Annotated in this window: 50 protein-coding genes and 1 pseudogene (1 of these 51 running past the window's edge); 31 read left to right on the top strand and 20 right to left on the bottom strand. The window is 65.7% G+C overall.

Going from position 1 to position 57,671, the window contains the following annotated elements:
- The 3 genes from BZF61_RS12445 to BZF61_RS12435 form a co-directional block, all read left to right on the top strand.
- Window positions 1-1,391 carry the 3' portion of an alkyl/aryl-sulfatase gene (locus BZF61_RS12445; RefSeq protein WP_158094100.1) on the top strand. Its footprint begins 577 nt before the window's first position, so only the last 1,391 of its 1,968 coding nucleotides appear in the window; the start codon falls outside the window, past its left edge; the stop codon is at window positions 1,389-1,391.
- Window positions 1,392-1,515: 124 nt separating this feature from the next.
- Window positions 1,516-2,970: a DUF1800 domain-containing protein gene (locus BZF61_RS12440; RefSeq protein WP_086619671.1), complete on the top strand. Its 1,455-nt coding sequence runs from the start codon at window positions 1,516-1,518 to the stop codon at window positions 2,968-2,970.
- A gap of 6 nt (window positions 2,971-2,976) precedes the next feature.
- Complete coding sequence (locus BZF61_RS12435; protein ID WP_211276774.1) at window positions 2,977-4,149, top strand: DUF1501 domain-containing protein; 1,173 nt, start codon at window positions 2,977-2,979, stop codon at window positions 4,147-4,149.
- Here BZF61_RS12435 and BZF61_RS12430 read toward each other — a convergent pair.
- The 5 genes from BZF61_RS12430 to BZF61_RS12410 all read right to left on the bottom strand — a co-directional run bounded on the left by BZF61_RS12430 (window position 4,146) and on the right by BZF61_RS12410 (window position 13,217).
- Entirely contained in the window at window positions 4,146-6,530 is a 2,385-nt protein-coding gene (locus BZF61_RS12430; protein WP_245804620.1) for a glycoside hydrolase family 3 protein, read from the bottom strand. The genes BZF61_RS12435 and BZF61_RS12430 overlap by 4 nt on opposite strands.
- A 102-nt stretch (window positions 6,531-6,632) precedes the next feature.
- On the bottom strand, window positions 6,633-7,853 hold the full coding sequence (locus tag BZF61_RS12425) for an MFS transporter (protein WP_086619668.1): 1,221 nt from the start codon (window positions 7,851-7,853) through the stop codon (window positions 6,633-6,635).
- Window positions 7,850-8,905, bottom strand: a complete 1,056-nt coding sequence (locus BZF61_RS12420; RefSeq protein ID WP_086619666.1) for a LacI family DNA-binding transcriptional regulator — start codon at window positions 8,903-8,905, stop codon at window positions 7,850-7,852. Before BZF61_RS12420 ends, BZF61_RS12425 begins: the two co-directional genes overlap by 4 nt.
- 23 nt (window positions 8,906-8,928) lie before the next feature.
- On the bottom strand, window positions 8,929-9,909 hold the full coding sequence (locus BZF61_RS12415; protein ID WP_086619664.1) for a glycoside hydrolase family 16 protein: 981 nt from the start codon (window positions 9,907-9,909) through the stop codon (window positions 8,929-8,931).
- Window positions 9,910-9,923: 14 nt separating this feature from the next.
- Window positions 9,924-13,217, bottom strand: coding sequence for a TonB-dependent receptor (locus BZF61_RS12410; protein ID WP_086619663.1), 3,294 nt, complete (start codon window positions 13,215-13,217; stop codon window positions 9,924-9,926).
- Between the two features lie 194 nt (window positions 13,218-13,411).
- Here BZF61_RS12410 and BZF61_RS12405 point away from each other — a divergent pair, with 194 nt between their 5' ends.
- Window positions 13,412-14,923, top strand: a complete 1,512-nt coding sequence (locus BZF61_RS12405) for a tryptophan halogenase family protein (protein WP_086619661.1) — start codon at window positions 13,412-13,414, stop codon at window positions 14,921-14,923.
- Window positions 14,924-14,932: 9 nt separating this feature from the next.
- Here the strand turns inward: BZF61_RS12405 and BZF61_RS12400 are convergent, their stop codons facing one another.
- From BZF61_RS12400 to BZF61_RS12380, 5 genes are all read right to left on the bottom strand, one after another.
- Window positions 14,933-15,877, bottom strand: coding sequence for an NAD(P)/FAD-dependent oxidoreductase (locus tag BZF61_RS12400; protein WP_086619659.1), 945 nt, complete (start codon window positions 15,875-15,877; stop codon window positions 14,933-14,935).
- Between the two features lie 31 nt (window positions 15,878-15,908).
- Window positions 15,909-16,895: an L-histidine N(alpha)-methyltransferase gene (gene egtD / locus BZF61_RS12395; protein WP_086619658.1), complete on the bottom strand. Its 987-nt coding sequence runs from the start codon at window positions 16,893-16,895 to the stop codon at window positions 15,909-15,911.
- 1 nt (window position 16,896) lies between these two features.
- On the bottom strand, window positions 16,897-18,141 hold the full coding sequence (gene egtB, locus BZF61_RS12390) for an ergothioneine biosynthesis protein EgtB (RefSeq protein WP_245804619.1): 1,245 nt from the start codon (window positions 18,139-18,141) through the stop codon (window positions 16,897-16,899).
- 133 nt (window positions 18,142-18,274) lie between these two features.
- Window positions 18,275-19,660, bottom strand: coding sequence for a class II 3-deoxy-7-phosphoheptulonate synthase (locus BZF61_RS12385; protein ID WP_086619734.1), 1,386 nt, complete (start codon window positions 19,658-19,660; stop codon window positions 18,275-18,277).
- A gap of 138 nt (window positions 19,661-19,798) precedes the next feature.
- Complete coding sequence (locus BZF61_RS12380) at window positions 19,799-22,756, bottom strand: M16 family metallopeptidase (protein ID WP_245804618.1); 2,958 nt, start codon at window positions 22,754-22,756, stop codon at window positions 19,799-19,801.
- Window positions 22,757-22,921: 165 nt separating this feature from the next.
- On the opposite strand from BZF61_RS12380, the gene BZF61_RS12375 reads away from it, so the two are divergent.
- The 7 genes from BZF61_RS12375 (at window position 22,922) to BZF61_RS12345 (ending at window position 27,231) form a co-directional block, all read left to right on the top strand.
- The gene (locus tag BZF61_RS12375; protein WP_086619732.1) at window positions 22,922-23,500 is read left to right on the top strand and encodes a NifU family protein; all 579 of its coding nucleotides are present in this window, start codon (window positions 22,922-22,924) and stop codon (window positions 23,498-23,500) included.
- A gap of 3 nt (window positions 23,501-23,503) precedes the next feature.
- Window positions 23,504-24,106 carry a malonic semialdehyde reductase gene (locus BZF61_RS12370; RefSeq protein WP_086619653.1) on the top strand — a complete coding sequence of 201 codons (603 nt, stop codon included), beginning with the start codon at window positions 23,504-23,506 and terminating at the stop codon, window positions 24,104-24,106.
- A gap of 50 nt (window positions 24,107-24,156) precedes the next feature.
- Entirely contained in the window at window positions 24,157-24,783 is a 627-nt protein-coding gene (gene tsaB / locus BZF61_RS12365; RefSeq protein WP_086619650.1) for a tRNA (adenosine(37)-N6)-threonylcarbamoyltransferase complex dimerization subunit type 1 TsaB, read from the top strand.
- Entirely contained in the window at window positions 24,780-25,256 is a 477-nt protein-coding gene (locus BZF61_RS12360; protein ID WP_086619649.1) for a GNAT family N-acetyltransferase, read from the top strand. The genes tsaB and BZF61_RS12360 overlap by 4 nt, the downstream gene beginning before the upstream one ends.
- Window positions 25,257-25,379: 123 nt before the next feature.
- Window positions 25,380-25,817, top strand: a complete 438-nt coding sequence (locus BZF61_RS12355) for a Ros/MucR family transcriptional regulator (protein ID WP_211276778.1) — start codon at window positions 25,380-25,382, stop codon at window positions 25,815-25,817.
- A 138-nt stretch (window positions 25,818-25,955) separates the two neighbouring features.
- Window positions 25,956-26,378 (top strand): Fur family transcriptional regulator, encoded by a 423-nt coding sequence (locus BZF61_RS12350; protein WP_086619729.1) that lies wholly within the window; start codon window positions 25,956-25,958, stop codon window positions 26,376-26,378.
- A 52-nt stretch (window positions 26,379-26,430) separates the two neighbouring features.
- Entirely contained in the window at window positions 26,431-27,231 is an 801-nt protein-coding gene (locus BZF61_RS12345; protein WP_086619731.1) for a lysophospholipid acyltransferase family protein, read from the top strand.
- A 3-nt stretch (window positions 27,232-27,234) separates the two neighbouring features.
- Here the strand turns inward: BZF61_RS12345 and BZF61_RS12340 are convergent, their stop codons facing one another.
- The 3 genes from BZF61_RS12340 to ybeY form a co-directional block, all read right to left on the bottom strand.
- Window positions 27,235-28,119 (bottom strand): LysR substrate-binding domain-containing protein, encoded by an 885-nt coding sequence (locus BZF61_RS12340; RefSeq protein WP_086619646.1) that lies wholly within the window; start codon window positions 28,117-28,119, stop codon window positions 27,235-27,237.
- Window positions 28,120-28,212: 93 nt separating this feature from the next.
- On the bottom strand, window positions 28,213-29,142 hold the full coding sequence (locus tag BZF61_RS12335) for a hemolysin family protein (RefSeq protein WP_086619645.1): 930 nt from the start codon (window positions 29,140-29,142) through the stop codon (window positions 28,213-28,215).
- Window positions 29,143-29,168: 26 nt separating this feature from the next.
- Window positions 29,169-29,648, bottom strand: a complete 480-nt coding sequence (ybeY, locus tag BZF61_RS12330; RefSeq protein ID WP_086619644.1) for an rRNA maturation RNase YbeY — start codon at window positions 29,646-29,648, stop codon at window positions 29,169-29,171.
- Window positions 29,649-29,787: 139 nt separating this feature from the next.
- Here ybeY and BZF61_RS16020 point away from each other — a divergent pair, with 139 nt between their 5' ends.
- The 3 genes from BZF61_RS16020 to BZF61_RS12320 are packed head-to-tail and all read left to right on the top strand — an operon-like array spanning window position 29,788 to window position 31,095.
- On the top strand, window positions 29,788-29,982 hold the full coding sequence (locus BZF61_RS16020) for a hypothetical protein (protein ID WP_245804617.1): 195 nt from the start codon (window positions 29,788-29,790) through the stop codon (window positions 29,980-29,982).
- Complete coding sequence (locus BZF61_RS12325; protein WP_342742813.1) at window positions 29,897-30,670, top strand: erythromycin esterase family protein; 774 nt, start codon at window positions 29,897-29,899, stop codon at window positions 30,668-30,670. Before BZF61_RS16020 ends, BZF61_RS12325 begins: the two co-directional genes overlap by 86 nt.
- 23 nt (window positions 30,671-30,693) lie before the next feature.
- Complete coding sequence (locus BZF61_RS12320; protein WP_086619642.1) at window positions 30,694-31,095, top strand: hypothetical protein; 402 nt, start codon at window positions 30,694-30,696, stop codon at window positions 31,093-31,095.
- Between the two features lie 39 nt (window positions 31,096-31,134).
- Here the strand turns inward: BZF61_RS12320 and BZF61_RS12315 are convergent, their stop codons facing one another.
- Window positions 31,135-32,553 carry a patatin-like phospholipase family protein gene (locus tag BZF61_RS12315; RefSeq protein WP_158094099.1) on the bottom strand — a complete coding sequence of 473 codons (1,419 nt, stop codon included), beginning with the start codon at window positions 32,551-32,553 and terminating at the stop codon, window positions 31,135-31,137.
- 239 nt (window positions 32,554-32,792) lie between these two features.
- Between BZF61_RS12315 and BZF61_RS12310 the strand changes: the two genes are divergently transcribed.
- The gene (locus BZF61_RS12310) at window positions 32,793-34,361 is read left to right on the top strand and encodes an FAD-binding oxidoreductase (RefSeq protein ID WP_086619639.1); all 1,569 of its coding nucleotides are present in this window, start codon (window positions 32,793-32,795) and stop codon (window positions 34,359-34,361) included.
- A 6-nt stretch (window positions 34,362-34,367) separates the two neighbouring features.
- Here BZF61_RS12310 and BZF61_RS12305 read toward each other — a convergent pair whose 3' ends face one another.
- The 3 genes from BZF61_RS12305 to BZF61_RS12295 form a co-directional block, all read right to left on the bottom strand.
- Window positions 34,368-35,402, bottom strand: a complete 1,035-nt coding sequence (locus tag BZF61_RS12305; protein ID WP_086619638.1) for a PhoH family protein — start codon at window positions 35,400-35,402, stop codon at window positions 34,368-34,370.
- Between the two features lie 109 nt (window positions 35,403-35,511).
- Window positions 35,512-36,855: a tRNA (N6-isopentenyl adenosine(37)-C2)-methylthiotransferase MiaB gene (gene miaB / locus BZF61_RS12300; protein WP_086619637.1), complete on the bottom strand. Its 1,344-nt coding sequence runs from the start codon at window positions 36,853-36,855 to the stop codon at window positions 35,512-35,514.
- A 93-nt stretch (window positions 36,856-36,948) separates the two neighbouring features.
- Complete coding sequence (locus tag BZF61_RS12295) at window positions 36,949-37,410, bottom strand: peptidylprolyl isomerase (protein ID WP_086619636.1); 462 nt, start codon at window positions 37,408-37,410, stop codon at window positions 36,949-36,951.
- 104 nt (window positions 37,411-37,514) lie between these two features.
- On the opposite strand from BZF61_RS12295, the gene mgtE reads away from it, so the two are divergent.
- The 5 genes from mgtE to BZF61_RS12270 are packed head-to-tail and all read left to right on the top strand — an operon-like array spanning window position 37,515 to window position 42,052.
- Entirely contained in the window at window positions 37,515-38,963 is a 1,449-nt protein-coding gene (mgtE, locus tag BZF61_RS12290) for a magnesium transporter (RefSeq protein ID WP_086619634.1), read from the top strand.
- Between the two features lie 33 nt (window positions 38,964-38,996).
- Window positions 38,997-39,755, top strand: a complete 759-nt coding sequence (locus BZF61_RS12285) for a glucose 1-dehydrogenase (RefSeq protein ID WP_086619633.1) — start codon at window positions 38,997-38,999, stop codon at window positions 39,753-39,755.
- Window positions 39,755-40,255, top strand: coding sequence for a nuclear transport factor 2 family protein (locus BZF61_RS12280; RefSeq protein ID WP_086619632.1), 501 nt, complete (start codon window positions 39,755-39,757; stop codon window positions 40,253-40,255). Before BZF61_RS12285 ends, BZF61_RS12280 begins: the two co-directional genes overlap by 1 nt.
- Complete coding sequence (locus tag BZF61_RS12275; protein WP_086619630.1) at window positions 40,252-41,628, top strand: aromatic ring-hydroxylating oxygenase subunit alpha; 1,377 nt, start codon at window positions 40,252-40,254, stop codon at window positions 41,626-41,628. Before BZF61_RS12280 ends, BZF61_RS12275 begins: the two co-directional genes overlap by 4 nt.
- A 31-nt stretch (window positions 41,629-41,659) precedes the next feature.
- Entirely contained in the window at window positions 41,660-42,052 is a 393-nt protein-coding gene (locus BZF61_RS12270; protein WP_086619629.1) for a DUF1489 family protein, read from the top strand.
- A gap of 6 nt (window positions 42,053-42,058) precedes the next feature.
- On the opposite strand, the gene BZF61_RS12265 is transcribed toward BZF61_RS12270, so the two are convergent.
- Window positions 42,059-43,117 (bottom strand): BLUF domain-containing protein, encoded by a 1,059-nt coding sequence (locus tag BZF61_RS12265; protein ID WP_086619627.1) that lies wholly within the window; start codon window positions 43,115-43,117, stop codon window positions 42,059-42,061.
- Between the two features lie 238 nt (window positions 43,118-43,355).
- Window positions 43,356-44,318, bottom strand: coding sequence for a Vgb family protein (locus BZF61_RS12260; protein WP_086619626.1), 963 nt, complete (start codon window positions 44,316-44,318; stop codon window positions 43,356-43,358).
- A 214-nt stretch (window positions 44,319-44,532) separates the two neighbouring features.
- Between BZF61_RS12260 and BZF61_RS12255 the strand changes: the two genes are divergently transcribed.
- The 11 genes and pseudogenes from BZF61_RS12255 to BZF61_RS15630 form a co-directional block, all read left to right on the top strand.
- Window positions 44,533-45,564: a putative urea ABC transporter substrate-binding protein gene (locus tag BZF61_RS12255; RefSeq protein ID WP_245804628.1), complete on the top strand. Its 1,032-nt coding sequence runs from the start codon at window positions 44,533-44,535 to the stop codon at window positions 45,562-45,564.
- Window positions 45,565-45,586: 22 nt separating this feature from the next.
- On the top strand, window positions 45,587-46,402 hold the full coding sequence (locus tag BZF61_RS12250; RefSeq protein WP_086619622.1) for an ABC transporter permease: 816 nt from the start codon (window positions 45,587-45,589) through the stop codon (window positions 46,400-46,402).
- A 4-nt stretch (window positions 46,403-46,406) separates the two neighbouring features.
- A complete protein-coding gene (locus tag BZF61_RS12245; protein ID WP_086619620.1) occupies window positions 46,407-47,171 on the top strand; it encodes an ABC transporter ATP-binding protein in 765 nt (254 codons plus the stop codon).
- A 27-nt stretch (window positions 47,172-47,198) separates the two neighbouring features.
- A complete protein-coding gene (locus tag BZF61_RS12240) occupies window positions 47,199-47,681 on the top strand; it encodes a CopG family ribbon-helix-helix protein (RefSeq protein WP_086619618.1) in 483 nt (160 codons plus the stop codon).
- Window positions 47,678-48,499 (top strand): urea amidolyase associated protein UAAP1, encoded by an 822-nt coding sequence (locus BZF61_RS12235; protein WP_086619617.1) that lies wholly within the window; start codon window positions 47,678-47,680, stop codon window positions 48,497-48,499. Before BZF61_RS12240 ends, BZF61_RS12235 begins: the two co-directional genes overlap by 4 nt.
- Before the next feature lie 24 nt (window positions 48,500-48,523).
- Window positions 48,524-49,159, top strand: a complete 636-nt coding sequence (locus BZF61_RS12230; protein WP_086619615.1) for an urea amidolyase associated protein UAAP2 — start codon at window positions 48,524-48,526, stop codon at window positions 49,157-49,159.
- Window positions 49,156-52,740 carry an urea carboxylase gene (gene uca, locus BZF61_RS12225; RefSeq protein ID WP_086619614.1) on the top strand — a complete coding sequence of 1,195 codons (3,585 nt, stop codon included), beginning with the start codon at window positions 49,156-49,158 and terminating at the stop codon, window positions 52,738-52,740. Before BZF61_RS12230 ends, uca begins: the two co-directional genes overlap by 4 nt.
- The gene (atzF, locus tag BZF61_RS12220) at window positions 52,737-54,503 is read left to right on the top strand and encodes an allophanate hydrolase (protein WP_086619612.1); all 1,767 of its coding nucleotides are present in this window, start codon (window positions 52,737-52,739) and stop codon (window positions 54,501-54,503) included. The genes uca and atzF overlap by 4 nt, the downstream gene beginning before the upstream one ends.
- Window positions 54,504-54,506: 3 nt before the next feature.
- Window positions 54,507-55,979, top strand: a complete 1,473-nt coding sequence (locus tag BZF61_RS12215) for an ATP-binding response regulator (protein ID WP_086619611.1) — start codon at window positions 54,507-54,509, stop codon at window positions 55,977-55,979.
- Window positions 55,976-56,902: a response regulator transcription factor gene (locus BZF61_RS12210; protein WP_086619609.1), complete on the top strand. Its 927-nt coding sequence runs from the start codon at window positions 55,976-55,978 to the stop codon at window positions 56,900-56,902. The genes BZF61_RS12215 and BZF61_RS12210 overlap by 4 nt, the downstream gene beginning before the upstream one ends.
- Window positions 56,903-57,082: 180 nt before the next feature.
- Window positions 57,083-57,184, top strand: a pseudogene (locus BZF61_RS15630) (sterol desaturase family protein); the annotation flags it as partial.
- 146 nt (window positions 57,185-57,330) lie between these two features.
- Here the strand turns inward: BZF61_RS15630 and BZF61_RS12205 are convergent.
- Window positions 57,331-57,671 (bottom strand): transposase (locus BZF61_RS12205; RefSeq protein ID WP_143736936.1); only part of this gene is annotated, 341 nt, incomplete at its 5' end.

The raw sequence follows: 57,671 nt of genomic DNA, 5'->3' as shown, positions 1-57,671 counted from the left end.
CATCGGGCAAGGTTGCGGTGATCGCGCCGGAGGGCTTCATGGAGGAAGCCACGTCAGAGAACGTTATGGCCGGCGGCGCGATGCTGCGACGCGCAGCCTACCAGTTCGGCACCGGCATGGCGCCGGGGCCGCAGGGGCAGATGGGCAGCGGCATCGGCATGGCGGTATCGGCTGGCACCTTGTCGCTGGTCGCGCCCAACGACACGGTAACCGCAACCGGCGAACAGCGCGTGGTGGACGGCGTCACGCTCGAATTCCAGATGGTTTCAGGCAGCGAGGCTCCAGCGGAATTCAACGTCTTCATCGTTCCAGCCAAGACCTTCCTCGCCGCCGAGATCGCCACCTGCACCCTGCACAACATCCTCACCCCGCGCGGCGCCAAGGTGCGCGATGCGCGGGCCTGGGCGCATTATCTCGACGAGGCCGTGACGCGCTATGCGGCGCAGAGCGAGACGGTGATTTCGAGCCATTGCTGGCCCATCTTCGGGCGCGAGGCCGCAATCGCGTGGCTCTCGGCCCAACGCGACAACTACCGCTGGCTACACGATCAGACCGTGCGCCGCATGAACCGCGGCGAGACCATGACCGAAATCGCCGAGGCGCTGGAGGCCGCAGTCCCGCCGGGCCTCGCGGCGGAATGGTCGACCCATGGCTACTATGGCACCGTTAGCCACAACGCCAAGGCGATCTACCAGTTCTATCTCGGCTGGTACGATTCCGTCCCGGCCAATCTCCATCCCCATCCGCCGGTCGCGCGGGCGAAGCGGCTGGTCGAGGCGCTCGGCGGGGCGGATAGGACGCTGGCGCTGGCCGAGAACGCGATGGCGGCGGGCGATTATCGCTGGGCATCGGACCTGCTCCAGAATCTCGTCTTTGCCGCCCCTGACAATATCATGGCACGCACGCGACTGGCGGAAAGCTACGAACAGCAGGGCTACCGATCGGAAAGCGCGATCTGGCGCAACCAGTTTCTCGCTGCTGCCGGTGATCTGCGCGCCGCCCGGCCGGCGCGGCCCGCCAGCGAGAGCGCCGATCTGATCGCCGCACTGGCGACCCGGGAACTGCTCGATGCCGCCGCGACCCGATTTGCCCCCGAACGCTTCGGCAATCGCCGGCTGATCGTCGGCATCGAACTGACCGACCGCAAGGAACAAGCGATGATCGAGGCCACCGGGCAGGTGCTGATCGGCCGGGTGGGCGCGCTGCCTCCAGCCGCCGACGTCACCATCCGCGGCCCGCGCCTTGCACTGCTGGCGCTGCTGTTCCTCAAGCAGCCCGTCAGCGCGATGCAGGGTGCAGGCCTCAAGGTCGAGGGCGACGCGGCGGCCTTGCAGGCGCTGGTGGATGCGCTCGATCCTATGCCGCAGGGCTTCAACATCGTCGTGCCGTGACAAACCGCGTAGTGCGGGCGAAGGATACGCCTGTCTGAACCGTTGGGGCCAGGACAGTCACAGCCCCGCGTGTTGCGACCAAGAGGATTGCCATGCCTCGAACGACCTTTTGCGAGACCGGGCGATGAGCCGCGCCAGCATCGCCCTCAACCGCTTCGGCTATGGCCTCGCTTATGGCGAGCGACCGCCCGAGGACGCGCGCCGCTATCTGCTGCGCCAGCTCGACGACTTCGATCCTGCTCCTGCCGCGATCGCCGCCCGCAGCGTCAGCCGCGGCAAGACCGGCGAGACGCTGCGCCTGCTCCGGAGCTTGCGCGCAAAGGTGCCCGAGATGGGCGATCCGGCGATGACGGACCAACGCATGACCGACAGCGCGCCGCAGAGCCCGCGCGCCGCCACGCTCGCCGGTCTGCCGCCCGAATATCGCCAGCAGCTGACCGAAGCCCGCCGCGTGATGATCGACGATCTCGCCGCGCGCACCAACCTCGCCATTGCCAGCCCCGCGCCCTTGGTCGAACGGCTGGTGCATTTCTGGGGCAACCATTTCAGCGTCTCGGTCGGCAAGCCGGGCACCCAGTTCGAAGTGGGCCCGCACGAATTCGGCGCGATCCGCCCGCATGTGCTGGGGCGCTTTTCCGACATGCTCAAGGCCGCGGTGCTGCATCCGGCGATGCTGCTCTATCTCGACCAGTTCCAGTCGATCGGCCCTGCTTCCACCGCCGGACAGCGGCGCGGACGGCGGACCGAGGTGCAGGGCCCACGCGGGATCAACGAGAACTTGGCGCGCGAAATCCTCGAACTCCACACGCTCGGCGTGAACGGCGGCTACAACCAGGCCGACATCACCGAATTGGCCCGCGCGCTGACCGGCTGGACGGTGCCGGGCATCGGGCCGATCGGGCGCTTTGCCGCCGCGCAGCCGAGCGGTGCAGCCTTCGTCGCGCTGGCGCACGAGCCGGGCGCGCGCACCATTCTGGGCCGGCGCTATGCCGCCGGCGGGCCGGAGCAGGCGCTTGCCGTGCTTGACGATCTCGCTGCCCATCCCGCCACCGCGCGCCACATCGCCACCAAGCTCGCCCGCCACTTTGCCGGCGACACCCCGCCCGAAAGCCTCGTCGCCCGGCTGGAGGGCGATTTCCGCATGAGCGGCGGCGATCTGGCCAGCCTCACCCGCACCCTGATCGAAGCGCCCGAGGTGTGGCTCCCCGGCCCGCTCAAGTTCCGCAGCCCGTTCGAATGGTTCATCGCCGCCGCGCGTCTTTCGGGCATCGAACGGCTGGAGCCGCAGCGGATCGCGCGGGTGCTGGGCGAGCTGGGCCAGGCACCCTGGCGTGCCCCCTCGCCCGCCGGCTATGACGACCTTGCCGCGAGCTGGGCTGCACCCGACCTCCTGCTGCGCCGGGTCGAAGTGGCGGAAAGCATCGCCCAAGCCTCGCCCGCCGAGGACATTGTCGCCCGCGCCGATGCCGCCTTCCCTGCTGCGCTGAGCGAGTCGACGCGCACCATGCTCAAGCGCGCCGAAAGCGGGCGGCAGGCGCTTGCCCTGCTGCTTGTCGCCCCTGAAATGATGCGGAGGTAAGCCGACATGCTCACCCTTCTGAACCGTCGCACACTGATTGCCGGATCGCTCGCACTGGGTGTCGGCACCCTCGCACTGCCGCGCATCGCGCTCGCGCAGGCGAGCGGCACGCGCAACCTGCTGTTCGTGCTACTGCGCGGCGCGGCGGACGGGATGGCGATGCTCGCCCCCGTTGGCGATCCCGGTTTCGAGGCCCTGCGCGGCGCGACGCTGGCCGATTACGAGAACACGCCGCGCATCAGTAGCTTCTTCGCGCTCCACCCCGCCTTTGTCGAGATCGGCAAGGCCACGCAGGCGGGCGAGGCACTGTTCATCCACGCCGCGGCCACCGCTTACCGCGAACGCTCGCATTTTGACGGGCAGAACCTGCTGGAAACTGGCGGAACCGCGCCTTACGCCAGCAAGGATGGCTGGCTCAACCGGCTGGTCGGCCTGCTCGCCGAAAGCCCTCGCGGCGAGGTGCCGCGTGCGCTTGCCCTTGCACAGCAGGTGCCGTTGGCGCTGCGCGGCGAAGCGCCGGTGTCGAGCTACGCGCCTTCTGCCCTGCCCGATCCCAGCGCCGATTTCATGGCTCGCGTGGCGGCGCTCTATGAAGGCGATGCGGAGCTTGCCGGGCTGTGGTCGCGCGCGCTCGAAACCCGGGCGATGGCGGGGAACGACAAGCGCAACTCCTTGCGCGATGCCGGCGCCAACGGCGCGCTGGTCGCCTCGCTGATGCAGGGGCCGCAAGGGGCGCGGATCGCGATGGTCGAGTTGGGCGGCTGGGACACCCACGCCAACCAGCGCGGGGCCTTCGCGCGCTCGGCCCGGCAGCTCGACGCGCTGCTTGCCGCCTATAAGGCGGGCATGGGCGAGCAATGGGCGCAAACGTTGGTGCTGGTGGCGACCGAGTTCGGCCGCACGGCAAAGCTCAACGGCACCAATGGCACCGATCACGGCACGGGCGGCGCGGCGCTGGTGCTGGGCGGCGGCGTGCGCGGTGGGCGGGTGCTTGCCGACTGGCCCGGCCTTGCCGAAAGCCGGCTTTACGAAGGCCGCGATCTGGCGCCCACCATGGCGCTGGAGAGCGTCTTGGCAGGCGCCGTGGCCGAGCATTTCGGGCTCGATCCGGCGGCAACCCTCGCGCGGCTGTTCCCCGGCCGGAAGGGCAAGCCGCTATCCGGGTTCATGCGCGCCTAGAACGAACACTCCGCTTCGCCGGCGCGCTCGTCACGGGCGATTTCGCTGATCTCGATCGTGAATTTGCCCTTGGAAGCGAAGGTCAGCGCGTCGCCGACTTTGCCGAGGCAGTTGCTGGAGAGCACCATCTCGCGCCAGCCCTTGCCCGCAGCGACGGCGAGATGCCGGGTGACGTCGAAGGCAACACCCTCGGCGCTCACCGTCACTGCCGCCTTGGGCCGCTCGGCAATCTGATAGGTGATCCGCCAGCCTGCGCCGCTCTCCGGCCCGGTCAACGTCAGCTTTGCGCCCGGGGCAAAGGCGATGCGGCGCGCATCTTCCTGGGCCTTGCGGTCGATGCCGGTGGCGGTGATGCCGTTGCCCACCCCCCGCAGGTCAGGCAGTACGGCATTGTCGGCGACCGCCTGGACCGTGTTGCCGAGCCGGCCGGATGCGAACCATGTCGCACCGTGATCGCCGGTGAGCGCGGTGCAGGTTTCATCGAGCAAACCCGGCCCGCCCGCCTCGCCCAGGTCAAGCCCATAGCCGAGCGGAAACAAGGCCCCGTCAGGGCCGTTCACCGGGGTGCCCTCGCACTGCGCCGGCCAGCTGAACGACAGGCGCCCGGTTGCAGGGCGTGCGCCGAACAGCACATCGGCCACGCCTGCCCCCTCGCTGCCCGGCAGCCAGGCGGCGACAAAGGCATCGGCGGCGTTGATTTCGCGGTTTATCCATAGGGGACGACCGGACAGGAACACCGCCACGGTCGGAATGCCGCGCGCGCGATAGGCTTTGAGCAGGTTCAGCCCTTCCTCGTCGCGGAAGGCGAGATCCTTGCGATCACCGACGAACTCGGCGTAGGGTTTTTCGCCGAAGACGACGATCGCGACATCAGGCTTGCCGCTGCTGCTGCCCTCGGGAACCAGCACCGCCTCGCCGCCCGCTGCCCTGGCGGCAGCCGCGATGCCCTGCCAGATCGAGGTCGCACCGGGGAAATCGGCCGCTCTCAGCTCGCCCCCGCCCTGCCACGTGACCGACCAGCCTCCGGCCTGCTGCGGAATGTTGTCGGCGGCCATTCCCGCCACCTCGATCCGCGCCCCTGCCTTCAGGGGCAGCACGCCGCTGTTCTTGAGGATCACCTGCGACTTGGCCACCGCCTCGCGGGCGATGGCCCGATGTTCGGGCGAGCCGAGCAAGTCCCAGCGCCCGCCAAGACTGCGCGCCGAAGGCCTGACCTCGCCGTCGAAAAGCCCGAGCGCCTGCTTGAACCGCAGCACCCGCAAGACCGCCTCGTCGAGCCGGCGCATGGGGATCGTGCCATTCTTGACCTGCTTGACGAGGGTGCGATGCAGCGCCTTCCAATCCTCGGGCACCATGTAGACATCAAGCCCGGCCAGCAGCGCCTGGGGGCAGTCTGCGTTGGTGCAGCCGTCGACCTGTCCGTGACCGTTCCAGTCGCCGACCACCAACCCGCCAAAGCCCAGACGCCCGCGGAGTTCACCGGTCAGCAGCGGCTTGTTGCCGTGCATCTTGACGCCGTTGATCGAATTGAAGCTCGCCATCACGCTGGCCACGCCCGCGCCGATCGCCGCCGGATAGGGCGCAGCGTGGATCGCCATCAGCGCGGCTAGATCGCCCTCGACATCGCCCTGGTCAACGCCCTGCGCGGTCCCGCCATCGCCGAAGAAGTGCTTGGCGGTAGCGGCGACCTTGCCCTTGCCGAGGAAGCCCGGCTCGCCCGGTCGGCCCTGCAGGCCCTCGATCATTGCCGCGCCGAGGCGGCTGACCAATGCCGGGTCTTCCGAATAGCTTTCATAGGTGCGGCCCCAGCGATCATCGCGTGCGACCGCGATGGTGGGGGCAAAAGTCCAGTCGAGGCCGGTCACCTCGATCTCAACCGCCGTGGCCGCACCGATGCGACGGATGAGATCGGCGTCGCCGGTTGCACCGAGCGCGATATTGTGCGGAAACACGGTCGCGCCGATGACGTTGGCGTGGCCGTGCACCGCGTCGGTTGCCCAAACGGCGGGGATGGCAGGCTCACCCTTGGGCAGCGGTGCGGTCGAGGCTTCCCAGAATTCGTCGGCCAGCCTGAGCCAATCGGTCGCAGGTGCCTTGTCATTGCCATAGGGGCCTGAATTGCCGCCGTTCAGGACCGTGCCGAAGCGGTAGCGTTTCATATCTCTGGCGGTGATCGAGCCGATATCGGGCATGATGATCTGTGCGACCTTGCGCTCGAGGCTCATCGCCGCGAGCAGCTGCTCGGCGCTCCGCGGCGAAGCCTCAGCCGGGACTGTCGCCAGCCCTCCGGTCGAATGCACCGGTGCACTGGTGGAACACCCCGCCAGCAGCGCAACCAGGCCTGCGCCTGCAGCAAGCTGTCCGAAAATCCTGCGCGTCACCAGACGAGTCCCTCCCAAGACCATCAATCTTCTGGCCTGATGCATGTTGAGAACGTTATCAAGATACTACAAACCCCGCCCGGTTTTGCAAGCGCGAAGCGTTCAGACCGAAGGGGTTTTCGGGGACTGCGACAAAGTCGCGAGCAGGGCCGCACTCACCATGGCCAACACGGCGAAAAGCACGAACAGCGCGGCAAAGCCGAGCTGGGGAACTAGCAGCACCGTCAGCCAGGGCATCACCATGGCCGGCAGGGTGTTGGTAAGGTTGAACAGTCCAAGATCGCGCCCGCGGTGCTCGGGTGCGGGGAGCACGCGCAGTGTCTGACCGGCATGAAGCGAGAGGAAGATGGCGGCAGCCATCGCAAACAGCACATAGCCCGCAATCGCCTGAGGCAGGCCGCTCGCCGTCGCCATAACCAGCATACCGCCCGCACATAGCAGCGCGCATGCGGCCAGCGGCAGCAGCGGCCTTTGGTGGCGATCGGACCAGCGCCCTAGCACCAGCGACAGCGGCACCGCGCCGACCAGCACGAGGCTGAAGATATTGGCGGCGGAATGCTCGGGAAAGTCAGGTGCGAGCGAACGCAGCCAAAAGAGCAGGAATGCGAACATGCCGCCCTCGGCCACCTGCACCAGGAATCGCGCGGCCCACATCCGCTTGACCGGATGCGCCGCGAACCGAACCGCATCCGGCGCAGCAGCCGCGCGCGACACCATCAGCCCCGGCCGCTTGCGCCCGCCGCCCAGCAGCACCGCAGGCAGCACCAGCACCGTCACCAGCCCGGCGACGAAGGGCAGCCGCGCATCATTCGGGAACAGCCCTTCGATCGTCACCAGCGAGCCGGCCAGCGCGCCCAGCGCCGGCGACAGCGCCAGCGCGCCGCCCAGCACGCCCTTCTGGCTATCGGGAAAACAGTCCCCCGCCCAGGCCATGAGCGGGGCCAGCATCAGGTTGAGCCCGATCTGCCACAGCATCACCAGCAGCACGACTTGCGAAACCGAATCGGCCTTGCCGATCTGGAGCAGGCAGACGTTCGAGGCCGCCAGCCCCGCCACGATCCACACCCGGCGGCGGCGCGTGGCATCGCTCAGCATCCCCGCCGCGATATTGGCCAAGCTCGCCGTGACCGCCCCAAGGAACGTTGCCTGCGCCAATGCGCTGATGTCCGCGCGGCCCTGAAGCGCGGCGATGCGTTCGGGCAGCAGCACCGTCAGCAGCGGGACGAAGGCGACCGCCCCGCCCGCCGAAGCAAGCGCGAACAGCAGCAAGAACCAGCCCGGCTGGCGGTCCGGCGCAGCCTCGGGCCGTTCCGGCGAGGTCAAGCCATCCCCGGTGCGGGCGCGGTGGAGGATCGCTCAACCAGCGTGGCGGCGACTTCGATCACCGGCGCGCCATCCACGACCGGCTCGCGCGCGATGAGCTGCTCGACCGCGCGACTGACGGTTTCGGCAATCGGCTGATCGACAGCGGTCAGGGGCGGATTGGTGAAGCGCACGATCGGCGTGTTGTCGAAGGAGATCAGCGACAAATCGCGCGGCACGTTGAGCCCGCGATCGCGCGCCACTTCGAGCGTGGCGAGCGCCATCTGGTCGGAGGATGCGATGATCGCCGTGAGATCGGGAATGCGATCGAGCAGCGCGCGCGCCGCGCGGGTGCCGCTTTCGTAGCCGAAATCGCCCACTTCCAGCAGGCCTTCAAACGGCAGGCGATGCTCGGCCAGCGCGCGCTTCCAGCCCTCGACGCGCCAACCGGAAAGGCTGTATTGTGCAGGGCCAGCGATCATGGCGATGCGACGATGGCCGAGTTCGAGAAGGCGAGTGGTGGCCAGATGCGCCGCGCCTTCATCGCCCATCGTCAAGGCGATCCCCGGCCCCGGCGTCTTCGACCCGATCCGCGCGAAGGGAATGCCGCGCTCGGTCAACAAGCCGGTGATCAACGCGTTTTCCGAGTGCGGCGGGGTCAACACCACGCCGTCGGGCTGGAGCGCCGAAATCGCTGCGCCCAGCTCGCGCTCGACATGATCGGAATGGGTGTCGATCAGTTCCACCATCATGCGGTAACCGTGCTTCGAGCAGGTCAGGATCCCGCCCAGCAGCATCTGGTCGACCCAGTCGGTGCCACGCCGCTCGCGCCAATCGGCCAGCGTGCGCTCACGATCATTGATGGCAAGAATGATGTAGGAGCGCGATCCGCTCATGCGCTGGGCGGCGAGGCTGGGGACATAGCCCAGCCGCTCGATCGAGGCGCGCACCTTGTCGCGCAGCGCCGGGCGCACGTTGGGGCCGCCGTTGACCACGCGGCTGACTGTCTGGAGCGAGACGCCCGCGTCTTGCGCGACGTCCCTTATCGTCACTGACTTGCGCCCCCGCGCCATGGCCTTTCGTCTTTCCGTCTCGGCTAGATCATGCAGGCCCGCCCCCGTATCGGGTCACGGACGCAGCGATAAACCCTGATCCAATCGATTGCGAATTGCGCGGGAAACGTCTTACCCGCAACCCCTTTTGCGTTGTTTTCTTCGGACAAACGCCCACCCACAGCGAGATTGGCCATGATGTAGAACGGCCGATCGAAGGGCGCGGCGGGATTGCCACGGGCGAGCGGCGAGGCGGTGCTCCATTGCTCCGCCGAAACCGTGAGATGGACCCGGTCATCGACGAGAAAACGGATCAGTCCCTCGCCCCATTCGACCGCATAGACGTGGAAGTCGTCGGACGGCAGGGCAAGGTCCGGCAGCGCGGTGCGGCTGTCGACGACGCGGTTCTTGGGCGGGAAGTCCCCGAAATGCAGCGCGCTGAGGGTGCGGTTCTCGCCCCTCCCGCCCGCGCACAGCTTGCACTTGGCGCCGATATTGACCGCTTCGAGAATGTCGATCTCGCCCGAACGCGGCCAGGCGCCGTAGAGGTCTTCGGCCGGCATCATCCACACCGCCGGCCAGGTGCCCTGCCCCGCCGGCACCTTGGCGCGCACCTCGAAGCGGCCATAGCGCCAGGCGTGCAGGCCGCGTGTGCGCACCTTGCCCGAGGTGTAGAATTGCAGGATGTGCGGATTGGGATTCTCGGCAATCTCGGGCGGGCGCGCGGGGCCGGTGAAGCGCTCCTTGCGAGCCTTGAGCAGCAGCAGCCCGCCTTCCACCGCGATGTTTTCGGGCCGGTCGGTGTAGCACTGGCGCTCGAAATTGCCGCCGCCCCAGCACGATTCCTCGGGCGTCCACTTGCTGCGATCAAGCACCGTGCCATCGAATTCGTCGGCCCATACCAGCTCCCAGCCTCTGCCTTCGCGCGGGGCAAGTGGCTGCGGCGCCGGCTCGCCGGCCGCTCCCCCGAATAGCAGCAGGGCCACCGTCAGCGTAAATGCCTTCAGCAGCCCTGCAATCTTCAAGGTCTTTCCCTCAATCAGAAGTCGAAGCGCGCAAGGAAGGTGAAGCGACGATCATTGCGGAACGCGGAACGCTGCACCCGTGTCCCATCGAAGTCGATCACCTGCGAGGTGCGGAACACCTCGTCAAGCAGGTTCACGCCCTGCACCCCGAGCTTGATGCCCTGCTTGAGCGTCACGAAAACCGAGGCGTCAAGCTGCCCGGTCTCCTCGCCCCAGATCGGCGAGAACGGGAAGATGTCGTCCCGCGGCGTGATGACGAAGGCCGAACGCCAATTGTAGGCCGCACGGGCCGATAGCCAGTCCTTTTCGTAGAACAGCACCGCATTGACGGTGTGCTTCGAAATCCCGGCCAGCGGCTGCAAGGCGGCGAAATCGCCCTGATTGTTGGCAAGGTCGGTGTTGCGGAAGTCGCTGCCGTCGACGTAGGTATAGGTCAACTGCGAGCCTAGGCCGCTGAGGAAGCCGGGGAGGAAATCGTAGGTCTGCTGGTAGGCAATCTCGATCCCCTTCATCGTGCCGTCCTGGCGGTTGTCGGGGCCGTTCACCTCGACATCGAGATCCAGCCCGCTGGGGCTGACGAAATTGACAAGATCGACACCGTTGTTGACGATCCCCTTGATATCCTTTGCGAAGGCCGAAAGCGTCAGCGAGCCGACCCGGTCAAAATACCATTCGATCGAAAGGTCGTAGTTCCAGGACTGGATCGGGCGCAGGTTGCGGTTGCCGGTGAACAGCTGGAACAGCGGCCCGGTTTCCAGCGTCCCATCAGCACGCAGGTCGGCCGTGTTGTCAGCGATCGCGCCACCCGAGCGGAAGGCAGCCAGATCAGGCCGCGAAATGCCCTTCGAGACTGCCGCGCGGAACAGCAGGCCGTTGCCGGTATCGAGCAAGGCGTTGAAGCTCGGCAACCAGTTGTCGAAAGTCACCGCCCGGTCGTCGAGCACGATCTCGCCGGTATGGGCCGCCGCAAACTCCGCGAGGCGCGCCGAGGACAGGCTGCAGAAGGCCGGACGCTGTTCAGGCGGCAATTGCTGCGCCCGACCGCAAGCGGCGGTCACTTCCGAAAGCTGGGCCACACCGTCGCCGTTGCCGCCCGAGGACGGATCGTCGAAGAAGAAGGGGTTGGGAAAGCCGATCAGGCCCGCGGCACGCACTTCGGTTTCGATGTAGCGCAGGCCGACGTTTCCGATCAGCTTCCAGCCATTGTCGAAATCCGTGCCGTAATCGACCCGGGCATAGGCGGCCTTGGTGGTTTCCGCGACATTGCTGATCTCGTTCTCGCAGAACGGGGTGCACTGGCTGCTCTGGCCTGTCACCGCATTGGTGAAACTGCGGTTGTTGACCCCGAAGAACGGATTGGGCGTCTGCGAGAAGATGTTGATCTCGCGCGCCTGCCGCGCCGATTCGCCGGAAAGATATTCCCGCAAGAAGTTGTCAGCGCCGAAGAAATGCGCCCCGCCCGGCAGCGGTGCCGGCGCATTGCCGCGCTGGAAGCCATTGTCGAAGGGCGAACGCAGGTTCGCGTAGTTGGGGAAGTCATCGACATAGGCACCGCCGCCGATCGCGAATTCCTGACCGGGCAGGCCGGTGAAGAAACGGCCCGGCTGGAACCCGCCCGTGGCGGCACAACCCGGGCCCGCATTCCACGGCGCACATCCCGCGCGACCCGCCCACGGCGCCGAAAGGTTGCCCCAAGTGCTGAAGTTGGTGTCGCGGGTGGTCTGGTCACGCTCCGACCAACGCGCACCAAACTTGACCTGTTTGAAGAAGCCATCCTCGGAAATGTCGTATTCCGCATCGAACCGCGCGGTGTCGAGCTGGCCTTCGTTGCGGGCGAGCGAATCGAGCAGGAACCAGTAATAGGTGTTGCGGCCCGAGGTGAAGTAGTCCGAAGGCGCGCCCGGAGGTGCAAGGAACTGCACCTGCGGAACATTGCCGCTCATGTCGAGATCGATGTTCGCCCAGGTCGCCATGGTGCCGATGATCGAATCCTGCCGCAGATCGGATTCAATGTGCTGGACTTCGAAATTGACGCGGAAGCGATCGGTCAGGCTCCAGTCGATGTCGAGCGAGAAATCCTGCGTCATCGCGCGGGTTTCGCGCTCGAAGCGCAGCAGCTCCAGCGGAATGCCGCCGCGTCCGAAAGGATTGGCATAGGCATCGCCGATGCGCTGGCTGAGGACGCCGCGCTGGAAGATGCCGTTCGAGTCGAACTCCCAGGTGCTGCCCGCCGCCGGGACAGGGAACAGCGCGTCATCATTGACCAATGCGATCGCCGCGTTCTCCTTGGTGAAGAAGCGGGTTTCTGCGCGCAGCCATTCGGCGGTGACGAGAAAGCTGCGATCGGGGCTTTCATACTGGATCGCGCCCGAGACTGCCTCGCGGTCGCGCTCAAGATCAGTGGTTCGCACGCCCGCGCCCTTAGGCACGACGACCGCGTCAGCCGGCGGGAAGTTGGTCTCGTCGAACTGCGGGGAGCCGCCGAAGCCACCGCTGCCGACCGGACGGACGCGAAGGCAACCGCCGGCAAGCGAGGCGGGACGATAGCAGGGGTCACCCACCTGCGAGGCATCGGTGCGGCTGATCAGCTCCGACTTGGCATAGCCGATCTGGAAGCCGAGCGTACCGGCGTCGGTTTCCCAGGTGTTCGAGGCAAGCACCGAAAAGCCGGGCGACCATTCCTCTGCCAGATCGCCGACATTGGTTTCGATCGTGCCGCCGATGTGGAAGCCGGGCCGATCGAGCGGCTTGCGGGTCACGAGGTTTACGGTGCCCGCAATGCCGCCCTCGATCATGTCGGCGGTGAGGTTCTTGAACACTTCGACCCGCCCCAATAGTTCGGGCGAAACCTCGTTGAAATTGAGAACGGTACCACCATTGGCCGAAAAGATGTCGCGGCCATTGAGTTCGGAACGCACGTAGTTGAGACCGCGGATGATCACGCCCGTTCCTTCGACCGAGAAGCGATCGGGATCCGACGGCTTCTCGAAACGGCCGATATTGATGCCAGGCACGCGCTGGAGCGCCTCGGCAACCGAACGATCGGGCAGCGCGCCGATGTCCTCGGCGGTGATCACGTCAACGACAGTATCGGCGTTGCGCTTGATCGCCTGCGCCGACGACAGCGAGGCGCGGAAGCCCGAGACCACGATCTCCGGCTGGCCGGGATCGGCCGCGACCTCTTCGTCGGCGGGCTCTTCCGCATCCTGCGCCAGAGCCGGCGCGGCAGTGGCGGCCGAAATGGCGATCGCCGATGCGGTGCCCAGAGCGATCAGCCGCCGACGCGGCGCAACGCTTGCGTATTTCATGATCTTTCAACTCTCCCCATGCCCCGTGACAGATTCGTGCCGGTCACTGGTGTTTGCAGAGCCATTCGTAGCGCATATTGTTAGCGTTCTCAAGACTTGTAATCTGCGCGCCATATTGCATTCTGGCAACACTTCGCGGGGCGGCAGAATCCCGGAAAATCGGCTCGAAGGGGCCTTGCAGGGATTGGGTAATTATGGCGATTCAACAGATAATCATCGTCGGCGGCGGCACGGCCGGGTGGATGGCTGCTGCCGCTCTGTCGCGCCTGAAGGCCGGAAGGCCGCTGGAAATCACGCTGATCGAATCCGAGGCGATCGGCACGGTGGGTGTGGGCGAGGCAACGATTCCACCCTTCGTCGGCTTCAACCGGCTGCTCGGCGTGGACGAACGCGAAATGCTCGCGGCGGTGGGCGGCACCTTCAAGCTCGGCATCCAGTTCGAGAACTGGGGAAAGCTGGGCGACAGCTACATCCATCCCTTCGGCGCCTATGGCTATTCCATGGGCGGGATCAGCTTTCATCACGTGTGGCACCGCATGGCGCAGGGCGGCGACAAGCGCCCCATCCAGGTGTTCAACCTCGAAACCATGGCCGCCTATTTCGGCAAGTTCGCCCGCACCGAAGACTACAAGCGGGACGATCTTCCTCCGGTCAATTACGCCTATCATTTGGATGCCGGACGCTATGCGGCTTATCTGCGTCGCTTTGCCGAGGCGCGCGGCGTGGTGCGACACGAAGGCCGGATCAGCGGTGCGGCGCTCGATGGCGAGACTGGTTTCGTCACCGGCGTCACGCTCGAAGATGGTCGGCAATTGGCAGGCGATCTGTTCGTCGACTGCTCGGGGTTCCGCGGGTTGCTGATCGAGCAGGCGCTCAAGACCGGCTACGACGACTGGAGCCACTATCTGCCCTGCAACCGCGCCGTCGCCCTGCCCTGCCTGCGCGAGGACGGCAGCCCGCCCCCGCCCTTCACCCGCGCCACCGCGCATACCGCCGGCTGGCAATGGCAGGTGCCGCTCCAGCACCGGAACGGCAACGGCCATGTCTATTGCTCAAGCTACATGGAAGACCAGCAGGCGCTCGACATCCTGCTCGGCAATATCGCCGGCAAACCGCAGGCCGAACCCAATTGGCTGCGCTTCGTGACGGGGCGCCGCCGGAAGTTCTGGAACAAGAACGTCATCGCGCTGGGCCTTGCAGCGGGCTTCATGGAGCCGCTGGAATCCACCTCGATCCACCTTATCAACACCGGGATCGACAAGCTGATCTCGCTGCTGTCATTGGACGGCGTCACGCAGGCGCAAGAGGATGCCTTCAACCGTCTGACGGGGCGCGAATATGCCCGCATCCGCGATTTCCTGATCCTCCACTACAACGCCACCCAACGCACAGATTCCGACTTCTGGAACTATGTGCGCACCATGGAGGTGCCCGACACGCTGACCGAGAAGATCGAGCTCTTCAAGGCCAACGGCCAGATCTTCCGCGAAGAGGACGAGCTGTTCACCGAAACCAGCTGGGCAGCGGTGATGATGGGGCAGGGGATCCGCATGGGCGGGCACAATGCCATGGCCGACGCGCTCGATCCGGCCCAAACGCGCAGGGAAGTGGACGAGATGGAGAAGTCGATCCGCTACCTCGTCCAGCACATGCCGGGCCACGGCGATTACCTGAAGCGCTATTGCCCCGCGCCCATGGCGGCGTGAGGCTTTCGCCTAGAGCACCAGCCCCGCCAGCGCCCGGCCCGATAACCAAGCGCCTTCCACGCGCGGGGAATGCAGCCAGTCGCCCGCGAGCCCGATCCCCCGTGCGGCGTCATGGCGCGCCCCCTCGCCCGCCAGCGCGGCGGGCAGGGCGTAGAGCCAGCGGTGCGCGTCGAGATGCGCCGGGGCGACCGGCGCGGCACCGGTGGCGGCGAAGAAATCGGCGAGCAGGGTTTCGGCCACGCGCTCCTTCGGGCAGTCGAGCAGCGCGCGGCTGCGCTGCGGGCTGGCGTGGATCACCCATGCCTCAGCACCTGCGCGGCCCGGCTTGGCCGAATTGCGCGCAGCCCAGCTGACCGGGCCGGTCTCGCTGCGAAAGGTATCAGCCAGCACGAGCGGTGCGGCAAAGACCGCCATCACCGCCCAGCACGGCGCAGAAGCGACGCCAGCCGCCAGTGCCGCAAGCTCCGGCGCGGGTTCGGCCAGCAACATCGCGGCCTGCTCAGCGGGCACGGCGACGAGCACCTGAGCGGCAGTGAAGCACGCCTTTCCGGCATCGACCCGCCAGAGCGCGCCATTGCGCACCAGTCGCTCGGCCCGCACGCCCCAACGCACGTCAAGCGCCTGCGCCATGGCGCGCAAGGGCGCGTTCATCCCCGGCACGCCGACCCACGCGTCCGGCCCTGCCGCAGGCCAGCGCGCAGCCACGCCAGCCGCCTCCCATCCGGCCACCGCCGCGCGGAAAGCGGGATCGCGCGCGGTGAAATATTGCGCGCCATGATCGAAGCTCACGGTTACCCCCGCCAGCTCGATCCGTCGCGCGGCCATCCTCCCGCCGGGACCACGGCCCTTGTCGAGCACGGTGACTGCGGCACCATTGCGGCTGAGTTCGCTGGCACAGGCAAGGCCCGCCATGCCACCGCCGATGACGAGAAAGTCGCTGAAATGTCCGTCCATCCCGCGCCAACGCATGGGAAGCCGGACAGTTTCAGGGCGCCGAGCGCGGCGGCTTTGCCTCGGCCAGCACCAGCGCAAAGCGGCCTTCGCTGTCGGTCCAGCGCGCGCATGGATCCCAACCTCCCGCCGCCAGCAGCATCTGGCCCGATCGCTTGGTGAACTTGTGGCTGTTCTCGGTATGGATTGTCTCGCCCGCCGTCATCGCGAAGCGCTGACCACTGACGGTGAAGCTCACATCGCGCTGGGCCACCAGATGCATCTCGATCCGAGCGAAGCGATCGTTCCAGCGCGCCTGATGGGCAAAGGCGGCAACCGGAATGTCGGCGTCGAGCTCGCGGTTGATGCGGTGCAGCAGGTTGAGATTGAAGCGCGCCGTTACGCCTGCGGCATCGTCATAGGCGGCAATCAGCGTTCTCTCGTCCTTCACCAGGTCCATGCCGATCAGCAGCAGCGCCCCTTCGCCCAGCGTCTCGCGCATCGAGCGCAGCAGATCGGTCGCGGTGCGGGCGATCATGTTGCCGATCGTCGATCCGGAAAAAAAGCCAAGCTTGGGCAGCCCTTCGACCTCGGCGGGCAGCTCCACCCGTCGCATGAAATCGGCCTCGACCGGATAGACCGGCAGGCCGGGGAACTTGGCCGCCAGTTCCGCCGCCGCCGCGCGCAGGAAATCGCCTGCAATATCGAGCGGGACATAGGCCGAAGGAGCTATCGCCGAAAGCAGCAGAGGGGTTTTGACCGAGGAACCAGAGCCGAACTCCACCACCACCCGCCCCGGTCCGATCAGCCGGGCGATATGCTCGGCCTGCCCGCGCAGGATCTCGGCCTCGGCGCGGGTGAGGTAATATTCGGGCAGCTGCGTGATGTCCTCGAACAGGCGCGATCCGGCATCGTCATAGAACCAGCGCGCCGGAATGGCCTTCTGCGGCTCGGCCAGCCCGGCGAGCACATCGGCGCGAAAGGCCAGATCGATCCCCCCGGCATCGCGCTCGACCAGCTTGAGCCCCTTGCCTGTCGTCATCTCACGCATCCTTGGCCAGCCTGAGGCCGGTGAACTGCCAGCGCTGGTGGGGGTAGAAGAAATTGCGGTAGGTGGCGCGGGAATGGCCGCGCACCGTGGCGCAGCTCGCGCCGCGCAGCACCACCTGCCCGCTCATGAACTTGCCGTTATATTCGCCCACCGCCCCCGCGGCGACCCGGAATCCGGGATAGGGCAAATAGGCCGAACGGGTGAACTGCCAGCCATCGCCGAACAGCCCGGCGCTGCCCTGCGGCATCGGGGGCGCGGCCCCATCGAGCTGCGTGCCCGCGGCTGGATCATGGCTCGCGGCGATCGCCTCCCATTCGAACTCGGTCGGCAGGCGCGCGCCGGCCCAGGTGGCAAAGGCATCGGCCTCGTAGAACGAGATGTGGGTGACGGGCGCATGGGGATCGCGCGATTGCCAGCCCTGATGGGTAAAATACCGGTCATCGCGCCAATAGAGCGGGGCGGTGATGCCCTCGCGCTGCACCCAGGCCCAGCCATCGGCAAGCCACAGGCGCGGATCGGCATAACCACCGTCGGCAATAAAGGCCTCCCACTCCGCATTGGACACCAGACGATCGGCGAGCGCGAAAGGTTCGAGCAGCACTCGGTGGCGCGGGCCCTCGTTGTCGAAGGCGAAACCGGCGCCGTCATGGCCAATCATTGCCATCCCGCCAGGGTGCTGGTGCCACGCGGGCGGGCCTGAGGCCGCTACGGCAGGCGGCGGCGCACCTTCCCACATCGCCGGTCCGAGCGGATTGCAGAACAAGGCATGTTTGATGTCGGTCAGCAGCAGTTCGATATGCTGCTGCTCGTGCGCAATGCCGAGCGAAATCATGGGCGCAAGCGCCGGATCATCGAGCAGCGGCGTCATCGCCTCGGTTACCGCCGCGCGCCATTCGAGCACCTCGACGAGGCTGGGCCGCGAGAGCAGCCCGCGCGCAGAGCGGGCAATACGTGGCCCTTCGGCCTCGTAATAGGAGTTGAACAGGAACGGCCAGTCGTCACGATGGAGACGGTAGCCCGGCAGATGGTCGCGCAGCAGGAAAGTTTCCCAGAACCACGTGGTGTGCGCCAGATGCCACTTGGCGGGGCTCGCGTCCGCCATCGACTGCACGCAAGCATCGGCATCGCTAAGCGGTGCCGCCAGCGCCTCGGTGAGCGCACGAGTGGCATGGAACCGGGCTGCAATATCGCCCCCGATCACGCTTTCGCTGGCACCGTGTCGCTCGCAGCGCGCCACACGCGTCTCCTTCCGCCTTGCGCCGGACAAATGTTTCATGCCCGCCTGCGGTTACACGCAAAAGACGCAAGGCCACGCGCAGGCTATCGGAAAAAGACCGCAAGGATCAAGTTTTTTTTGCGGCCAGACGAGGCTAGGCCGCGTCGGCGCTGATCTCGGCCTCGCGTCCGCCTGCTGCGGCGTTGAGCATTTCCGCAACCAGAAATGCCAGCTCAAGCGATTGCTCGGCGTTGAGACGCGGGTCGCAATGTGTGTGATAGCGATCGCCAAGGCGTTCCTCGGTAATCGCCACGGCACCGCCGACGCATTCGGTGACATCCTGACCGGTCATCTCGATATGGATACCGCCCGGGTGCGAGCCTTCGGCGCGGTGAACCGCAAAAAAGCCCTTCACCTCCTTGAGGATGCGATCGAATGGACGGGTCTTGAAGCCGGTTTCCGATTTCACGACATTGCCGTGCATCGGATCACAACTCCACACCACCGGGTGTCCTTCGCGCTGCACCGCGCGCACGAGCCGCGGGAGTCCTTCCTCGATCTTGTCATGGCCGAAGCGGCTGATCAGCGTGATCCGCCCCGGCTCGCGCCGGGGGTTGAGATCGTCCAGCAGGCGGAGCAGCACATCGGGTTCGAGCGAAGGCCCGCACTTCATGCCGATCGGATTGCCAATTCCGCGCGCATATTCGACATGCGCGCTGCCGGGGAAGCGCGTGCGGTCACCGATCCACAGCATGTGCGCGCTGGTCGCATACCAATCGCCCGTCAGCGAGTCCCTGCGCGTCATCGCCTGCTCGTAGGGCAGCAGCAGCGCCTCGTGGCTGGTGTAGAAGCTGGTGCCCTTGAGCTGCGGCACCGTTTCGGGATCGACCCCGCAGGCCTCCATGAAATCGAGCGCTTCGCCAATCCGGTCGGCCATCTCGGTGAACTTCTCGGTCCATGGGGTGCGGCCCATGAAGTCGAGCGTCCACTGGTGGACCTGCCTGAGGTTGGCATAGCCCCCGCCCGCGAAGGCGCGCAGCAGGTTGAGCGTGGCAGCGGCCTGCGAATAGGCCTTCACCATCCGCGCCGGATCATTGCGGCGGCTGACCGGATCGAACTCGATGCCGTTGATATTGTCACCAAGGTAGCTCGGCAGGGTCACGTCGCCGATCGTCTCGGTCGGCGAGGACCGGGGCTTGGCGAACTGGCCCGCCATCCGCCCGACCTTCACCACCGGGCGCTTGGAGGCGAAGGTCATCACAACCGCCATCTGGAGCAGCACCCGGAAAGTGTCGCGGATATTGTTGGGGTGGAATTCGGCGAAACTCTCGGCACAGTCCCCGCCCTGCAGCAGGAAGCCGTGGCCACGCGCGACCTCGGCAAGCTCGGCCTTGAGCGCGCGCGCCTCGCCCGCAAACACCAGCGGAGGATAGGACGACAGGGTCTTTTCCGCCTCGGCCAGTGCGGCCGCGTCCTCGTAATGCGGAAGATGCCGCGCTTCGTGCGACTTCCAGCTCTCCGGGGTCCAGGTCTCAGGCACGTTCAAACTCTTTCCATCCACGTCTCGCGCGCAAGGCTTGCACGGGGGCGCCCGCTACAGGAGGCGCCTTTCAATTGTAAAGCCGCAATGCCTCTTGCGACAACTTTATTTCACCCTCGCCCAGATCGGCAGGCGCGTTCAGTGGCCTGCCGCCGCGGGCCGCACGAGGCGCAGACTCGCCGCTCCGCGCGCCGGCGACTCGGCCAGCTGCTGGCCTTCGGGAAGGATCGCCAGCTTGAAGGGCACCCCCTTGGCGAAGTAGCGATCGGCGAGGAACTGCATCACTTGCGGGCTGGTCTGCGAGTAATCCGCCAGCAGTGTGCGCAGCAGCGCGGCGCGCCGGGGGTCGCTGGTCGCACCTTCGAGGTTGTAAAGCCAGAACTGGTTGCCGGTCGAAGCGCGGCGGATCAGCTGGGCGAGCGGTTCGGTGACCCGCGCCAGCTCGTCGGCGGTGGGCGGGTTGGCGGCCAGATCCTTGGCGATGCGGTCCGCCTCGGCGAAGAACAGCGGCACGAATTCGGGTTCAAGCTGGGCCAGCGCGGTGATCCGCCCGCCGCTGGGCAGGTCTTCGGGCCACTTGGAGAAGACCTGCGGTGAATAGCTCGCCCCGGCGCGTTCGCGCAGGGCGTCGAGCAGGCGGTTGTTGAACAGCTGGGTGAGGATTTCGAGCTGCCGGCTCTCGCGCAGGGAAGCGACTCCGCCGCCGCTCGGCCAGGCAACCACCGCGGCGGCCTGATTGGCATCGCCGCGATGGGTGACGATGACAGGCTTGTCAGGTGTCGGCGCGAAGGCCGGAACCCGCGCGGCGACCTCGTCCGGGATGGGGTCGCGCGGCGGCAACGCGCCGAAGGTCTTGCGTAGCTGCTCGACAACCGCCGGCTTATCGAACTCCCCGAACACCAGCACCTCGACGGCGCCTTGCTTCAAGAGCGGCTCCCACACCTTGCGGAAGCCCTCGGGCGTGACCCCTTCGAGGGCCTTGGGATCGGGCGTGGCGAAACGCTGGTCGCCGCCGGTCACAAGAAATTCGAGATCGCGGTTGAGCACGCCGCCGGGGCTGGTCGAATAGGTGTTGTAGGCAAGCTCCGCCGCCGCCTTGGCGCGGATCACCGGCTCGGCATCCCAGCGCGGCATCCCAAGCTTGGCCGCGAACAGGTAGAGCTGGTCCGCGACATCATCCGAACGGGTCTGCGCGGTGAGCGTGAAGACCGCATCGTCGATGGCAAAGTCGAAGCCCAGCTTGCGGCCCGTCGCCAGCCGATCAAGCTCGTTCTGGCCCAGTTCGCCCAGTCCCGATCCGACCAGCGCCGCCTCGCCGATTGTGGCATAGACCGCATTGGCAGCATCGAAAGCGCGGTAGCCCGCACCGAACCTTACCCGCACCGTCACGCGGCCGGGTTCGGCATCATTGGCCCACAATAGCGCCTTGACGCCATTGGCGAATTCGACCTGCTCGATCTCCAGCACACCCAGCGGCTTCTGGCTGGTGATGGTGCCGGGCGGGCCCACGGCGGGCAGATCGGCAAAGGAGATGCTAGCCGCGGCCAGCCGCGCGCTGCCATCCACCTTGGCCTCGCTCGCCAGCGCCAGCCTGAGCGCGGCGACATCGGCCTCGCCCGCCTGCGGCGTGACATAGACCGCGCGCGTCACCACACCTTCAAACAGCTTCTGCGTGTGCGCCAGCACTTCGGCCGGATTGCGCCGCGCCTTCATCCCGCGAAACACGTCGAGCACCACCTGCGGCGCGGCGACGGTCTCGCGGATATCGACCGCGTTGACGAGATTATTGGCAAGGTTCGATCCTGACTGGACGCTGGCCTGCTCGACCTCGTTGGCGAAGACGACCTCAAGTTCAGCGGCCTCGCGATCGATCTCCTCCTGGGTCGGGGGATTGACCAGCGCATCGGCAATCACGCTGCGGACATCGGCGAGCGCGGCCTGCCAGTCATTGTTGAGCGGCGCGAAGGTGACGAAGGTGGCATCGACCGAGCGCGAGACATCGTCCTGCTGGACTTGCGCATAAAGATAGCTGCCGCCGCCGCGCGCGCGGGCTTCGAGCCGGCGGTTGATGATTGCCTGTGCGATCGCGTCGAGCAGCAGGCCCTCGTTGTAGGCGATGGTGTCATTCACCGGCCGCCACGGACGCATCACCGCATAGGTCAGACTGCGCGGCAGATCGGGTTCGACTCCGATCGCCAGTTCCCCGATCGGGGCGGAACCGCCCGGTGCGGTGACAGCCTCGGCGGGCGGAGCAGGATCCCCGAAATCGGGCGCGACCCCCGGCTTGCCGGTGCCCTTCCAGTCTCCGAACCACTGTTCCACCAGCCCTGCCAGCACCATCGGATCGGCATCGCCGGCGACGATGATGGTGGTGTTTTCCGGGCGATACCAGCGATCGTAGAAGGCCTTCACGCTCCGTCCGCGCGCAGCCTTGAGCGTCGCGTCGGTGCCGATCGGATTGCGCATCGCAAGCCGCTGTCCGGCGAAGAAGGTGCTGCGGGTGAGATCGGCCATGCGCTGCCCGGCCCCGCCGCGTTCGCGTTTTTCGGCCAGCACGATCGGGCGTTCGGCATCGACATTGGCATCGTTCAGCACCGGCGCGCGGATCATGCCCGAAAGCAGCTTGAAGCTCTCCGCGAGCTTGGCAGTGTTCGCATCGGGAATGTCGAGCTTGTAAACCGTGTGGGTCGGGGTGGTTTCGGCATTGGCATCGCTGCCGAAGGTTGCGCCCAGCCGCTGCCAGGCGGCAATCGCCTCGCCCGGCCCGAGATACTTGCTTTCGCGGAACAACAGGTGCTCAAGCAGGTGGGCAAAACCCTGTTCGTTGTCCTCCTCGTGCATCGACCCGGCATCGATCCGCACCCGGATCGAGACCTGGCGCGGCGGTACGCCATTGTTGCGGACAGCGTAGCGCAGCCCGTTCTCCATTTCGCCGAACAACCACTTGTCATCTACGGGAACGTCCGAGCCGCGATAAAGCCATGGCACGATTTCGCCGGTCTGGAGCGCCTTGGGTGCGGGCACCGAGGGGCTGGCCGGTGCGGTCTGGGCAGGGAGCGTGCTGGCCTGCTGGGCGAGCAGCGGCTGAACCAGCATGAAGGGGGCAAGCAGGAGGGCGAGAGCGCGACCGGCGCGGGTGAACGGCATCATAAGGCGGCTTATAGGGCGGCAAAATGTGAAGCGATAGTGAATGCGCGCGGCGGCGGTGCAGCGACCGATGCGCGCTTGAAATCGGACAAAATCGGTCTTAAATGCCTCGCCATGTTCATCGAAACCGAAACCACGCCCAACCCTTCCGCGCTCAAGTTCATTCCCGGTCAGGCGGTCATGGTCTCGGGCACCCGCGAGTTCGCCACGCCCGAAGCCGCCGAGGCCAGCCCGCTGGCGCAGGCGATCTTCGATACGGGTGAGGTGGTGAACGTGTTCTTCGGGGCCGATTTCGTCACTGTTACCGCTGCGCCAGGAGCGGATTGGACCACGCTGAAGCCGCAAGTAATCGCGATTCTGCTTGATCACTTTGTCTCGGAAGCCCCGCTGTTTGCGCCGATGCAGGACAACGGCATCGCGGTCCCGCGCGAGGACGAAGCCGTGGTCGAAGAGCGCCCCGAGGACGCGGAAATCATCGCCGCGATCAACGAATTGCTGGAAACCCGCGTGCGCCCTGCAGTCGCGGGCGACGGGGGTGATATCGCCTATCGCGGTTTCCGCGACGGGGTGGTCTATCTCACGTTGCAAGGCTCGTGCTCGGGCTGTCCGTCGAGCACCGCGACCTTGAAACAGGGCATCGAGGGGCTGCTGAAACACTACGTCCCCGAAGTCACCGAAGTGCGCGCGGCCTGAGCCATGCAGTTCCACGATAACGTGCTCTGCGCCGAGGCGCTTGCGCAGCTGTTCAACGAAGCGCGCAGCTACAACGGCTGGCTCGACAAGCCCGTGCGCGACGAGCAGCTCCATGCGATCTGGGACCTCGTCAAGATGGCCCCCACGTCCGCCAACATGCAGCCGGCGCGGATCGTTTGGGTCAGGTCGGCCGAGGCCAAGGCCAGGCTCGCTGACTGCGTGATGGAGGGCAATCGCGCCAAGGTGCTCGCCGCCCCCGTGACCGCGATTATCGGATACGATATCGACTTTCATGAGGAATTGCCCTGGCTGTTCCCGCATACCGATGCCCGAAGCTGGTTCGAGGGCAACGAGGCGGGCCGCGAGGAAGCGGCATTGCGCAATTCCTCGTTGCAAGGCGCCTATCTCATCCTCGCCGCGCGCGCGCTCGGGCTTGATTGCGGGCCGATGTCGGGCTTCGATCCCGCGGCAGTCAACGCCGCGTTCTTCGCTGATGAGCCGCGCCACCGGGTCAATTTCATCTGCTCGGTCGGCTATGGCGATCCGGCCAGCATCTTCGATCGTTCGCCGCGCCCCGATTTCGCCCGCTTCAATCGCATCGTCTGACGCGCATCTCACCGCTTGCGCCCGCACGCGCCCTGAGGCAGGGCGCGGCTATGCGGATACTCGCGATCGAAACCGCTTCCGAGGCCTGCTCCGTCGCCCTGTTCGAGAGCGGCGCGATGATTGCGCGCGACCATCGCCTGATCGGGCGCGGCCATGCCGAGGCACTGGTGCCGATGATCGCCGCCCTGCCCGCCAAAGGCCGCGCCGAACGCATTCTCGTCAGCCTCGGCCCCGGCAGCTTCACCGGTGTCCGGATCGGCCTCGCCACCGCCCGCGCGCTCGCCTTCGCCTGGGGGGCCGAGGTGCTGGGCTATCCCACCCTTGCACTGATCGCGGCGCAGGCGCAGGTGCAGTGTCCCGGTACGCCGCTGACCGTGTGCATCAATGGCGGGCATGGCGAATGGTTCGTGCAGGATTTTGCCGCGGGCCAACCCGCCGGAGAGCTGCTTTCGCTGGCGCCCGACGCGGCGCTGGCGCGCGGCGCGCAGGCGATGATTGCCGGCAACCGCGCACGCGCCTTTGCCGAACTGTTAGGGGGCAGTCCCCGCGTGCTCGACCTTAACCCCGACGCGGCCGAAGCCGGACGGATCCCGCAAACCCTGCTTACCCCTCACCTAGCCCCGATCTACGGCCGCGCGCCCGATGCCACACCGATGGCGGAGCCGGCGCGCGCATGACCCCCTCGCCTTTCCTTCTCGATCGGATCATGGCGGTTATGGAGGCGGCCTTCGATCCTGCCTATGGCGAGGCGTGGAACCGGCGCCAGGTGGCCGATGCCCTGTCGATGCCGAGCACCCATGCGCTGGTGGTCGATGGCGATGGCGAACTGCTGCCGGAAGATCTCGCCAGCCCGCGTGCGCCGGCGGGTTTTCTCCTGAGCCGCCATGTTCTCGACGAGGAAGAATTGCTGCTCATTGCGGTGATGCCTAGCTGTCGCGATCGCGGGATCGGCACAATCCTGATCAACCGCCTGTTCGAGGCGGCGCGGGCGCGCGGGATTTCCCGCATCTATCTGGAAATGCGGCGTGGCAATCCGGCACTGCACCTCTATCGCAAGCTCGGGTTCGAGCCGATCGGTGAGCGACCCAACTATTACCGCATGGCAAATGGCGAGCGGATCGACGCGATTACTTTCGGACGATCAATCTAGTTGATCGCGATCCGTATTATTCTTGGCCATGAGTATAAACTCGCAGTTGCAATTCAAGGTCGGTTCAGCCATGGCCCGATAATCCAAGATAACAAAATATCGAAAGAGGAACTGGTGATAGCCATGGAAGTCGCAATGAAAGAAACACTTATTACGCTGACGAGCGATATCGTCGCGGCGCATGTCAGCAACAATGATGTCGCAGTGTCCGAACTGCCGGGCCTGATTACCAGCGTTTACGCCGCGCTCGCCAGCCTGGGCGAAACCCCGGTGGTCGAAGAACCCAAGCCGCAACCTGCAGTTGCGGTGCGCAATTCGGTCAAGCCGGATTACATCGTCTGCCTTGAAGACGGCAAGAAGCTGAAGATGCTCAAGCGCTATCTTCGGACCAATTACAACATGTCCCCCGAAGAATACCGTGCGCGTTGGGGACTGCCGGCCGACTATCCGATGGTCGCTCCGAACTATGCCGAAAAGCGCCGTGATCTCGCCAAGAAGATCGGTCTCGGGCGCAAGCCCGGCACACCTGCGCCCTCGCGCCGTGCCAGGAAGACCGCCTGAACGGCCAGCGCCTGGCGGCTCTGTTGAGATGCCGGCTTGCCAGCTTGAGCAAGCGGCCCCGTCTCTATAAAGATGAGGGCGCCGTGCTATGCATCGGCCCCCACTGCGGGCCGCGCCCGCTTGGCGATGGAGCTGTCATTGAGCCAGAAGATCGACCTTGAGCAATTGTGCGCCGAAAAGGGCCTGCGCATCACCGAACAACGCCGCGTGATCGCCAAGGTACTCTCGGAAAGCGACGACCATCCCGATGTCGAACTGCTGCATGCGCGCGCCTCGGCGGTCGATCCCAAGATCTCGATCGCCACGGTCTACCGCACTGTGCGCCTGTTCGAGGAAGCCGGGATCCTCGATCGCCACGATTTTGGCGACGGGCGCTCGCGCTATGAGCCCGTGCCTGAAGCGCATCACGATCACCTGATCGATGTGGAGACCGGCAAGGTTCTGGAATTCGTCGATCCCGAAGTCGAAGCGCTCCAGCGCCAGATCGCCGAACGGCTGGGCTACCGGCTGGTCGATCACCGCATGGAGCTTTACGGCGTCCGGCTCTCGCGTGACGACTGACGAGAGCTTGCGCGCGGCGGCCGCGCGGGGCGAGAACACACCCCTGTCACCGATGGGCTGGCTGCGCCTGACATTGCGAGCGCTGGCGTTGATCGGGCTGCTGCTGGTATTCGTGCCGCTGCACTATCTCTACCGCGCCCTGGCCTATGGCTCGCCCTTCCCGATGCTGTTCCTGCGCTATGCCGCGCGGGTCTGCGGGGCCAAGGTGGAGGTGATCGGCACGCACCTCAGGCGCGACGTGGTCTATATCGCCAATCACCTCTCGTGGGTGGATATCCTTGCGCTTGCGGGTGCAAGCGGCACCGCCTTCGTCGCCAAGGCAGAACTGGCCGACGCGCCGCTGGTTGGCTGGCTGGCGAGGCTCAACCGCACGGTATTTGTCAAGCGCGAGCACCGCATGGGCGTGGCCGAGCAGATCAACGCTCTCAAGGAAGCGCTGGTCGATAACTGGTCGGTGACGGTCTTTCCGGAAGGCACCACCACCGACGGCCAATCGCTGCTGCCGTTCAAGACCTCCATGCTTTCGGTGCTCGAACCGCCGCCGCCCGGCGTGCTGGTGCAGCCGGTGGTGCTCGATTATGGCCCGGTTGCCGAATGGATCGGCTGGATTGGCGAGGAGGGCGGGCTCAACAACGCCAAGCGTGTCCTCTCGCGCAAGGGCACCTTCCGCCTGCGGCTCTACTTCCTCGAACCCTTCAGCCCCGAGGACTTCCGCGGGCGCAAGGCAATCGGCCAGGAGGCGCGCCGCCGGATCGAGGAGGCGCTGGTTGCAATCCTGGAAAAGCCCCTGCGTCCCTTCGCGCACGCAGTTGCCCCGGTGCGCTACGCGCCCAAATCCGAGGTGGCACAGTAGCCCCTAAAGCCCCGCGCGCACCAGCCAGTCGTGAAAGATCCGCACCGGGCGGCTTTCCAGCGCCACGGGCTTGCACACGAACCAGTAGGAATAGGGGCTTTCCACCGGCTTGCCCGGCAGGTTGGTGAGGCGGTTGTCGTTTGCGCGACGAAGGTGATCGTCGTGCATGATCGCAATGCCGAGGCCCTGCGCGGCTGCCTCCAACATGAGAGCGCCCGAATCATAGTGATCGATCGCTGCCGGATCCATGCTCTCCAGCCCGTTGGCCTTCTTCCACGCAACGAAGCTCTCGGGCAGTTCGTTGTGGATCAGGAAGGTTTGCTTGGCCATCACCTCTGGGGTGATCTCGGAGCCGATGCTGCGCGCGGTGTCCTTCGAGCAGATCGCATGGACGAGATTGTGATCGAGCCGCACCGCGTGCAGCCCGCTCGCCGGCCCGCGTGACAGGATGATCGCGGCATCGAGCGTATCACCCACCCGGTCCTCGAGATGCGGCGCGGTGTCGATGTCGATGTGCAGCAGCGGATGGCGCTTGCGCAATTCGCCAAGCCGCGGAAACAGCCGCTGGCTGCCGAACATCGGGAGCACGCCGAGCCTCAGACGCAGCAGCGCGATATTGTCCGACTGGCTCTCCACCGCACGGGCCAGCGCCTCCATGTGGGGATTGACCGCCTCGTAGAAGGCTTGGCCCTCATCGGTCAGCTGCATCGACTGGCGCGCGCGGGTGAACAGCTTCTTGCCGACGAATTCCTCGAGATTGCTGATCCGCCGCGACAGCGCCGAGGGAGAAAGCCCGATCTCCTCCGCGGCCGCCCTGGCGGAGCCGAGCCGCACCGTGCGCATGAAGGCTTCAAGCGCGCGCAGGGGGGGCAGGCGACGTGCGGGCATCACTATTCTCCATTTTTGCAGGAGATACGCACGAAACGCGTTTGGGATGCAAAGAATCGAAGAAAAAATACGTAGTCAACCGCGGGGTTGCGCCTACTGCACCTCTTCCTCGCGCGCCGGCCGATGAAGCCTGAGCCGCGTGACATGGGTTTCATCGCCCGCGGTGACTTCGATCCGCCATCCGCTGGGATGTTCGAGCACCGTGCCCACCGCCGGGACAGCCTCGGCCAGCACGAAGGCAAGGCCGCCCAGCGTATCGACAGCTTCCTCGACCTCGGCGAGGCGCGGGTCAACCATTTCGGCGACATCTTCGAGCTCGGCGCGGGCATCGCAGTCCCACATCCCCTCGCCGATCGGAACGATCAGCGCCTGCGGGGCATCGTCATGCTCGTCTTCGATCTCGCCGACGATTTCCTCGACCAGGTCCTCGATGGTGATAAGTCCGTCGGTACCCGAAAACTCGTCGACCACGATCGCCAGATGCACCCGCTTGGCGCGCATGTCCGCCAGCACGTCGAGCGCGCCACGCGCCTGGGGCACGTAGAGCGGCTGGCGTAGCAGCGTGGTCCAATCCTCGGGCGGCGGTGACCCCTTGGCAATGATCGGAAATACGTCCTTGATGTGGATCATGCCGATCACGTTATCAAGCGTCTCGCGATAGACCGGCATCCGCGAATGGCCGTGCTCGGAAAAGGCGGCGACCAGTTCGGCCCAGCTGATCGAAGCCTCTACCGCGATGATCTCGCCGCGCGGCACCGCGACATCATCGGCATCGTGTTCGGAGAAGTGGAGCAGGTTGCGCAGCATCTGCCGCTCGACCCGCGAAAGGTCTCCGCGCGCGTGGCTGTCGTGCTCCGCGGCGGCCGAGCCATTTTCGTCCTCGTGTTCGTCGATCGCTTCCTCGAGCTGTTCGCGCAAGGAGCGCGCGCCTTCCAGACCGAGGATCTTGCGCAGCGCAGACCAGAGCCCGCTGCTACTCTCCGCGTCTCCCGATTGAGATGCGGATGATGGGGAATCGGCCATGGCCCTCGACAATGCTCCTCCTGTTGTCATGCGCCATATGGGTCAGCGATGCCCAGTTTGGCAAGTATGGCGGTCTCCAGCGCCTCCATCGCCTCGGCCTCGGCCTCGCAATTGACATGGTCATGGCCGGCCAGATGCAGCAAGCCATGGACGATGAGATGCGTCGCATGATCTGCGAGGCTGATCCCCTTCCCCGCCGCCTCGCGCGCGCAGGTTTCATGGGCCAGCGCGATGTCGCCGAGCATGACCGGCGGGCCGTCGGCGCCAAGCCCGGCAAGCTCCGTGCGCTCCAGCATCGGGAAGCTGAGCACGTTGGTGGGCTTGTCGCGCCCGCGCCATTCGCGGTTGAGCGCGTGGACTTCGGCATCCGAAGTGAACAGCAGGCTGACGACAAGGCGCGGGTTCGCAAGGCAAGGCTCACCCTCGCCCGCCGCTGCGGCGGCGCGCTCGGCCAGCGCGTCCCATTCGCCTTCGGGCCAATCCTCGATGTCGATATCCAGCTGCACCCCGCGCCCATAGCGCGGAACGCCGCCGGTGCAAAAGGCGCTTGCCGCAGACGCATTTTCTGTTGCGCTCCGGGCCGCGCAAATGCGAGCAATCCGGTGTAACGGTCCGGGCATCGTCCGGGCGTCGAGGGGGTAAAGAATGCACCGCAAATTCTTCGTGATCGCCGCGGGGGCCGCGAGCCTCCTGACCAGTCCCGCGCTGGGCCAGTCCCCGGCCGACCGGCCGCCCCCCGATCTTCCCCTGCCCGATCTCACGCCCGCCAGCGCCGAGGAAGAAGCCGCCGCCCTCGCATGGCTGGGCCAGGCCGCCACACCCTTCGACCCTTCCGCCTAGGATTCGGCGACGCTGGCCCCGCTTTGTCGACTGGCTGGTCGATGCGCCGCTTCCCGAAACCGAGCGCGCGCTTGCCGCCAGCCAAGCGCTCGCGGCCTGGTTCGACACAGCGCCCGAGGCCGCGCGCGGCGTGGTCTGGGCGCATGACAGCCATATGATCGAGGACCTGCCCGAGATTGCCGAGATGTCCGGCTTCGTGACCGTCGGCACGGTGCTGCGCGAGAAGCTGGGCGAAGATTACGCCAGCGTCGGCTTCAGCTGGTCGCAGGGGGCATTCCGCGCAACGAGAATGACCGAAGGCGGCAATCTGATGATGGCCTTACAGAGCCAGACGTTCGAACCGTTCAATCTCCCCAACAATCGCCCGGGCGATCTGGGCAATGTGTCCGACCGCACCGACCACAAGGCGCTGTGGATGGATCTTGCCGCGCTGCCGGCAGGACGGGCCCGTGGCCAGCTAGGCCGGCCGGCCCTATTGGCGCGGCTGGTCCGGCTGGATCGCAAATCCCGAGACCTGGCAGGTGACCAATCTCGACATGGGCGAGTTTTCGGTGCCGGTGCGCGTGGGACACGACGTGATCGTCTGGTTCCAGACCATCAGCCCCTCGCACCTGTGGCCTGTGCCGCAATAGGCTGGTCGCGACCACCCATGCGCAGGACGCACGCCCGAGCGACCCGGGCGTATTGACGCGATTTCGGCCATCATGACATATGTCGGGAGGCGCGTTACGCGGCTCGCAAAAGCAACTCGTGCAGGAGGGAACCGATATGCGGTCGGTGATGGTTTTTGCGCTGATGCTTTCGCTCGTTGGCGCACCGGCAGGGGCAGCGCCGGAGAAGCCGGAAATCTGGGAGTGCGCGGCGCTCGCCCGCGAAATTCAATCCGAACTCTATTTGGAACAGACGTTCGGTTCGCTGGCCAAGGACAATCCCTTCCACAACAAGAACGCCCGCCCCGCAGCAGTGCTGAAGCCGCTGATCGAGAAGGCCGATGCCCGCGCGCAACGCTGGGGAGGACAGATGGTTCTCACCGACCAGCAAATCGCAAGTGTCAGGCGGCTCAGTCCCGAAGCACGCAGCAAGATGCTAGCCGCCTGCGATGCGACCTATTGATCGGATCGCCCAGGCAGGTCATCCGCCTTCCAGCGCTTCCTAGCGCGGCTCCGCCGCGGCAAAGGCGGCTGCTTTGGGGTGCTGTTTCCCGTAGGCGATCAGGCAGCGCATGTAGCGCGGGAAGAACTCCTTGGGATTGTCGATCGCCTCGTCATCGCGCTGCCACTGGTAGCAGATCTTCTCCTCCTGCCCTGCACCGGGGAAATCGATCCTTGTCGGGAAGCGCAAATGCTCGGGTTCTAGCCGCACGAAGCTGGTCTTGAACTCTTTGCTGGTGGCCTGCTGGTTGGCGATGAACACCGAACTGCGATAGGCCTGGTTGGTCATCACGCTCACGGTGCGCTGCGCCAGTTGCAGGAAGGTCCATTCCGGGTGCGGCGTGCCCGGCGGGGGCTTCACCGCCTGACCGTCATCGCCGGCCGCGCATTTGGTGAGCCCGCAAAAGGCCGGCACCTCGAGCGTGGCGTTGACGATCACGAACAGGTTGCGCGGAACGTCGGCGGCGCGTTCCAGCGCCCTTGCTTCGGCCACTTTGCGCCTGAAGGCATTGGGGGTGAGATCGACCAGCACCCCGAAACGCGCACCACCGTCGATATAGAGGCGGTTGTCGATGAACACCGGAGCGGCCGACATCGGCACCGAGGAGGAAGCCAGCAGCGCCTCGATATAGCAGCCGCGCATCTGCTTGGCGCGATCCGGATGGCCCGTCAGGTTCTCGACATAGAGCGATGCGGCCTTGGTCAGATCGAACACCGCCATCTCGCCGCTGCCCATCTCCACCGCGCCGACGAGCAGCGTACGCTGGTGCAGCTTCGCCTCGCGGGCGACGGCGACAAGGACATCCTCGTTGATCAGATGCATCAGCCGGTCGCGCAACGGCTGGAGCCGTGCGAGCGTGCCTGCCCGGGTCAGGCTGATCGCGGCGCGAACCGGCCTCTGCTCGAACTTGCCCCGCACCAGCGGCTTCAGCAGCTCGCTCTCGGAGGTGATGCTGTACTCCTCGACGATGGTCTTGGTGTCGCCGAGAAAGGCAAAGGTCGCCTGAAGCGCGCCAGTGCTGATCCCGGTGACCAGCTTGAACCGCGGCAGGCTGCCGCCGCGGTGCTGCTCCCAGGCGCTCATGAACCCGGCGCCGAAAGCACCCTGCTGACTGCCGCCCGATAGGATCAGCACGGAATCGCTCACCGGCAGCGCGCGCTGCGCCACACCGTCCTTGTCGGTCGGGGTCTGGCCGAGTGCATCGAGCAGCTTGAGGCCAACCGGATCGCTGCTGGGATCGATCTGCCAGGCCTCCTGCGCCCCCGGCTCTGGCGGGCCTTGGAGAGACGAGGCGGGAAAAGGCAGACGCGCGCCGAAGGTGATGATCTCGTCACACCCTCCCGGTGCCACCTGCGGCGGGAGGTGATGCACCGGATCGACCTTGCCGCAACCCGCCAGCACCAGTGACAGCAATGCCATACCGGCCAATGCTTTTCCGCTTTTCCCCATGCCCTTGATTACCCCCCAATCACGCCGCGCGCCGCGCACCCTGCCGAAAGTCTAGGCACCGCAATCCCGATTGTCAGCCAAGCTCGGCCTCGGGCAGCCTCCGATCCTGCGAATAATTTCCCGAAACGCGACAGGTTCTCGCTACGGCCTCTTGATCCGGTAAGGCAGAACCGGCTCTGTGCGGGGCCTTGCAGGGGAAAAACACAAGAGTGGGCCACATTGAGATTGCGACCAATGTCGCGTGGACGAACTTTCACAAGAACCGCAAGCTGACGGTCGGCCGGCAGGCAACCTACCGGCGCGGGGGCCAGACGGCAGCATCCGGCGCAGAGGCCTTCGCGCGCTCCGCTCCGGTGATGCAGGCGCATATCGCCACCGCGCTCGCCCATCAGGCGCGCGCCGGGGTGCTGGGGGCGGCGTGGAGCTGGTCGGCGCTGATCGGAAATGCCGATCTACAGCTGGCGACTGACGAGCTGGACGCGCTTCATGCCGTGCCGGCCGGTGATCTGCATCGCGCCAGCCGGCTCGATGCGAGCCACCTCGCCTATGTCGGCGGAGGCTGCCGGCTGGCGCGGCTGGTCGGGTGGGCCGAGGCGCGTGACCGCTCGATCGCGATCTGCGGCTCTTATCTCGGGCAGTCGGTGGCGGGCGCGATGGCCACCGGGGTCAATGGCTCGACGCTCGGCCAAGGGGGCTTCCAGAACCAGATCCGCGGCATCCATCTCGTCACCGGCCCCGCCCGCAGCGTGTGGATCGAGGATCCTTCCTGCCCGGCCCTGTCGGACGCGGCGGCGCTGCGTTTTGCCGACGAGGTGATCAGGGACTCCACGGCATTCGCCGCTGCGCTGGTCCACCTCGGCGCTTTGGGTATCGTCAACGGGGTGCTGTTCGAGCTGGTCGACAAGCATCTGTTCTACCCCGTGCGCTGCAAGCGGATTGTCGATCCGGCTTGGCTCGCCGAGGTCGAACGCGGCGATTATGACGCGATCGCGCGCGGCTTAGGCCTGCCGGGCAATCCGATCTATTACGAGGTTCAGATCGACCCCTATGATCCCTGGGGCACCCCGGCGCTGCACAGCTTCATTTTCCGCCACGAGGCAGCCACCGCGCCGCGCAGGTCGATCACCGATTGCGCGCACTTGCGGCAGGTCCATGACCTGATCGAGCCATCCAGCGGAAAATCGCTCGCGCCCCCGATCCCGCCCGATCTCTACGCCGCCTACGCGGCGAGTTTCCGCGAGATTGCGGCGGATCCGCCGCAGCTGCAATCCTGGGGTGCGCTCCATTCGGGCGGGCCGGATCCGCGCACGCACACGATCATCTATGATGCCGCGCTCGCCATCGATCAGAACCGCATCAGCGATGCGATCACCGCGATGAGCAGCCACCTCCAGCAGCAGTTGCAGCAGCTTCCCGCCGAACATCGCCTGCGCCACATGGTCTACACCCTGCGCTTCGTCGAGGGCAGCGCCGGCCTGATGGGCTACACCCGCTACCGGCGGAGCGTGGCGATGGACCTGCACGGGCTGATCCCCTCGCCGCTGACCCACAAGGCCGCCGCCGATAGCTGCGCCGCGCTCGATGCGGCGGGAATTGGCTATTGCCAGCACTGGGGCAAGTTCACCCCCGGCAATCCCGGCTGGGTAGCGCGCGAATTTGGCGGTGGCCAGCCGGACAGTCCGCTTGCCGCATGGCGCAAGATGCGCAGGCGGCTGCTCGACCCGCTCGTCGAACCGCTGTTCCGCAACGATGCGTTGGTCGATTGGGGCGTGCTCTAGCCCGCCCTACCCACCGTCCTTGCCCTCATAGGCTTCCACGATTCTTGCGACGATCGGGTGGCGCACCACGTCGGCGGCAGTGAAGCGGATCGTGCCGAAGCCTTCCACCCCTTCGAGCCGCTGCACCGCATCGTTGAGCCCGCTCATCGACGGGCCGCCGGGGATGTCGACCTGCTTCGGATCGCCGCAGATCACCATCCGGCTGTTCTGGCCGAAGCGGGTGAGGAACATCTTCATCTGCTCGCGCGTGGTGTTCTGCGCCTCGTCGAGGATGATGAAGCTGTCCGCCAGCGTGCGTCCGCGCATGAAGGCGATCGGCGCGATCTCGATCTCGCCATTGGCAAGCCGCCGCTCGACCTGTTCGGGGGGCATGCAATCGTTGAGCGCATCGTAGAGCGGGCGGAGATAGGGATCGACCTTCTCCTTCATGTCGCCGGGCAGGAAGCCCAGCTTCTCCCCCGCCTCCACCGCGGGGCGCGAGAGGATAAGGCGTTGGACGCTGCCGGTGATGAGCTGGCTCACCGCCTGGGCCACCGCGATATAGGTCTTGCCGGTGCCCGCCGGGCCAAGCGCGAAGATGATGTCCTCGCGGGCCAGCGCCTTCATGTATTCGATCTGGGTTGCCGAGCGCGGAACGATGGTCTTCTTGCGCGTGCGGATCATGATCGGGGGCGTGCCCTCCTCGCCCGAAATGATCCCTTCGAGCGTCGGTTCGGAGGACATGGCGATCAGCGCCTCGATCGCCCCGCTGTCGAGATATTCGCCGCGCGCGAGACGGTCATACATCGCCCTTAGGGTGTCGCGGGCGCGGGCGACATCGTCCTCCGGCCCTTCGATCACCACCTGATGCCCGCGCGCTTGGATATAGACCCCGAGCCGGTTTTCGACCTGCACCAGATTGGCGTCGAACTGGCCGAACAGCGGGCCGAGCAGCGACTGGTTCTCGAAGGTCAGCTCCACCCGGGCACGCCGGGGAGCGGGAATGCCGCGCGGATCGGGCGAAAGAGCCGGATCGGCGGCGCGTGAGGGTCGTCGGCCCATAGCTTCCTTTGCTGGCGGGCTGGGGGCAATCCCCTGCCCTCGATTCGGGAAGGTAAGCACACACGGGGGCAAAGCAAGCGCGCCGCCGCAACATGGCGGTGGAAAGTCGTCAAACCGAAACGGTTTGGCGCGCCAGCCCCTTCAAGGAATTCGGCCCGGCCTCGGCCAGTTCCACCTCGACCATTTCGCCGATCGCGGCGGCAGACTCGAACCAGACGCTCTGGAGCCAGGGCGACTTGCCGAGCCATTGACCCGCGTGCCGACCGGGGCGTTCGACCAGCACTTCGCACCGCTTTCCGACACTCGCCTGATTGAAAGCATATTGGTGCGCGCCGATGCGCTGCTGGAGACGCTGGAGGCGCTCGTCCATCACTTCGGGCGCGATCTGGCCGTCCATCTTCGCCGCCGGGGTGCCGGGGCGCGGGGAATATTTGAAGCTGAAGCAGGCGGCGTAGCGGACTTGGTCGACGATGTTCAGCGTGTCCTGAAACTCGGCCTCCGTCTCGCCCGGAAAGCCGACGATGAAATCGCCCGAAAGCGCAATGTCGGGCCGTGCGGCGCGGAAACGCTCGATCAGCCTGAGGTAGCTCTCCGCGGTGTGCTGGCGGTTCATCGCCTTCAGCACCCGGTCGCTGCCGCTCTGCACGGGGAGGTGCAGATAGGGCATCAGCTTGGCGACCTCACCATGCGCGGCGATCAGGTCATCGTCCATGTCGTTGGGGTGGCTGGTGGTGTAGCGAATGCGCAAAAGGCCATCGATCCCCGCCAGCCGCCGGATCAGCCCGCCCAGCCCCACGGGCCGCCCCTTGTCGTCCTCACCGCGCCACGCGTTCACATTCTGGCCGAGCAGCGTGATCTCCTTCGCCCCCGCTTCGACCAGTTTCTGCGCCTCATCCAGCAGATGGCGCCAAGGCCGGGAGATTTCCGCGCCGCGGGTATAGGGCACCACGCAATAGGTGCAGAACTTGTCGCAGCCTTCCTGCACGGTGAGGAAGGCGCTCGGGCCGCGCTTGCGCCGCGCCGGGAGCGCGTCGAACTTGGCGATCGCGGGCATGTCGGTATCGGTCGCACGCTCGCCCTTGGTGGCCTTGTCGAGCATCTCGGGCAGGCGGTGATAGGCCTGCGGGCCGACCACGATGGAAACCGCCGGCGCACGCGCCATGATCTCCTCGCCCTCGGCCTGCGCGACGCAGCCCGCGACCGCGATCAACGGGGCCTTGCCGTTCTCCTTGCCCGCCGCGACCAGCCGGCCGATGTCCGAATAGACCTTTTCGGCGGCCTTTTCGCGGATGTGGCAGGTGTTGAGAATGACGAGATCGGCCTCCTCCCCCTCGGGCGCAGGCGTGATGCCGCGCTCGGCCAACAGCTCGCCCATGCGCTCGCCGTCATAGACGTTCATCTGACAGCCGAAGCTCTTGACCCGGTAGGTCTTGGGGGCGGAGATGGGTTTCATGGAGGCCGCGCCTTTAGCGCCGATGGGCAGGCGGTTCAACGAAAAGGGGCGACCGAAGCCGCCCCTACCTGATCCAGACAGTGCCGCAAAGGCTCAGGCCACCGTCGCCTTGACGATCTTGCCGGGGCTGCGCGGCGGTTCGCCCTTGGGGATGGCGTGGACGTGCTCCATCCCGCTGATGACCTGGCCCCACACGGTGTACTGCCTGTCGAGGAAGCGCGCATCATCAAGGCAGATGAAGAACTGCGAATTGGCGCTGTTGGGGTTCTGCGCACGGGCCATCGAGCACACGCCTTCGACGTGCGGCTCGTCGTTGAATTCGGCCGGCAGATCGGGCTTGTCGCTGCCGCCCATGCCGGTGCCGGTCGGATCGCCGCCCTGTGCCATGAAGCCGGCGATCACGCGGTGGAAGATCACCCCGTCATAGAAGCCTTCCTGCGCCAGCTCGGTGATACGCGCGACGTGGCCGGGGGCAAGATCGGGGCGCAAGCGGATGACGACATCGCCGGTCTCCCCGGTGCCGTTGTCGAGGGTGAAGGTGAGAGTCTCGGCCATTTTCGCGGTTCTCCTGGGTCGATTTGCCCGTGGCCATACGCACACAATCCACGCCTGTCACCCTCCAGCCTTGCTTTTCATCCACCCCCGCCTAAACCGCCCTCATGGCCGACAAGCGCATCCTCGACGATGAGATTCCCGCGGGCGAGCTCGCCGAGCTCGAGGTGCGTCCCGACGACCGCGTTGACGATGAGCGCCATGACGAGGAGAACCGGCTCAAGGCTGAATATGTCGGCGCTGTCCAGTCGGCGCTGGAGGCGGGTGACAAGGGCGCGGTCTATGATCTGGTCGAGCCGCTCCATGCCGCCGACATCGCCGACCTGATCGAGCTGCTAGGCCGTTCGGAGCGCGCCGCGCTGGTGCGCGCGATCAGCGACCTGATGACCGGCGACGTGATCGCGGAACTCAACGATTACGTCCGCGAAGATCTGATGGAGGCCCTGCCCGCGCAGGCGGTCGCGACCATCGCCGAACAGCTCGACACCGACGATGCGGTGCAGCTGATCGAGGACCTCGACGAAGCCGATCAGGCCGCGGTGATCGCCGAACTCGGGCCGGAAACGCGCGAAGCAGTGGCAAGCGCGCTCGCCTATCCCGAAGAGACCGCCGGGCGCCTGATGAGCCGTCACTTCGTGGCGGTGCCCGAGCACATGACCGTGGGCGACCTGATCGATTACCTGCGCGAGAACGGCGATATCGAACACGACTTCTTCGAGGTCTTCGTGATCGACGAGCGCCACCACCCGGTCGGCACCTGCGCGCTTTCCTGGCTGCTCACGACCCCGCGCTCGGTGCGCCTCACCGACGTGATGAAACGCGATCAGACCCTGATCCCGGTGACAATGGATCAGGAAGAAGTCGCGCTGATGTTCCAGAAATACGCGCTGATCTCGGCAGCTGTGGTGGACGAGAGCGGGCGGCTGGTCGGGCAGATGACGGTCGACGATATCGTCCACATCATCTCCGAAGAGGCGGGCGAGGACGCGCTGCTGCTGTCCGGTGCGGGCGATGGCGACATCAACGAACCGATCGTCGATAGCTACAAGGCACGCGTGCGCTGGCTCCTGGCGAACCTCCTCACCGCCTCGGTCGCCTCGAGCGTGATCGCGCAGTTCGAGGACGTGATCGCGACCATGGTGGCGCTGGCGGTGCTCATGCCGATTGTCGCCGGCATAGGCGGCAATGCGGGGACGCAGACGCTCGCAGTGACGGTGCGGGCGATAGCCACCAACCAGTTGACGGATGCCAACACCTGGCGCGCGATCCGGCGCGAGATGTCGATCGCGGCGCTCAACGGCGGGACAGTGGCGGCGGTAATCGGCACGATCGTCGCGGTCCTCTTCCGCAATCCGCTGCTGGGCGCGGTGATCGGCGCGGCGATGCTGTGCAACATCGTGATCGCGGGCTTTGCCGGTGTGCTGGTGCCGCTCACGCTCAAGCGCTTGAAGGCCGACCCGGCAATCTCCTCTTCGATCTTCGTCACCATGACGACCGATTCAATGGGCTTTCTTGTCTTCCTAGGTTTGGCAGTGGTCAGCGGTCTGGTGGGCTGATAGCCCTCTCTCCACAGAACAAGGGAGAGGCCAATGGCAGGTCGGGTAGCTGGCAAGGTGGCGCTGCTGACAGGCGGCGCGATGGGTCTGGGCAAGGCTGCCGCGAAGGCGCTGTTGGCCGAAGGGGCCAAGCTTATCATAACCGACATTGACGCGCCCGCAGGCCGCGCCACCGCCGCGGAGCTGGGCTGCAGCTATATCCACCAGGACGTGACCGACTGGGCGCGCTGGCAGGAAGTCATCGCTGAGGTCGAGGCGGAGCATGGCCGGCTCGACGTGCTGGTCAACAATGCCGCAATCACCGTGTTCGGCTCGATCGCCGATATTACGCCGGAGGATTTCCGGCGTTGCTACACCGTCGATGTCGATTCGATCTTCATGGGTTGCAAGGCGGCGATCCCGCTGATGGCCAAGGGCGGCGGCGGCTCGATCATCAACTTTTCGTCCGCCGCGGGCAACAAGCCCTCGCCTGACCTTGCCGCCTACAACTCGGCCAAGGCGGCGGTGGTGACACTGACCAAGAGCATCGCGCTCTACTGCGCGCGCGAAAAGAACGGGATAAGGGTCAATTCGGTGCAGCCCGGCACCATCCTCACCCCCAATGTGGAGAGCGTTATCGCTGGCACCCCCGACCCCGAGGCGACCCGCGCTGCCTTCTCCATCGCCCAGCCGATCGGCCGCATGGGCGAGGTCGAGGATATCGCTCACCTCGTGGTCTATCTCGCCAGCGACGAGAGCAAGTTCGCCACCGGCGCGCCCTTCATCGTCGATGGCGGTCTGAGCATCGCCTGATGGGCAGCGCACTGGATCGTTTTGCGATCATCGATCTCGCCGCGCTCTACATGCGCGGGCTCGACCGGCTCGACGAAGCGCTCGTGGCGGCGCAGTTCTGGCCCGATGCCCGCTGCGAATACGGGATCTTCAACGGCAACCCGGCCGATTTCGCGGCCTTCTGTATGGCGGCGTTGCAAGGCCATGCGCGCAACCACCATATGCTCGGCCAGCATGTGATCGCCTTCACCGGGCCTGACGAGGCCTATGGCGAGGTCTATTATCAGGCCTACCACCGCGTCACGGGCGAGGACGGAAGCCCCCGCGATCTGTTCGTTGCCGGGCGCTATGTCGATCGCTACGAACGGCGGGGCGCGATTTGGAAGATAGCCTACCGCTCCGAGTTGGTCGATTGGGTGCGCGACGATCCGGCCGCCGATGCGATGCTGACCGAAGCGCCCTTCATCCTCGGCCGGCGCAAACCCGACGATCCGCTCTACAAGCGCGAGGCGATGCGATGACGAGCAAGCCCGATCTCACGGCGCGCTCCGACCCCGCGCTCGCCCCGGGAGAGGCACGTTGCCCCGGCCTTTCGATGCAGGACATCCTCGATGCCGACGGCGACCATCCCCCCGAGCCGCTGCGCGCGCAGGCCTATACCTTCCTCGGCGATGCAGACCTGCCTTTCGCCCGCTACACCGATCCGAGGTTCCATGACCTCGAAATGGAGCGCCTGTGGCCCAATGTGTGGCAATGGGCCTGCCGCGAGGAACACATCCCCGATCCGGGCGATCGCTATGTCTATGATGTCGGCCGCCATTCGGTGCTGGTGGTGCGCGGGACGGACATGGCGATCCGCGCCTTCGTCAATTCCTGTCCGCACCGGGGGATGAAGTTCGCCGCCGAAGGCTCGCGGGGCGTGCGCCGGGCGAACATCCGCTGCCCGTTCCACGGAATGAGCTGGAACCTTGACGGAACCTTGCGCGAGATTCCCTGCCGCTGGGACTTTCCCCATGTCGAGGACGAGAATTTCGGCCTCGACGAGGTTGCCTGCGAAACCTGGGGCGGGTTTGTGTTCATCAATATGGGCGAGAACCCGCCGCCGCTCGGCGAACAGCTCGAAGTCCTGCCAGAGCACTTCAAGCGGTGGCCGATGCACGACCGCTATGTCGCGCTGCATACCGAAAAGGTGCTGCCGGCCAACTGGAAGATGGCGATGGAGGCCTTCCTCGAAGCCTTCCACGTGCTCGAAACCCACCCGCAGGCGATCTACACCGCCGCCGACGCGAACGCCCAATACGACATTTTCGGCAAGCACGTTTCGCGCTTCATCCACGCGATCGGCGTGCCCAGCCCGCATTTGCGGCAGGAAGTAAGCGAGGCGACGCTGTTCGGCAAACTCGGGCGCGATCCCGCCCTCCTGCCACCGGGGGCCTCTGCCCGCGCCGAACACGCCCGCTTGCTGCGCGCGGAACTCGGCGCTGCCTTCGGCACCGACCTGTCGAACGTGTCCACCAGCGAGATGCTGGATTCGATCGAGTATTTCCTGTTCCCCAACGCTTTCTTCTTCCCCGGCATCGGCATCCGCCTGTGCTATCGCTTCCGCCCACTGGGGCCGGACGAATGCCTGCACGAGATCCTTGTCCTCCAGCCACTGCCCGCCTCGGGCGCGCGACCTGCCCCTGCCGTCCCGATCCGGCTCGGGGTGGAAGACAGCTACACCACGGTCCCCGGGTTCGCGCTGGCGGAGATTCTCGATCAGGATACTGAGAATCTGAAGCTCCAGCGCGACGGGGCCAAGGCTTCGCGCAAGGGCGCCCAGACGCTCGGCAACTATCAGGAAGCACGCATCCGGCGGCTGCATCTGACGCTCGACGAATATCTCTCCCGTTGACTTGCGTGCGGGAGCGCGGGAGAGGCCGGACATGCCTCTCCACCTGACCAAGATCGCCTTCGGCGCGAAAAGCTACGAGCAACTTGAGGGCTGGTATCGTGGCCGCGATGTGATCGCGCTGACCACCCGCAACCGGCCGACGCGGCACGCGGAATGCGTGGGCGGATCGCTTTACTGGATCATAAATCACGCTATCGTCGCGCGCTCGCGCATCCTCGGCTTCGAGCAAACCGAGGACGGACGTTGGGACATCATGCTCGAGGCGAAGCTTATCCGCGTCCACACCCAGCCCAAGCGCGCGCATCAGGGCTGGCGCTATCTCACGGAGGACAAGGCCCCTCCCGATGTGGCCCAAGGAGAAGCCATCGGCGATGTGCTCCCCGGACGGCTGGCCATGAAGCTCGAACGCCTCGGGCTGGTATAGCCGCCGCTAGAGGCTGCGCCCCTGCCGGATCAGCTGGGCGAGGCGGACGCAGGTGCCACCGACCGAACGGCGCGCGTGATCGGCACCGACCGTGGCCGCGGTGGCAGTCGCCTCGGCGAACATTCGCCCGCCGACCGAGACCACCACCAGATTGTCCGGCGTGGCCTTGCGGCAATAGTCCACCATTTCGCGCAGCTCCAGCAACGCACGCGGGCGTGGCAGAGCGTCGGACAGGGCGATATCCACCGCATCGTGGCCCTGCTGCGCGATCTGGTTGGCGAGCGCTTCCTTGCTGCCGGGGAAGGCCATGTCCACCCGCCAGCCGGCATCGGTGAACTGATCGGCAAGCATCGCGGTAGACAGCATGTGGGGCTCACCCGGTGCGGTCGCCAGCAGGATAGAATAGCGGCTGCGACGCAGGGTCGCGCCGGCGCATCCGGCATGGCTACGAACCGCATGGCCGGCCAGTTGCAGCATGCTTAGCCCCACGGTGAGCTCGAACTCTGAGCACTGATCGGCCAGCCACGCATCGCCCATCGCGCGCGCCACAGGCTCGATCAGGTGCGATATGATATCGTCCGCGCTCCAGCCCTGTTCCGTCACGCTCGCCAAGCGGGCATTGATCCGCACGTCATCGCCGTCGAGCGCAAGCTGTGCCATGCCCGGCACGTAGTGCGCCAGCGCGTGCGGGGCGAGATCGCTGGCGCGGCTGGTGCGACATGACGCATCTTCGCGGCTGTAGAGCAGCAGATCCCAGTCGGAAAACAGGCGGCTGCCAACCATATGCTCGGTCAGCACTTCGATGTCGCAGTGACGCTGGTCGCGGCAAATCGACGACCAGACCTGCTTGAGCCCGCGCGGCGGGCCTTCGAGCGTCTGGAGGAAGCGCCCGTTGTCATAGAGCAGCATGCCAGTCACGCCAAGGCTGCGGTTGCGCCTGCGCGCCTGAGAAACAAGCTGTTCGAGTTCGCTTTCGGTCGATCGCGAGACAGCGCGGCTCTGGTACGTCAGGCAGCCAATGAGGCTGTCTGGATCGGTCCTGACGAAGCCCGTTTGCACCTGCATAGCACCCTCCCTACGACGGATCGGGACGAGCGGGCATAACGGCGGGGCTTCTCTGACGGCCCTTTGCGATAACCCGGCGGAAGATCCCACCCGCGGATAGTTAGACCACTAGAGAGGTGAGCCGTCCGCAGCATGGCGAGCAGCCCCTTCCGGAGCCCCGTAACACGCCGGTGCGACAGGACCGGAAGAGTCGTGACCTCACCCGTTTTGGCCGCCAAGGTCAATCCTTAAGTGCGATTCACCGTGTTTCCGGGGCACTCCACCACGAGAGAGTCTGGTTATCATGGGCGGAAGTCCACACGCCAGCCGGTGTCCAGCGCAGCGCACCGCTGCCCACCGCTGCTCCGAGTCGCGCGCGAATCGCTCCGTTGGCAGGATCGATCACCACCAGCGTCTGATCATCGGTGGTGCGCAGCCACACGGCGCCGCCGCCGGTGTCGATATCGCCCCATTTGAGATTCGCGCCAACCTTGGTGCGCCCCGCCACCACGAGCCTTGTCGGATCGACCTTGGCGACGGTCCCATCGCCCTGTTCCTGCACCCACACCGCGCCCTCTCCTGCGGCGAGGAAGCCAGGAGTATCACCAAGCACGACCGTGCCGGTGACACGGTTGCTCTCCGGATCGATCCGCTGGAGCACCCTGCCCTGGCTCGATACCGCCCACAACGCGTCGAAGCCATAGGCGAGATACCACGTCTCGGGCGCAACCGGGATAGTGGTGACGACGGAGTTGGTGGCCGGATCGATGCGCGCGATCTTGCCCTCCGGGTCGCTCGCCACCCACACCGAACCCGCACCCGCCACGACGTTGGTCTCGCCCTTGGGATTGGCCAGACCACTGGCGATGGTGGCTTCGAGCGACACGGTTTCGAGATTGATGCGATAGATTTCCGCGCCCTTGCAATTGGCGACCCAGAGCGAGCCTTCGGCAATCGCCATTGTTCCACAGGGCCGCGGTACGGCAAAGCTCGCCACTTTGCCGGTGGTCGACCACTGCTCGACGCGCCCGTTATTGGTGACCCACACAGAGTCGCCATCGACCGCGAGAAAATCGGCAAAGCCCGGCACGTCGAAGGTCTTCTCCACCAATTTGAGCGCCGGTTCCTCGGCAGGCGGGGGCGGTTGCTGCGCCGCACAGGAAACCGCCAGAGCCGAGGCCAGAACCAGCGCCAGCGGGCATACAGCAGAGTGACGGGCCATAGGCTTTCTTCCTTGCAAGAGACCGATTTTCCGGTCTGTCGGGAAGTCAGGATATGTATATTACATTTTTTCACAATCGTAATAATTCCCCATGGACAAAGCGGGGCGATGGGGAGATGCTGCATCTGCGAAAGGAATCCGAATCATGTTCCACCATGTTCGCCGTGCAACTTGCTCCGTTGTGATTGCCTGTGCATTGGCGCTGGCGGCGGCCATGGCGGTGGCGGGCTGTTCGGATGCGAAGAGCCCAGCCGAGCCGCGCACCGAGTTCAATATCGGCTGGTCGATATATGCCGGATGGATGCCTTGGCCCTATGCCGAACAAGCCGGGATCGTGAAGAAATGGGCCGATAAATACGGCCTCACCATCAAGTTCGTGCAGGTCAATGATTACGTCGAATCGGTCAATCAATACACCGCCGGCAAGCTCGACGGGGTGACGGTTGCCAACATGGACGCACTCACCATTCCGGCCGCTGGCGGCAAGGATACCAGCGTGATCATTCTGGGCGACTATTCCAACGGTAACGACGCGGTGCTGCTCAAAGGCGGTAGCGATGTCGCCGCTATCAAGGGTCGCAAGGTCAACCTGGTCGAGCTTTCGGTGTCGCACTACCTGCTCGCCCGAGCCCTCGAGACCAACGGAATGAAGCTGGCCGACGTGAAGACGGTCAACACTGCCGATGCCGATATTGCCAGCGCTTTCACCTCGCCGGCGGTGACTGCCGCAGTCGCGTGGAACCCGCAGCTCACTGCCATGAAGGGTGTGCCCGGCACCACCGCAGTTTTCACCTCGGCGGACATCCCGGGCGAGATTCTCGATCTCTTGGTGGTCGACACTGCAACCCTCAAGGCCAACCCCAATCTCGGCAAGGCCCTCGCCGGGATCTGGTACGAGACAATGGCGCTGATGGCGCGGCAGGACGCGCAAGGGCAGGACGCACGGGCTGCGATGGCGAAACTTGCGGGCACCACGCCAAAGGAATTCGAAAGCCAGCTTTCGACCACTTTCCTCTACACCGATCCCAAGGCCGCTGTTGCCGCGATGGCCTCACCAGAGCTGGTCACCACCATGAAGCGGGTGCGCGATTTCAGTTTTGCACAGGGGCTTTTTGGACAGGGCGCGCGCTCTGCGGACGCCGTCGGCATGGCGTTTCCGGGCGGCAAAACGCTCGGCGACAAAAACGCGATCACACTGCGCTTCGATCCTACCTTTATGCAGCTCGCCGCCGACGGCAAGCTTTAAGAGGCATCGAGGGGCTGGTTCGATGCGCTGGGTCAACCGCAGGATCGGCCGGGGTCAGGCGCTGTTGCTGGGTGGCCTGCCGCTGGCGCTGGTCGTGCTAGGCTACGTCGTCGCCGCCGCTGCGCGCCATGCAGAAAATCCTGCGGACAAGATCCTCCCTCTGCCCGGTGCGATGGCGAGCGCGATGGCAGCGCTGTTGTTTGAGCCTGATCCGCTGTCGGGCGAGCTGCTGTTCTGGGCCGACACGCTTGCCAGCCTTTCGCGTCTCGGCATTGGGCTCGGCATTGCCACGCTGTCAGCCTTGCTGGCGGGTCTGATGCTCGGCGCACTGCCACCGGTGCGCGCCTTCTTCAGTCCGCTGGTGACCGCCATCGCGGTGATCCCGCCGATCGCCCTGCTGCCAATCCTGTTCATCATCTTCGGGCTGGGCGAAACCGCCAAGGTCGCGTTGATCGTGGTCGGCATTACGCCATTCATGCTCCGTGACCTTGCCGGTCACATCAGCGCCCTGCCGCGTGAGCAGATGGTCAAGGCGCTGACGCTGGGCGCATCAAGCTGGCAATTGCTGCTGCGCGTCGCGCTGCCGCAGGCCCTGCCACGTCTGATCGAAGAGCTTCGCCTCTCGCTCGGCCCGGCCTGGGTGTTCCTGATCTCGGCCGAGGCGATCGCGGCCGATGTCGGGCTTGGCTACCGCATCTTTCTGGTGCGCCGCTACCTCGCGATGGACGTGATCATCCCCTACGTCGGGTGGATCGCGCTGCTCGCTGTCGCAATGGATTTTGTGCTCAGCCGCACCAGCCGCCTAGCGTTTGGCTGGGCGCACAAGGCGAGGCGTTGAGACGATGCTGCGCCTCTCCAATGTCTGGGTCGAATATGGCGAGAAGGTTGTGCTCGAGCGCATCAGCCTCGACATTGCCGAAGGCGCCTTCGTCTCAGTCATCGGGCCTTCGGGTGCGGGCAAGAGCAGCCTGCTGCGCGTCATCCTCGGGCAGGACCAGCCGAGCCGCGGGCGCATTACGCTTGACGGACGGCCGCTGCCGGCCGAATGCGGGCCTGATCGCGGGGTGGTGTTCCAGCGCTATTCGGTGTTCCCGCATCTCAATGCCCTCGGCAACACCATGCTCGGGCTCGAACTTGCGGGCGCGCCCTTCACCGCGCGGCTGTTCGGCAGTGCGCGTCGCGCAGCCCGCGCGCAAGCCGAGGAGATGCTCGCCGCAGTGGGACTTGCCGACAGCCTGCATCTCTACCCCAGCGAAATGTCGGGCGGGATGCAGCAGCGCCTCGCCATCGCGCAGGCGCTGATCATGCGACCCCGCATTCTGTTGCTCGACGAGCCGTTCGGCGCGCTCGATCCCGGCATCCGCGCCGACATGCACGTCCTCATCACCCGGCTGTGGCGCGAATTCGGACTGACCATCGTGATGGTCACCCACGACATCAAGGAAGCCTTCGCGCTCGGCACGCGGGTGATCACGCTCGACAAGCGCCGCCACGATCCCCACGCCCCGCAGCGATACGGCGCGGGGGTGATCTACGACATCGCCCTTACCCGCAAGACCGCATCCGATGAGCAGGCAAACGAATCCACCAGTATTACGATTGACTAGAAATGTAATAATTGAGATGGATCGCGCATGAGCACCGAATCTTCCCGTCTCGCCCGGCTGTCGATGAGCCTTCCGGCCGAACTGTTCCGCCAGCTCGACGTGATGGTGGAGGAACGCGCCCTGCCCTCGCGCTCGCAGCTGATCGCCGAGCTGATCCGTCACGCGCTGGCCGAGCACGAGGCGCTGACCCGCCCGGACGAGATGCTCGCGGGCACCGTCACCATCGTCTACGCAGGCGGCGGCGGACGGGTGCGCCAGCAGCTCGCCGAGACTCAGAGCGATTACCTGAAAGAGGTGATCTCCTCGCAGCACGTGTTTCTAGAACAAGATCAGTCATTGGAGGTGCTGCTGGTGCAGGGCCCCGCCGTACGATTGAAGCAATTGTGCGACGCGCTGCGAGCCATCAGGGGTGTGCAGCAATTGCAGCTTGTCACCACCACCGCACTGCTCCCGCCGCTGCATGAGCAAGAAGGGACGGGTGCGCCCGCCACGCAGGAGGCGGCCGAATGAGCCAGACTGCCGATCCGAAAGCGGCGCGCGAACATGCGCGCGCGCAAGGCGGCACCCGGATCGAGACCATGCCGATCCTGCCGCCGGTGGCCGACGATCTGCCGGCAGGCGTCTCGCCCGGCGATCTGGTATGGGAAGAAACCGTCGCGCCCGGCGGCTACACCTCGCGTAGGCTGGCGCGCGGCACCCGTATGCGGCTGATCGACAAGGGCGGCGATGCCTGTGCCTCGCTCAACATCTTCAATGCCGAATTGCCGACCGAAAGGCTCAATGTTGCCGATACCGTGAAGGTACAATGGAACGCGTATCTGGGTGTCGGCAAACTCCTGCTGTCGGACATGGGTCGGGTGCTGATGAGCATTATCGCCGACGACGCGGGAACCCATGATGCCTTCTGCGGGACCTCCAACGCCGCCACCAATGCCGCGAAATATGGCGACGGGCGCAATTCGGGGCCCTATCCCAACGGGCGCGACCGGCTAATCCTCGGCGCGGCCAAGCACGGGCTGACCCGACGCGACGTCCATCCCTGCATCAACCTGTTCAAGGGCACGGTAATCGAGTCCGACGGGGCGATCAGATCGGTGATCGGTCCCTTCGCTCCAGGCCGCGCAGTGACGCTGCGGGCCGAAATGGACGTGATCGTGGTGATCGCCAACTGCCCGCACGTGCGCGATCCGCGCACTGAATACCGCTCGACCCCACTGCGCGTCACCGCATGGCGAGGGCCAATCACTTCCGAGGACGATCCGGTGCGTAATGCCACACCAGAAGGGCAGCGCGCCTTCCTCAACACCGAGGACTACTACCGCCGCTGACCCCTTCCGCAAGCGAGGCAGATCATGACTGACGACCCGGCCCTTTCCGACCTTGCCGGCACCATTGTCCACGATGAGATCGTTCCCGCTCGCGCGCCATGGCTGCACCATATCGCCAAGGGCCAGACGCTGCGCATCGTAGATCTGGAGGGCAATCAGGCGGTCGATTTCCTGATCTATTGCGCCGCTGACGATGCCGAGCGGTACAGTGCGCAGGATACGGTGGCGGCGCAAGGCAACCTGTTCCTGCGCACCGGCACCGTGCTGCTCTCGAACGAGGGCAATCCGCTGATGACGATCATCGACAGCGCAGTCGCGTATCACGACACCATCGGCGGGGCATGTTCGTGCGAGAGCAACACGCTGCGCTACGGCCACCACACCAAGCACCAGCATTCCTGTGTCGACAATTTCCTCGAGGCCAACCTCAGCGAAGGGAGAGGCAAGCGCGATATCGTCTCCAATATCAATTTCTTCATGAATGTGCCCGTCGAAGCCGATGGGACGCTGGGAATCGTCGACGGCATTTCGGCGCCGGGGCTGACGGTCGATCTGAGGGCCGAGACAGACGTGATCGTGGTCGTGTCGAACTGTCCGCAGATCAACAACCCCTGCAACGGCTTCAACCCCACCCCGGTACGGATGATTGTGGCGGAATGAGTTTCGATACCCTCCTCATTGCCAATCGGGGCGCGATCGCCACCCGGATCATCCGTACCTGTCGGCGGATGGGGCTAAAGACGGTTGCAGTCTATTCCGAAGCCGATACCGATTCGCTCCACGTCACACAGGCAGACCAGGCCATCTGCATCGGACCTGCGCCTGCGGCCGAGAGTTACCTCAACGTCGCGGCGATCCTCGCCGCCGCCAAGGCCACCGGCGCGGGCGCAATCCATCCGGGCTACGGCTTCTTGGCCGAAAACGCCGAATTTGCCGAGGCTTGCGCCGCAGCAGGGATCGCCTTCATCGGGCCGACGCCGGATAATATTCGCACCTTCGGCCTGAAGCACTCCGCCCGGGACTTGGCGCAGGCGCATGATGTGCCGCTGGCCCCCGGCACCGGGTTGTTGACCGACGAGCATGAAGCCACCGAAGCCGCGGCGCGCATCGGCTATCCGGTGATGCTCAAGGCAACCGCGGGCGGCGGCGGCATCGGGATGCGCATCTGCGAGAACGAAACCGCCCTGCGCGAAGGCTTTGGCGCCGTCGTGCGGCAGGGCCAGACGAGTTTCGGCGATGCAGGCGTGTTCCTCGAACGCTACATCGCCAATGCCCGGCACATCGAGGTGCAGATCTTTGGCGATGGGGCGGGCCGCGTCATCCCACTGGGCGAGCGCGACTGTTCGCTCCAGCGACGCAACCAGAAAGTGGTTGAGGAGGCCCCCGCTCCTGATCTGCCTGAACCCAAGCGCGCCGCTTTGAGCGCCGCCGCGGTACGACTCGCGCAAGCCGCGAACTATCTTTCCGCTGGCACAGTCGAATTTCTCTACGATGCCGACCGCGCCGAATTCTTCTTCCTCGAAATGAACACGCGCCTTCAGGTCGAACATGGCGTCACCGAGGAGGTGATGGGGATCGACCTCGTCGAATGGATGATCAGAGCGGGCGCGGGCGATTTCGCCATGTTCGATGCGCCTGCACCCAGCCCCAAGGGCCACGCGGTGCAGGTGCGGCTCTATGCGGAAGATCCGGCGCTCGAATATCGCCCTACCACCGGCACGCTGACCAATGTCACCTTTCCCAAGGATATTCGCACCGAGACCTGGGTGATGGCGGGCAGCACTGTCAGCGCCTTCTACGATCCGATGCTGGCCAAGCTGATCGTCCACGCTCCGACCCGCGCCAACGCGATTGCGGCGATGCGCCTGGCACTGGCTGAATCCCGGGTGGACGGGATCGAGACGAACCTCAGATGGCTGCGCGACGTGGTGGCCGATCCGCGCTTTGCCAGCGGCGCTGTGACCACTCGCCTCTTGGCCGATATCGCCCATGTGCCTGACAGCATCCGCGTGCTCTCGGGCGGAACCTCCACGACGGTGCAGGACTGGCCTGGACGGCTCGGCCTGTGGCACGTGGGCGTCCCCCCTTCCGGCCCGATGGACGATCGCTCCTTCCGACTGGGCAATCTCCTGCTCGGCAACCCCGAGGGCACCGCCGGACTGGAGTTCACCGCCAGCGGCCCGACCCTGCTGTTTGAGGCGCCTGCGCGCATCTGCCTGACGGGCGCGGATTTCGGCGCGCGGCTCGACGGGGTGAAAGTGCCGCTCGGCCAGCCGATCGACGTCGCCGCAGGCCAGACGCTGGCCATGAGCCGGGTGTCGGGCGGCGGGATGCGGGGATATCTGTTGTTCGCCGGCGGGCTCGACATTCCCGCCTATCTCGGCAGCGCGAGCACTTTCACCCTTGGGCGGTTCGGGGGCCATGCGGCGCGAGCACTGGTGGCGGGCGATGTCTTGCATCTGGGCGGCGCGCCAACCGTCGCACCGGCGCCTGCGCGAGGCCTGCCCGAACTCGGCAAGAGCTGGGAACTTCGCGTCCTTTACGGCCCCCACGGCGCGCCCGATTTCTTCACGCCCGACGATATTGCGCGCTTTCTCGAGGCCGAGTGGCAGGTACACTACAATTCCAACCGCACCGGTGTCCGGCTCGTCGGCCCCAAGCCCGAATGGGCGCGAAGCGATGGCGGCGAGGCGGGGCTGCATCCTTCCAATATCCATGATAACCCATACGCGATCGGTGCGGTCGATTTCACCGGTGACATGCCGATCATCCTTGGGCCGGACGGGCCTTCGCTCGGGGGATTTGTCTGCCCCTTCACCGTGATTGCCGCAGACCGCTGGAAGATCGGGCAGTTATCACCGGATGACCGCGTGCGCTTTGTACCGGTGACCATTGCCGATGCCGAGGCGGCCGCTGCCGAGCCGCTCACCACCCTACCCGCGCCCAGCCCGGTGCGCGCTCTTGCCGAGCTTTCACCGATTCTCGCCGAGCTACCGGCCGAAGGACACCGTCCGCGGGTTATTTGGCGCCAGCAGGGGGACAGGAACATCCTCGTCGAATATGGCGAGATCGTACTCGATATAGAGCTGCGCATCCGCGTCCACGCGCTGATGCAGGCTCTCGAAGCGCTGGCCCTGCCCGGTGTCATCGACATAACCCCGGGGATCCGCTCGCTGCAGCTGCATTTCGACGGTACCACGCTGGATCAGGCTGGCGCGCTTGCGGCGCTTATGGCCTGCGAGGAAGCGCTTGGCCAGCTCGACGATTTCGCCGTGCCCTCGCGCATCGTCCACCTCCCGCTGAGCTGGCGCGATCCGGCGATCACCGAAACGATCGAAAAATATATCGGCGCTGTGCGCGACGATGCGCCCTGGTGCCCCGACAACATCGAATTCATCCGCCGTATCAACGGCCTTGCAAACGCAAAGGCTGTGGAAGATGTGATCTTCAACGCCAGCTACCTCGTGCTCGGGTTGGGTGACGTCTATCTCGGTGCGCCGGTGGCAACCCCGGTCGATCCGCGCCACCGGCTGGTGACAACCAAATACAATCCCGCGCGCACTTGGACCCCGCCCAACGTCGTCGGAATCGGCGGGGCCTATATGTGCATCTACGGAATGGAAGGTCCCGGCGGCTACCAGCTGTTCGGGCGCACCATTCAGGTGTGGAACACCCACCGGCAGACCGGTGCCTTCAGAGATGGCAAGCCCTGGCTACTGCGTTTCTTCGACCAAATCCGCTTCTTTCCGGTCAGCGCGGAGGAGCTCGCCGAATGGCGCCGTGATTTTCCCGCGGGCCGCCGCGAGATCCGAATTGAGGAGACCACCTTCCGCCTTGCCGATTACCGCTCCTTTCTGGCCGATAATGCGGCCAGCATAGCCGCCTTCGAGGCCGCCCGTCAGGCGGCCTTCGATGCCGAACGCGCCGCGTGGCAGGCGAGCGGCGAGTTCGACCGCGTTACCGATCTGCTCGCCGAGGACGTCCCCAGCGAGGCGACGGCGATCCGGCTTCCCGAGGGCAGCGAACTGATCGAAGCCCCTTTCGGTGGAAGCGTATGGAAGCTGATGGTCAGCCCGGGCGACAAGGTCGCCGCCGGCGACGTGATCGCGGTGATCGAAGCGATGAAAATGGAGTGCCCGCTCGAAAGCCCGACCAGCGGCACGATAGCCGCACTCTATATCGCGGAGCGCCAATCGCTCCAGCCCGGCGCGCCGATACTCGCGCTGAGGAGGGCATCGTGACGGCACCCGAACGCTTGTCTGCCAGCGCGATCGCCGCTGCCGTCAACGCCGGGGAGACCAGCGCTGCGGCGGTGATGGAAAGCACCCTCGCCCGCATCGCCGCCTACGACGCGATCCAGCCCCAAGTCTGGATCAGTCGGATGGCCGCCGAAGAGCTGCTGGCCCAGGCCCGCATCGTCGACGCACGCGTGGCGGCAGGGGAGCGTCTGCCGCTTGCGGGCGTGCCATACGCCGCGAAAGACAATATCGACGTGATCGGCTTGGAGACGACCGCCGCCTGCCCGGCCTTCGCCTATCTCCCCGAAACCTCGGCAATGGTGATTACGAAACTGTCCGCAGCCGGCGCGATATGCGTCGGCAAGACCAATCTCGACCAGTTCGCCACCGGCCTCGTGGGCACGCGAACACCCTATGGCGCACCGCGCAACGCCTCGAACCTTGCCTATGTCAGTGGCGGATCCTCATCGGGCTCGGCGGTGGCGGTAGCGGCCGGATTGGTCGCCTTTGCGCTGGGCACCGACACGGCAGGATCGGGGCGGGTGCCGGCTGCGTTCAACCACCTCGTCGGGCTGAAACCCACGCGGGGCCGCTGGAGCACGCGGGGGCTGGTGCCAGCCTGCCGCTCTCTCGACTGCATCACGGTATTCACCGATAGCCCGGCAGATGCGCAACTGTTGGACAGCGTGATTGCGGGCTTCGATGCCGCCGATCCCTTTTCCCGCCGACCGGTCGATGTGCCCATTCGCGGCGGACGCATTGGCATACCCCGCCCCGACCAGCGGGTTTTCTTCGGTGACCTTGAATCCGAACAACTCTACAACCGCGCGCTCGCTGTGCTGGGCAGGATTGGCGAACTGGTCGAAGTCGACATCGCTGTACTGCTCGAAGCCGCGCAGCTGCTCTACGGCGGACCATGGGTAGCGGAGCGCACCGCGGCGGTTGGGACATTGCTGCGCGACAATCCCGAGGCGATTGATCCCACCGTGCGCAGCATCCTCGAACCGGGCCTGACGATGAGCGCGGTCGAAACATGGAAGGGCATCTATCGCCTTGCCGCGCTCGCTCGCCATGCCGAGGCGCTGTGGGACAGCGTTGACGTGCTTGCCTTCCCCACCACCGGCACCATCTATCGCGTCGCCGAACTTTCAGCCGAGCCGGTCGCGCTCAACAGCAATCTCGGGCGCTACACCAATTTCGTGAACCTGCTCGACATGGCGGCGATTGCCGTGCCGGCGGGGGCGCGTCACAACCGCACTGGTTTCGGCATCACCCTGATCGGCCCGGCGCACAGCGACCGCGGATTGATCGCCATGGCGCAAGACTATCTGGCTGCCGCGCAGCTTCCCGAGTTCCCCCCGCTCGATACCGGAGACCACATGGACACCGTCAAACTCGCAGTCGTCGGCGCCCACCTTGAAGGCATGCCGCTGCATTGGCAGCTCAGCAGCCGCAATGCCCGGTTCGTCGGCGCCTTCACCACCGCTGCGACGTACAAACTTTATGCCATGGCCGAGAGCGTCCCGCCGAAGCCGGCGCTGGTCCATAGCGGCGATGGCGGGGCGGCGATCGCGCTCGAAGTCTACGAAATGGGCCTCGCGGAGTTCGGAAGCTTCGTTGCCGAAGTCCCGCCGCCGCTCGCGATCGGCACGGTCACACTTGCCGATGGCACCAGCGTGAAGGGCTTTGTCGCCGAACCACGCGCAATAGTGGGCGCCAGGGACATAACCCATCTGGGTGGCTGGCGGGCCTATATCGGGGGGTAGTAATTGCCAGACGCCGCTGCCCATAACCTTCTGGCTTGGCTGCGCGAGCGCGGCGAAAAGGCCCATGCCGAGACATTGGCGGCGCTGCTCGACGACCACGCGGCGCTCGCCCGCGCCAAAAAGGCGGCCGAAGCCGCAAACGAGGCCAAGACCCGCTTCCTTGCCAGCGTCAGCCACGAGATCCGCTCGCCGCTCAACGCGATCTGCGGCTATGCCCAGCTGCTCGAACGCGGTGACGGGCGTGACACCGTACAGGCCGGCAAGGTGATCCGTCGTAGCGCCGAACACCTCTCCAACCTTGTCGAAGGCCTGCTCGACATTGCTCAGGTTGAAAGCGGTTCGCTCAAGCTGGCGCGTGACACGATCTGCTTTCCTGCCTTCCTCGAACAGCTCGCCGCAATGTTCGAACCGCAGGCGGCGATGAAGGGTCTGGCTTTAAACCTCGATCTGCCGCCAACACTGCCCGAATTCGTGCGCGCCGATCCCAAGCGCTTGCGGCAGGTGCTGATTAACCTGCTGTCAAACGCCATCAAGTTCACCGATACTGGCAGCGTGACCCTGCGGGTGCATTACCGCAACGAGCTGGCAACCTTCGAGGTGGTCGACAGCGGCATCGGCATCGCGCCGGCCGATATCGAGCGCATCCTGCTGCCCTTCGAGCGCGCTGGTGCGGCGGCCGCGCGCTCCGGCATCGGGCTCGGCCTTGCGATCACACAAGCGCTGGTGACCATCATGGGCGGCGAGCTACGGATCGAGAGCAAGCCAGACGAAGGCTCGCGCTTCATCGTCCGGCTGATGCTGTCGCAGCCGCTTTCCCCCCCGGTCGACCTGCGCGGGCACGAGGCGACGAGCCTCTATCTAGGACGCGAGCGCCGGGTGCTACTGATCGACGACGATCCCGCCCACCGCGCCGCACTCTGCGCGCTGCTGATCCCGCGTGGGTTTGCAGTCCTTACTGCCGAGGGCGGGGCCGACGGTCTGGCGATAGCGGCCAGCGAGCAACCCGATCTGGTGCTGCTCGATGTGTCGATGCCGGGCATGAGCGGGTGGGACATCGCTGCAACCTTGCGCCGGCGCCATGGCGCCGCGCTCAGGATCGTGATGCTGTCGGGCGAAATTGCGGATTCGGCGGAGGGCGGCGAGGTGGCGGACCGGTTCGTCCCCAAGCCGTTCGATTTCGACCAGCTGCTGGCTGTGATAAGCGAGGAATTGTCGCTCGAATGGCCCCGCACGGCACAAACGCGACCTGGGCTGACGACGCTGCCTGCAAGGATTGGCGCCGAGGCCCAGCCGCACCTTGCCGAAATCGCGCGGCTAGTGCGGATCGGGCACGTGCGCGCGATCGAGGCGCAGATCGACGCGCTCGCTGCGCTGGGGCCGGATACCGCGACGCTGGCCGAACGGATGCGCGCACACCTTGACGCTTTCGATCTCAAGGCGCTGGCTGCGCTCGCCGCAGGAGAAGGGGAACGATGACGGGCGGCGCTCGTGACACCGGCGCGCGAGACCGTATCCTGGTGGTCGACGACAATCCGGATTCGCTGCGTTTCCTGGTCGATATGCTCGAAGGAGAGGGCATGGACGTGCTGATCGCGCGCAGCGGCGAGACGACGCTCGAGCTGCTGGGCGAGTCCTCACCCGACCTGATCCTGATGGACGCGTTGATGCCCGGCATGAGCGGGCTGGAGACAACGCAGGCGATCAAGCGCAATCCGGCGACCGCGCATATTCCGGTGATCTTCATGACCGGACTGACCGATCCCGAACACGTCGTCGCCGCGCTCCAGATCGGCGGGGTCGACTATGTCCGCAAGCCGGTGGTGGTGGACGAGCTGTTGGCGCGGATAAGAGTGCATCTCGCCAATGCCCGCGCCTCCTATCTTTCGCGCCTGGCGCTGGGTCATGCGGGTCGCGCCTTGGTGGCGCTTAACAGCCAGGGCCAGCTTATTTGGTGCACCCCTCAGGCCGAGAGCCTGTTCCAGCGGATCGACCCGGCGTGGGATGCCGCGAGCGCGGCGCTGCCAGAAGGAATTGCTCCGGCGCGGCTGATGGCGCTGGCCGAGCCGGGCCATTCGGGCACAATCACGCTTGCGCTAGCCGGAATCGAGTTGGAACTGGCGCTGGCTGAAACCGAAAGGTCGGGCGAGACGCTGTTCAGGATTACCGAGGTGGGCGAGGCCTCCAAGGTCGATCTGCTGCTGAAGCAGACAACCCTCACCCGGCGCGAGGCAGAAGTGCTGCTGTGGGTCAGCTACGGCAAGACCAACCGCACCGTGAGCGAAATCCTCGGCATTTCTCCGCGTACTGTCAACAAACATCTGGAACAGGTCTTCCGCAAGCTTGGCGTAGAAACCCGCGCTGCGGCAACCGCGCTCGCGGTGCGGATGATCTCCGAATAGAGCGGCTTGGCACACCCGCCCGGAGCGCGTTTGAGCCACTACGTCATTTGGCCACTTACCCGGATGTCTCAGCTTGCCATGGAGTAGATGGAAGCATCGCGGGGTCAGCGCCGGGCGCCAGCCGGATCTCCCGGCAGACCGCGCGACTGACGGATTAACACGCGGTAAGCGGAGTGCGTCATGGCCGGAGTGCAAGTGGGGAAGCGGATCATCGGAGCGGACGCGCCGGTGACGGTCGGCTGGGAGAACATAGGCAAGGTCGAAGGCGGGCCGTTCAAGCAGTTGGACACCTCGAAGAACCTGCTGTTTTCGGCCTGATGAGGGCGCGGATGGTCTGATCGCGGTCTTTTGTGCGTGAAGGCTGGCCTTTTCGGCCTGGTTTCCGCGGTTTTCGGGGCCTGAGTGCCGCTCAGCAGTCCGTTTTCGCGCTATGCAGGCGCACCTTGCCCCTCGAGCCAGGCGAGGCGCTGGAAGTTATAGGCAAGGTTGGCCATGCCGATCTTGATCCGGGCTCTGGCGATGCCGATGGTGCGGATGAACAGCCCCATGCGGTGCTTCTGACATGCGAACACGTGCTCGACCGCCGAGCGCACAGCGGAGCGCTTGGCATTGGCTCTGGCGATGTGTTTGGGCAGCGGCCGACGCGGCGTGCGCTTCTGGTGGATGTGGCTCTTGAACATGCCCCGCTCGAGGAACGCCTCGTTCTTCTTCGAGCGATAAGCGGTGTCCGCCCATACGCCCGAACCGGTATTCTGCTTGCTGATGAGGT

The organism is Erythrobacter tepidarius, from assembly GCF_002155695.1.
Taxonomy (GTDB): domain Bacteria; phylum Pseudomonadota; class Alphaproteobacteria; order Sphingomonadales; family Sphingomonadaceae; genus Erythrobacter; species Erythrobacter tepidarius.
Note: the sequence above shows the minus strand (reverse complement) of the source record. Positions and strands in the feature narration are given on the sequence as shown.

What these genes read in the sequence shown, in the direction of transcription:
- BZF61_RS12295 (WP_086619636.1), bottom strand. Translation starts at nt 37,410, where the DNA reads ATGGCCGAGACTCTCACCTTCACCCTCGACAACGGCACCGGGGAGACC.
- BZF61_RS12380 (WP_245804618.1), bottom strand. Translation starts at nt 22,756, where the DNA reads ATGCTGGTTCAGCCGCTGCTCGCCCAGCAGGCCAGCACGCTCCCTGCC.
- egtD (WP_086619658.1), bottom strand. Translation starts at nt 16,895, where the DNA reads ATGACGACAGGCAAGGGGCTCAAGCTGGTCGAGCGCGATGCCGGGGGG.
- BZF61_RS12370 (WP_086619653.1), top strand. Translation starts at nt 23,504, where the DNA reads ATGCAGTTCCACGATAACGTGCTCTGCGCCGAGGCGCTTGCGCAGCTG.
- BZF61_RS12335 (WP_086619645.1), bottom strand. Translation starts at nt 29,142, where the DNA reads ATGGCCGATTCCCCATCATCCGCATCTCAATCGGGAGACGCGGAGAGT.
- BZF61_RS12260 (WP_086619626.1), bottom strand. Translation starts at nt 44,318, where the DNA reads ATGGCCCGTCACTCTGCTGTATGCCCGCTGGCGCTGGTTCTGGCCTCG.
- BZF61_RS12285 (WP_086619633.1), top strand. Translation starts at nt 38,997, where the DNA reads ATGGCAGGTCGGGTAGCTGGCAAGGTGGCGCTGCTGACAGGCGGCGCG.
- BZF61_RS12435 (WP_211276774.1), top strand. Translation starts at nt 2,977, where the DNA reads ATGCTCACCCTTCTGAACCGTCGCACACTGATTGCCGGATCGCTCGCA.
- BZF61_RS12320 (WP_086619642.1), top strand. Translation starts at nt 30,694, where the DNA reads ATGTCGGGAGGCGCGTTACGCGGCTCGCAAAAGCAACTCGTGCAGGAG.
- tsaB (WP_086619650.1), top strand. Translation starts at nt 24,157, where the DNA reads ATGCGGATACTCGCGATCGAAACCGCTTCCGAGGCCTGCTCCGTCGCC.
- mgtE (WP_086619634.1), top strand. Translation starts at nt 37,515, where the DNA reads ATGGCCGACAAGCGCATCCTCGACGATGAGATTCCCGCGGGCGAGCTC.
- BZF61_RS12345 (WP_086619731.1), top strand. Translation starts at nt 26,431, where the DNA reads ATGGGCTGGCTGCGCCTGACATTGCGAGCGCTGGCGTTGATCGGGCTG.
- BZF61_RS12440 (WP_086619671.1), top strand. Translation starts at nt 1,516, where the DNA reads ATGAGCCGCGCCAGCATCGCCCTCAACCGCTTCGGCTATGGCCTCGCT.
- BZF61_RS12410 (WP_086619663.1), bottom strand. Translation starts at nt 13,217, where the DNA reads ATGAAATACGCAAGCGTTGCGCCGCGTCGGCGGCTGATCGCTCTGGGC.
- BZF61_RS12360 (WP_086619649.1), top strand. Translation starts at nt 24,780, where the DNA reads ATGACCCCCTCGCCTTTCCTTCTCGATCGGATCATGGCGGTTATGGAG.
- BZF61_RS12255 (WP_245804628.1), top strand. Translation starts at nt 44,533, where the DNA reads ATGGCGGTGGCGGGCTGTTCGGATGCGAAGAGCCCAGCCGAGCCGCGC.
- BZF61_RS16020 (WP_245804617.1), top strand. Translation starts at nt 29,788, where the DNA reads ATGCACCGCAAATTCTTCGTGATCGCCGCGGGGGCCGCGAGCCTCCTG.
- BZF61_RS12340 (WP_086619646.1), bottom strand. Translation starts at nt 28,119, where the DNA reads ATGCCCGCACGTCGCCTGCCCCCCCTGCGCGCGCTTGAAGCCTTCATG.
- BZF61_RS12355 (WP_211276778.1), top strand. Translation starts at nt 25,380, where the DNA reads ATGGAAGTCGCAATGAAAGAAACACTTATTACGCTGACGAGCGATATC.
- BZF61_RS12315 (WP_158094099.1), bottom strand. Translation starts at nt 32,553, where the DNA reads ATGGCATTGCTGTCACTGGTGCTGGCGGGTTGCGGCAAGGTCGATCCG.
- BZF61_RS12420 (WP_086619666.1), bottom strand. Translation starts at nt 8,905, where the DNA reads ATGGCGCGGGGGCGCAAGTCAGTGACGATAAGGGACGTCGCGCAAGAC.
- miaB (WP_086619637.1), bottom strand. Translation starts at nt 36,855, where the DNA reads ATGAAACCCATCTCCGCCCCCAAGACCTACCGGGTCAAGAGCTTCGGC.
- BZF61_RS12270 (WP_086619629.1), top strand. Translation starts at nt 41,660, where the DNA reads ATGCCTCTCCACCTGACCAAGATCGCCTTCGGCGCGAAAAGCTACGAG.
- BZF61_RS12250 (WP_086619622.1), top strand. Translation starts at nt 45,587, where the DNA reads ATGCGCTGGGTCAACCGCAGGATCGGCCGGGGTCAGGCGCTGTTGCTG.
- BZF61_RS12405 (WP_086619661.1), top strand. Translation starts at nt 13,412, where the DNA reads ATGGCGATTCAACAGATAATCATCGTCGGCGGCGGCACGGCCGGGTGG.
- BZF61_RS12305 (WP_086619638.1), bottom strand. Translation starts at nt 35,402, where the DNA reads ATGGGCCGACGACCCTCACGCGCCGCCGATCCGGCTCTTTCGCCCGAT.
- BZF61_RS12210 (WP_086619609.1), top strand. Translation starts at nt 55,976, where the DNA reads ATGACGGGCGGCGCTCGTGACACCGGCGCGCGAGACCGTATCCTGGTG.
- uca (WP_086619614.1), top strand. Translation starts at nt 49,156, where the DNA reads ATGAGTTTCGATACCCTCCTCATTGCCAATCGGGGCGCGATCGCCACC.
- BZF61_RS12245 (WP_086619620.1), top strand. Translation starts at nt 46,407, where the DNA reads ATGCTGCGCCTCTCCAATGTCTGGGTCGAATATGGCGAGAAGGTTGTG.
- BZF61_RS12265 (WP_086619627.1), bottom strand. Translation starts at nt 43,117, where the DNA reads ATGCAGGTGCAAACGGGCTTCGTCAGGACCGATCCAGACAGCCTCATT.
- BZF61_RS12240 (WP_086619618.1), top strand. Translation starts at nt 47,199, where the DNA reads ATGAGCACCGAATCTTCCCGTCTCGCCCGGCTGTCGATGAGCCTTCCG.
- BZF61_RS12230 (WP_086619615.1), top strand. Translation starts at nt 48,524, where the DNA reads ATGACTGACGACCCGGCCCTTTCCGACCTTGCCGGCACCATTGTCCAC.
- BZF61_RS12400 (WP_086619659.1), bottom strand. Translation starts at nt 15,877, where the DNA reads ATGGACGGACATTTCAGCGACTTTCTCGTCATCGGCGGTGGCATGGCG.
- BZF61_RS12275 (WP_086619630.1), top strand. Translation starts at nt 40,252, where the DNA reads ATGACGAGCAAGCCCGATCTCACGGCGCGCTCCGACCCCGCGCTCGCC.
- BZF61_RS12280 (WP_086619632.1), top strand. Translation starts at nt 39,755, where the DNA reads ATGGGCAGCGCACTGGATCGTTTTGCGATCATCGATCTCGCCGCGCTC.
- BZF61_RS12235 (WP_086619617.1), top strand. Translation starts at nt 47,678, where the DNA reads ATGAGCCAGACTGCCGATCCGAAAGCGGCGCGCGAACATGCGCGCGCG.
- BZF61_RS12375 (WP_086619732.1), top strand. Translation starts at nt 22,922, where the DNA reads ATGTTCATCGAAACCGAAACCACGCCCAACCCTTCCGCGCTCAAGTTC.